This window comes from Tistlia consotensis USBA 355 (assembly GCF_900177295.1).
GTDB classification, from domain to species: domain Bacteria; phylum Pseudomonadota; class Alphaproteobacteria; order Kiloniellales; family DSM-21159; genus Tistlia; species Tistlia consotensis.
In genome coordinates this window covers 1-40,989 of the sequence record NZ_FWZX01000046.1, presented here as the reverse complement: position 1 = coordinate 40,989, position 40,989 = coordinate 1, and the positions used below count along the sequence as shown (strand labels likewise).

Below are 40,989 nucleotides of genomic sequence, written 5' to 3'. Positions count from 1 at the left end.
AGTGGAAGGCCTTGCGGGACGCCGCCAAGGCAGCCTGACGATGGCGGCACCCATCCTGGTGCTGACGATCGAGCGCGTGGCCGAACTCCTGGGCGAAGACCTCGACTGGCTGTGGGACGTGGCCGGCGAGATGGAGCCCGAGGACGGCTGCCTCTGGGTCCACGGCGCCGACGACCAGCAGACCATCGCGTTCACGCCGGACAGCCTGGATCGTCTCAAAGAGCTGGTCGAGCACTACAAGGCCACCCCGCACCAACTCCGCCGCTACGAAAGCCTCTGACCCGCGGTCCTCACCGGACGGGTACGGTAAAGCAACATCACCAGATCGATCATCGGGCCGAGTGGTTCGGCCTCGATCGCCTCAATGAGCGCGTCAAGTCGCCGGCCCTCGATCGCGGTCAGGATGCCTTCGGGGGTCGGTTTGCCCGGCAGGCCGAATCGCCGTGCACCCATGGCGATCTCGATATCCGCTGCGAAATCGTCATCGAGCGCGACAAAGTCATATTCGTCGTCCAGCCACAGATTGTACTTGAGATGGTACGAGAGCAGCGTAATCTCGTGTTGAATCGTCACCTTTGACCCGTAGAGCGACCGCAGCTCAAGATAGCTCAGGAAGCGTAAAGACCTCCGCAGCATCTCAGCCATCACATCGAGCGTGAACACGTCAATGACGAGCGGCGCCAGTACCGCCGGCGCCTCGCGCCGGGCCAGGAACTGCTCGGTCTGGAACGCCAGCGCGGGATAATGGTCGGCGACCAGACAGATCGGGAAGATCTGCGTCAACTCTCTTGGGACCTTCACGACCTGCCCCTCGGCGGTCGTAAAGCGCAGCGTCGGGTCGCGCAGCGCTTCCGCGCAATCCATGGCCTGGTCATAGGCGTCCTGCACCGCGGCCTTGAAGTCGCCCTTGAGCTGCAGGTCGTTCCCGCGCCGCGATTCCATCGTAAGCCGCTTCGACTTGGCCTGCAGCACGATCGCCCGATTGCCGAACGGCACCAGCACGTCGATCTCGCCGAGCCGATCGCCTTTGCCGCGGTCGATGTTCACGCCTTGATAGACATGTCCTGGGCCGAAGACCGCAGTCAACCGCTGTAGCGCGAATGCCTCGGTGTATTCGCCGCGATGTGTCAGCGCAGCCGTGACATAAGTCTTGTCCGCACCGAGCCAGTAAAAAGGGGATTCGTACAGCGCGTCGGCAAGAGCGTTGGAGTGGAAGAGCAGGAATCGCTCCTCGTCGACAGTGATGATTGGCGAGCCCGTCACCGCGTTGAAGTCGTGTAGCGCCTTGAAGCCGAGGTTCCGGTGGGCTTGCGGCAGGGCAAATGCCTGAACGCTCGCTAAGATCCGCTCCGGAGCGAACTCGAGTCGCGGCTCCAGCTCCGCAACGGTGAACATGAAGGCGGGCAGGAAGCGCGGTTCGCCGACGCCCTGCGGCTCCGCGTGAACGACGCCCGCCATCTTCTCAACCTGGAACTCGCCGATCGCCTTAGCGACGGCGATCATATCCATAATCGACGCCCCCTTCTTCGCGACCAGCCAAGCATCGTCGGCAGCATACTTCTCTGCGGCAAAGTCGCAGTTCTGGAATGAGAACGCAGCCTCGCCGCCATAGAAGATCGCCTCGCGCATCGCGTCGGCCGATTTCCAGGGATTGGGCGGGTCGCCGGCGATAGCCGCCTCTCGGAAGCCTTCGAACCACGGCCGGGTCATGCTGTGATGCAGTTCATCGAGCAGTGCCTCGGCGCGCGCGGCCAGTCTGGAAGCGTCCTCCGGTGGCGACGCGTCATAGTCGGGGTCGGCACGAACCATGAGACCGATCAACGTGAACATCTCGGTCCGGATCAGCCGTGAGCGCGAGTAGAGGTGCTGCATGTCCTCTGCGCGCATCTCATCGCGGTACCAGGTGAAATTGTCCCGTGCGCAGAAGTAGGCGATGACGTGGGCAAAACCTGTCGTCGCCGTTAGCTCAATTAACTCGTCGAAGATCTCCTGCTCGGGCCGTGGTGCTTCCATCGTCGATACTGGCTCTAACGCTTGCACTCACCGCGTCAGCATCGCGGCATCTCCCCGCAGGTGCGAATATGGCCGCAGCTACGCTTCCGACACGACCACCTTCACGCGACCTTCAGAATAAGGCTTTGCTGACGAACAGGCGAGTGTCGGCTTTCACGCATCTCTCTTCGCTGGCCGACAGGCAGCTATCGGCCAAAGCGCGACATTTGGAGCTTGGTTGGCGAGAGTCCCCTCCTGGCGCCTAGCGGCCGACCATGTCACCCAATGCAACACCCGTAACACCGCTCTTGCATCCCGCACCGTTTGTGTCATGCTGGCCGGCGTCGCCCCTCCCGCCCGCACGAGCCGCCGCATGTCGCGCTACTCCGCCCTCGCCCTGGTCAGGAACGCCTTCTCCGGGCACAAGGACTGGACGCCGGCCTGGCGCGATCCGGCGCCGAAGCAGCGCTACGACGTGGTCATCGTCGGCGGCGGCGGGCACGGCCTCGCGACCGCCTACTACCTCGCCAAGCTGCACGGCATCACCAATGTCGCGGTGCTGGAGAAGGGCTGGCTCGGCGGCGGCAACACCGGGCGCAACACGACGATCGTGCGCTCGAACTACCTGCTCGACGGCAACGCGCCCTTCTACGAGCACTCCCTGAAGCTCTGGGAGGGCCTGTCGGCCGACCTCAACTACAACGTCATGTTCTCCCAGCGCGGCGTGCTCAACCTCGCGCACTCGGACAGCCAGGTCGACGCCTACGCCCGGCGCGGCAACGCGATGCGGCTCAACGGCATCGATTCGGACCTGCTCGACCGCGAGGGCGTCCGCCGCTTCTGCCCGGAGCTGGCCTTCGACGACGCGCGCTTCCCGATCTACGGCGGCCTCTTGCAGCGGCGCGGCGGCACGGCGCGCCACGACGCCGTCGCCTGGGGCCTGGCGCGCGGCGCCGACTCCCTGGGCGTCGACCTGATCCAGAACTGCGAGGTCACCGGCATCCGGCGCGAGGGCGACAGGGTCGTCGGCGTCGAGACCAGCCGCGGCTTCATCGCCTGCGGCAAGCTGGGCCTGGCGGTCGCCGGCAACACCGGCCGGCTCGGCGCCATGGCGGGCCTGCGCCTGCCGATCGAGAGCCACGTGCTGCAGGCCTTCGTCTCCGAGGGCCTGAAGCCGCTGGTCGACCACGTGATCACCTTCGGCGCCGGCCACTTCTACATCAGCCAGTCGGACAAGGGCGGCCTGGTGTTCGGCGGCGACCTCGACGGCTACAACTCCTACGCCCAGCGCGGCAACCTGCCGGTCATCGAGGAGGTCGTCTCGATCGGCATCTCGATGATGCCCTGCATCTCGCGGACCCGCCTCCTGCGCCACTGGGGCGGCGTCATGGACATGACGATGGACGGCAGCCCGATCATCGGCAAGACGCCGCTGGCCAACCTCTACCTCAACGGCGGCTGGTGCTACGGCGGCTTCAAGGCGACGCCGGGCTCGGGCTGGGTCTTCGCCTGGACCATCGCCAACGACCGGCCGCACGAGCTGAACGCAAAGCTGGACCTGGACCGCTTCCGCGCCGGCCGGATGGTCGACGAGAGCGGCCACGGGCCGCAGCCGAACCTGCATTGAGGGGGTGGTCCGTGCCGCACCTCCGCTCCGCGATGAACCGCACCTCACCCTCCCACGGCCTGACGGCCGCGGGCCCCTCCCTCTCCCCTGAAGCGGAGAGGGGAAAAGGGGCGCCTCGTCTTTCCCTCTCCGCCCTGGGGAGAGGGAGGGGCCCACGCGCAGCGTGGGAGGGTGAGGTGCGGCACGGACGATGCCGTCCCGCCCCGACCTCGACGAGGGATCTCTGATGCTCCGCATCCCCTGCCCCTTCTGCGGGCCGCGCGACCACAGCGAGTTCAGCTACCTCGGCGACGCGACGGTGACGCGTCCCGAGGCCGAGGCGCCGCTGGACGAGTGGTTCGGCTACGTCTACCTGCGCGACAACCCGCGCGGCCGGCACCGGGAGCACTGGCACCACGCCCAGGGCTGCCGGCAGTGGCTGGTCGTCGAGCGCGACACCCTGACCCACGAGATCCTCGGCGCCCTGCCGGCCCGCGAGGGCTCCCCCGCCGCCGGGCCCGCCGCCGGAAAGGACGCCGCGGAATGAGCCAGCCCTTCCGCCTGCCGGCCGGCGGCGCGCTCGACCGCAGCCGCGAGCTCCGCTTCAGCTTCGACGGCAGGGACTACCGCGGCCATCCGGGCGACACCCTGGCCTCGGCGCTGCTGGCCAACGGGGTCAGGCTGCTCGGCCGCTCCTTCAAGTACCACCGGCCGCGCGGCCTGTTCTCGGCCGGGCCCGAGGAGCCGAACGCCCTGGTCGAGCTCCGGAGCGGCGCGCGGCGCGAGCCGAACACGCGGGCGACGGTCGCCGAGCTCTACGACGGCCTCGCGGCCGCCAGCCAGCACGCCTGGCCCTCGCTCAGGTGGGACGTGGGCGCGCTCAACGGCCTGGCCGCGCCCTTCATCCCGGCCGGCTTCTACTACAAGACCTTCATGGGCCCGACGCGGCGCGCCTGGATGGTCTACGAGCACTTCATCCGCAAGGCCGCCGGCCTGGGCCGCGCCGCCCGCGAGCCCGATCCCGACCGCTACGAGAAGCGCCACGGCTTCTGCGACCTGCTGGTCGTGGGATCCGGCCCGGCCGGCCTGGCGGCGGCGCTGGCGGCGGGCCGGGCGGGCGCCCGCGTGGTGCTGGCCGAGCAGGACTTCCGCCTGGGCGGCCAGCTGCTGTCCAACGGCGAGCGGGTCGGCGGCAAGTCCGGCCCCGACTGGGTCGCCGCCGTCGAGGCCGAGCTGGCCAGCCTGCCCAACGTCGAGATCCTGACCCGGACCAGCGCCTTCGGGCTCTACGACGGCAGGGTTGCCGGCCTGGTCGAGCGGGTCGCCGACCACAAGCCGGAGCCGGAGCACGGCGAGCCGCGCCAGCGCCTGCACCTGCTGCGCTGCGGCGAGATCGTGCTGGCCGCCGGCGCCATCGAGCGGCCGCTGGTCTTCGCCAACAACGACCTGCCCGGCGTCATGCTGGCCAGCGCCGCGCGGACCTATGCCCGGCGCTACGCCGCCAGGGCCGGCACCCGGGCCGTGCTGTTCGCCAGCCACGACGCCGCCTATGCCGAGCTGCCGGCGCTGCTGGAGGCCGACATCCAGGTCGCCGCGGTGATCGACCCGCGGCCGAACGGCTCGGCCAGCGTGCGCGAGCTGGCGCGCGACCTGGGCATCGAGGTGCGCAGCGGCCAGGCGGTCGCCCGCGCCCACGGCGGCCGCGCCCTGGTCGGCGTCGAGGCGGCCCCCTTCGAGGCCGGCACGGGCGCCGGCGGGCGCTGGACCGGCCCGGCCGACTTCATCTCCTGCGACCTGCTCTGCGTCGCCGGCGGCTGGACCCCGACCCTGCACCTGCACAGCCACAGCCAGGGCAAGACGGTCTGGGACCCGCGCCTGCTGACCTTCCGGCCGGGCGAGAACCCGCAGGGCCACCGCTCGGTCGGCGCCTGCAACGGCAGCTTCACGCTCTCGACCTGCCTGGCCGAGGGCTTCGCCGCCGGCGCCGCGGCGGCCGCGGCCTGCGGCTTCGAGGCGAGCGCCCCGGCGCTGCCGGCGACCGTGCCCGAGCCGGGCGCCGAGGCCGAGGCCGAGCCGCTGGCACTCTTCGCCTGCCCGAAGCCGGCGAGCCGCGGCGGCAAGGCCTTCGTCGACATCCAGGACGACGTCGCGGTCTCCGACATCGGTCTGGCCGAGCGCGAGGGCTACCGCTCGGTCGAGCACCTGAAGCGCTACACCACCCTCGGCATGGGCACCGACCAGGGCAAGACCGCCAACGTCAACGGCCTGGCCGTGATGGCCGAGCTGCGCGGCCTGACCGTGCCGGAGGTCGGCCACACCACCTTCCGCCCGCCCTACACGCCGGTCACGCTCGGCGCGCTGGGCGGCCGCGAGGTCGGCAGGGCCTTCCGGCCGGTGCGCCGCACGCCGCTGCACGACTGGCATCTCCGCAACGGCGCGGTGATGGTCGAGGCCGGGCTGTGGCTGCGCCCGCGCTACTACCCGAAGCCGGGCGAGGGGCTGTTCGAGGCGCAGAACCGCGAGGCGAAGCACGTGCGCCGCGCCGTCGGCCTGTCGGACGTCTCGACCCTCGGCAAGATCGACGTCCAGGGCCCCGACGCCGCCGCGTTCCTGGACCGGGTCTACTGCAACACCTTCTCCAGCCTGCCGGTCGGCAAGGCGCGCTACGGCCTGATGCTGCGCGAGGACGGCATCGTCCTCGACGACGGCACGACGACGCGGCTGTCGGAGACCCGCTTCTTCATGACCACGACGACGGCCGAGGCCGCCGCGGTCATGGCGCACCTGGAGTTCCTGCTGCAGGCGGTCTGGCCGGAGCTCAGGGTCAACGTCGCCTCCGTGACCGACCAGTGGGCCGGCATCGCGGTCGCCGGGCCGAGGAGCCGCAGGCTGCTGGAGAAGGCGGTCGAGGGCTGCCCGGTCGACGACGCCGCCCTGCCCTTCATGGGCGTCGCCGAGGGCCGGATCGCCGGCGTGCCGGTCAGGATCTTCCGCATCTCCTTCTCCGGCGAGCGGGCCTACGAGGTCAACGTCGCCGCCGACCACGGACCGCTGGTCTGGGAGGCGCTGATGGAGGCCGGCAAGGAGCTGGAGGTCATCCCCTACGGCCTGGAGGCCCTGGCGGTGCTGCGCATCGAGAAGGGCCACGTCGCCGGCCCGGAGATCGACGGCCGCACGACGCCGGAGGACCTGGGCCTGGGCCGCATGGTCTCGAAGAAGAAGGCCGACTTCGTCGGCCGGCGCCTGCTCGGCCGAGAGGGCTTCGACGACCCGGCGCGGCCGCGCCTGGTCGGCCTGGTGCCGACCGACGGCCGGACCAAGATCGCCGCCGGCTCGATCCTGGTCGGGCAGCGGGACCTGCACCCGCCGATCGAGAAGCTCGGCCACGTGACCTCGGTGACCTGGAGCGAGAACCTGGGCAAGCCGATCGCGCTCGCCTTCCTGTCGGGCGGGCGCGAGCGCCTGGGCCAGAAGCTCTACGCCGCCTATCCCCTGCGCAACCGCATCGTCGAGGTCGAGGTGACCCCGAGCTGCTTCATCGATCCCGAAGGAGAACGCCTGCGTGGTTGAGCGCGCTTCCGCCCTGGAGGGGCACGACAAGCCCGGCCGCTTCGGCGCCCCCGGCGGCGCCGGCGTCGTGCTGAGCGAGCGCCGCGGCCTGGCGCTGGCCCTGCTGAGCGGCTTCCCCGAGGACCGCGCGGCCGCCGAGGCCGCGGCCCAGGCGGCGCTCGGCCTCGCCCTGCCGGCCGCCGGCCGCTCGACCTGCAGCCAGGCGGCGGGCGGCGCGCGCGGCCAGATCCTCTGGCAGGGGCCGGAGCGCTGGCTGCTGATCGCGCCGGAAGGCTCGGGCCTGATCGCCGGGCTGGAGGCCGCGGTCGCCGGGCAGCCGGCCCTCGCGGTCACCGACCTCGGCCACGCCCGCACGGTGATCCGCCTCGAGGGCCCGGCGGCGCGCCGCCTGCTGATGAAGGAGTCGCCCGTCGACCTGTCGCCGGGCGCCTTCCCGGCCGGCTCGGTCGCCATGACCCGCTTCGGCCACCTGGCCGTGACCCTGCACGCCGTCGCCGAGGAGACGATCGAGGTCCTGGCCTTCCGCTCCTTCGGCCTGGCGCTCTTCGAGGAGCTCTGCGATCGCGCGACCGAGCTGGGCTACGAGGTTGCGGCGGGCTGAGAAACCTACCGCAGAACACCCAAAGGGCTTCATCCTGAGCCTGTCGAAGGGTGAAGCCCTTCCCCGCGGACGGAGCCCGTTTCGCTCCGCCCTTCGACAGGCTCAGGACGAAGCGAATGGGGGCAGGGAGCGAACCCCATGGACACGCTGATCCAGTCGATCGTCGAGCGGATGGAGGGCCTGACGCCGCAGCTCCGGCGCGCGGCGCGCTTCGTCGTCGACCACCCGGCCGAGGTCGCCATGGCCTCGATGCGCCAGGTCGCGGCCAAGGCCGAGGTCACGCCCAGCACCATGCTGCGGCTGGCCCAGGCGCTCGGCGAGCCGAGCTACGAGGCCTTCCGCGCCCAGTTCCAGCAGGCCGTGCGGGCCGGCGCCCGGGCCTATCCCGACCGCGCCCGCGGCCTGCAGCGGCTCGGCCACTCGGCGCGCGAGGCCGAGATCGCCGAGACCTTCCGGCGCGCGCTCGGCGAGAACCTGCGCCGCGCCTTCGACGACAACCCGCCGGAGGCCTTCGCCGCCGCCGCGGGCCTGCTCAGGAAGGCGCCGCGCAGCTTCTTCTTCGGCGTGCGCGGCTGCTACGGCATCGTGCACTACGCCTACCTGGTCGCGCGCATGGTGCTGCCCCAGGCCAGCCTGGTGACCGACACCGGCGGCGTCGCCGTCGACGACCTGGCCCTGGCCCGGCCCGGCGACTGCCTGCTGGTCGTGGGGCTCACGCCCTATGCCGAGGCGACCGTGCGCACCGCCGCCTTCGCGCGCGAGCAGGGCCTGTCGGTGATCGCGGTCACCGACAGCCGCGCCTCGCCGATCGCCCGCGGCGCCACGCAGCTGCTGCTCGCCGCGACCGAGAGCCCGCAGTTCTTCCCCTCGATGAGCGGCGCGCTGGCGACCCTCGAGGCCCTGCTCGGCTATCTGGTGGCCCAGGGCGGCCGCCCGCAGATCGCCCGGATCGAGGCGCACCAGCCCTTCCACAAGGCGCTCGGCACCTTCCACGAGGACGAGCGGGGCTGATGAGACAATTGTCGCACCTTTAGCGCCTCTGCTTCATTTGCGCTAAGCCGGCTTCGCTTTCCGTAAACCCTTTGCTAACCTCCCGGCTTCAGGCCGCGCTCCGCTACCCTGGACCCACCGGGAGCGTCGCGGCCAAGCGAACAGTGGAGGCAAGTGAATGAACAAGCTCATCCGCTCGGCGGTGCTCGGCACGACCGCCGCCCTGGCCCTGGCGCTGGTCGCGTCGGTCGCACCCGGGACGGCGACCGCGACGACGCTCAAGGAGGTCAAGGACAAGGGCACCCTGGTGGTCGGCGTCAAGGCCGACTACAAGCCCTACGGATTCCTCGATTCCGACGGCAAGATCGTCGGCATCGAGCCGACCCTCGCCGCCGACGTCGCCAAGAAGCTCGGCGTCAAGCTGGAGCTGGTGCCGGTCGTCTCCTCGAACCGCATGCAGTTCCTGGAGCAGGGCAAGATCGACCTGATGATCGCGACCATGACCGACACGCCCGAGCGCGAGAAGGTCGTCGAGATCGTCAAGCCGAACTACTACTCCTCGGGCACCAACGTCATGGCGCCCAAGAAGGCCAAGTTCAAAGAGTGGACCGACCTGAAGGGCGTGCCGGTCTGCGGCATCCAGGGCGCCTTCTACAACCGCAAGACCCAGGAGCAGTTCGGCGCCGACATCGTAGCCTTCAAGGGCACGGCCGAGGCGCTGACCGCCCTCAAGCAGGGCCGCTGCGTCGCCTTCGTCTACGACGACTCCTTCCTGATCTCGAAGCTCGGCGACCCCGAGTGGGCCGACTACGACATGCCGCTCAAGACGATCGACGACGCGCCCTGGGGCCTCGCCGTCGCCAAGGGCGCCGACAAGTTCGCCGCCTTCATGAGCGACATGATCAAGGACTGGCACAAGACCGGCCGGATCCTCGAGCTCGAGACGAAGTACGGCGTCAAGAACACCCCCTTCGCCCTGGAGATGCACGAGAAGTACAAGGGCAGCTGAGCTGACCTTCGAGGGCTGAGACGGCGCCGGCCGCGCCCCGGTCCCCAGGGATCGGGGCGCGGGTCGGCGCAGCCCTTTGCGGCGAGGCGATCGGGGAGGCCGTCGAGATGGACTGGAGCTGGGCTTTCGACTGGGCGCGCGGGCTCTATCACGCGACCGGCATCAACCTGACCTTCGTCTACGATTCCTTCGACCGCGACCGCCTGGCGCGCGGCTTCATGAACACCGTCTACCTGTCGCTGATCTGCCTCGCCCTGTCGATGGTCATCGGCGTGGTCGGCGCCTGGCTGCAGGGCTCGAAGCTGGTCTGGACCCGGCGCATCGTGCAGGGCTACATCCAGTTCTTCCGCAACACCCCGCCGCTGGTCCAGCTCTACTTCTTCTTCTTCGCGATCGGCAGCCTGATGCCGACCCACGAGAACCGCTTCGGCTTCCAGGAGCCGATGCTCGACAACTTCACCTGGGCGGTGATCTCCCTCTCCTTCTTCGCCGGCGCCTTCAACGTCGAGATCTTCCGCTCGGGCATCGAGGCGGTGCCGGCCTCGACGATCGAGGCCGCCGAGGCGCTCGGCTACAACCGCCTGCAGACCTACCGCTACGTCGTGCTGCCGCTGGCCTTCCGGGTCTGCCTGCCGGCGCTCAACAACAACCTGGTCAACCTGGTCAAGACGACGACCCTGGCCTACGCGATCGCGGTGCCGGAGATGCTCTACATGGCCAACCAGATCTGGTCGGACTCGGTCAACGTGCCCGAGACCATGACCTTCCTGCTGTTCGCCTACGTCTTCCTGGTCGGCCTCCTGGTCTGGGCGATGCATTCCTGGGAGCGGGCGCTGCGCATGCCGGGGTACGGGCGTTGAGCCGGCGGCCCCGGAACCGCCCGCCCGTCGACCTCGCCGGCACGACCGACCTGCCGGTGCTGCTTCCGGCCGCCGACAGCCTGGCGCGCCGGGCCGCGCGCGAGCGCGAGCTGGGCGCCGCGCTGCCGCGCCTCGACTGGCGCCACGGCCTGGTGCTGCTGGCCGTCCTGCTGGTCTCCGCCGGCGTCGCCCAGGCCCAGGCCGGCGCCGGCCGGGAGCCGGTCCTCGAGGTGCTGCTGCGGTGGATGCCGGTGCTGCTGCGCGGCTTCCTCTTCAACATCGTCATCTCGTTCCTGGCCATGGCGGTCGGCACGCTGATCGGCACCTGGCTCGGCCTGATGCAGATCTCGCTGCTGCCGCCGGTGCGCGTCGGCTCCTGGTTCGTCACGCAGTTCTTCCGCAACGCGCCCTGGCTGGTGCTGCTGTTCTACTGCATGTTCCTGCTGCCCTTCGAGTTCCGCATCGGCGGCCTCGTCATCCCCTTCCCGGACTGGATCAAGGCGACGATCGGCCTGTCGCTGCCGGTGCTGGCCAACGTCTCTGAGATCGTGCGCGGCGCCGTCAACTCGATCCCCTCGGGCCAGTGGGAGGCCTCCGAATCGCTCGCCTTCAACCGGCGCCAGATCCTCTGGATGATCATCCTGCCGCAGTGCGTGAAGCGCATGCTGCCGCCCTGGATGAACCTCTACGCGATCCTGACCATGGCGACGGTGCTGGCCTCGATCGTCGGCGTCTCGGAGATGATGACCCAGGCCGGCCGCGTGCTGGCCGCCGAGGACCGCCCGGACCTGCTGATCCCGATCTACAGCTTCGTGCTGCTCTGCTTCTTCGTCTACTGCTACCCGATCGCCCGCTGGACCGTCGCCCTGGAGCGGCGCTTCCAGGTGAAGCTGTAATGCCCGAAGGCGGGCCTCCGGCCCGCCCGGCCGCCCACGTCAGTATCCCGGAAGGGGGGGCCGGGTGGGGGAGCGGGCCGGAGCCGAGACATCAAGGAGAGACACCCATGGCCTGGACTCCCGACCAACCGCTGGTGTCCTGCAAGGACGTCCACAAGTCCTTCGGCGCGGTCGAGGTGCTGAAGGGCGTCTCGCTGGACGTCGCGCAGGGCGAGACGATCTGCATCATCGGCCCGTCCGGTTCCGGCAAGTCGACGCTGCTGCGCTGCATCAACGCCCTGGTGCCGATCGACCGCGGCTCGATCACCGTCGAGGGCCAGGAGGTGCACGACCCGAAGCTCGACAAGCTGGCGCTGCGCCGGAAGGTCGGCATGGTCTTCCAGCAGTACAATCTCTTCCCCCACAAGAGCGCCCTGCAGAACGTCATGATGGCGCCGGTGACGGTGCTGAAACAGGACCGGAAGGAGGTCGAGGAGCGCGCCTACCGCCTGCTCAAGAAGGTCCGCCTGTCGGGCAAGGAGCAGGCCTATCCGGGCGAGCTCAGCGGCGGCCAGCAGCAGCGCGTCGCGATCGCCCGCTCGCTGGCCATGAACCCGGACGTCATGCTGTTCGACGAGGTCACCGCCGCGCTCGACCCGGAGACGGTCAAGGAGGTGCTGGTGACGATCCGCGAGCTGGCCGAGGAGGGCATGACCTGCCTGCTGGTGACCCACGAGATGGGCTTCGCCCGCGAGGTCGCCGACCAGATCTACTTCACCGACCGCGGCGTCATCGTCGAGCAGGGCTCGCCGAAGGAGTTCTTCGCAAATGCGAAAGACCCGCGGACCCAGGAATTCCTCAGCCAGATCCTCTGAACGGCCTGCTGGCCGTCCGGCGACCGCAGCCGGAGCCTTCCTATAATATACTGATTATCTAAGATTATTTCTGACGAGCGGCAGATTCGACTCGCCGATTCGCGCTGCCACGGAACCGCAGCTGTGACGTTTCGTCACTAGTTCGGTCAGTAACACTGACCTATCTTTTTGTTGCGCCGCAGCATAGCGCGAGCGCCAAGAGTTTAGGGCGGAACACCCTCCACGCCATGAGAGCCACGGAGGTCCAGGCCATGACGAACGAGTTCAACGAGATCGACGAGCGCTTCCGCGCCCTGTCCTACGACGAACTGATGACCCTGGTAGAGCGCGGCCGCCGCATGCGGTCCCGTGCCATGCACGACTACATGGTCAGCCTCGGCGGCCTGCTGCGCCGCTCCCTCGAGCGCCGCGACCGTTCGGAAGACCGCCAGCCGCTGAAGGCCAAGCACGCCTGACGGCAGCCGCCCTCCGGGGCGGCATCGCGACCGGGCCCCGTCCGCGCGGCGGGGCGCCGGGCCCCTCGCGGCCCGGCCGCGGCGCCCCGGTGGGCCTGCCCCGACGAAGGGGATCCCCCCGCGATGATCTACACCCTCGTCCTGCTGGTCTGCGTCGCCGGCTCCTCGGCGCCCTGCCAGGTCCACGAAGAGCAGGCCAACGACCTGTCGGCCAGCCCCAGCACGGCCTTCGTCCAGGCCCAGACGCTGGTCGCGCAGTGGCTGGAGAGCCATCCCGGCTACGAGATCCAGGACTGGCGCCTCAAGCCCGGCAAGGGCGCCTGAGGCCAGGAGCGCCTGAGGCCTGGCCGCCTCAGGGCCAGCCGGCCGGCATCGGCCCGCCGGGCCGGCAGGCGAAGAGCGCCAGGATCTCGAAGCCGATCTGCGCCGCCGCCAGGGCGGTGATCTCGCCGCTGTCGTAGGCCGGCGCCACCTCGACGATGTCGGCGCCGGCCAGGTCGAGCCCGCGCAATCCCTTCAGGATCGCCAGCGCCTGGGCGGTCGCGAGGCCGCCGACGACCGGCGTGCCGGTGCCCGGCGCGAAGGCCGGATCCAGCCCGTCGATGTCGAAGGTCAGGTAGACCTTGCGGCCGGCCAGCAGCTCGCGCGCCCGCGCGACGACGGCGGCCGGCCCGTTGGCGTGCACCCAGGGCGCGTCGAGGATCGGGATGCCCAGGGTATCGGGATTGTGGGTGCGCAGGCCGACCTGCAGGGAATGCTCGACGTCGATCAGCCCCTCGCGCGCGGCGTGCCAGAACATCGTGCCGTGGTTGATGTCGCTGCCGTCCGGACTGCCAGCCCAGGTGTCGGAATGGGCGTCGAAGTGCAGCAGCGACAGCGGGCCATGGCGCCTGGCGTGGGCCTTGAGCAGCGGCCAGGTGACGAAGTGGTCGCCGCCCAGGGTCAGCAGCGTGCAGCCGGCCCCGATCAGGCGGTCGGCATGGGCCTCGATCTCGGCCGGCACCCCGGCCGGGTGGAAGGGGTCGAAGACGCAGTCGCCGAGGTCGGCGATGGCCAGCACCTCGCGCGGATCGAAGTCCCAGCCGTAGGGCCGCTCCCAGGCCATGATCGAGGAGGCGGCGCGGATGCCGCGCGGCCCGAAGCGGGTCCCCGGCCGGTTGGTCGTCGCCGTGTCGAGCGGCACGCCGGTGACCGCGACCTCGACCCCGGTCGGGTCGCTGCGGTAGCGGCAGCGCAGGAACGACAACGCCCCGGCGTAGGTCGCCTCCGGTTCCCAGCCCTTGAGCCCGCCGGGCTGCAGCGCGTGATCGCCCTTCGCCTCGCTCACGATCTCCCCTCCCCTTCGCCAGCCCGAGACGCCGCGATCATAGCCGCGCCCGAGCTCTCAGGAAAATTGGGGATGTTTACGATCCGTGCTCTGTTAGATTGGGCCTCTCGGTGCCAACGGGAAAGACGGCCTCCACGAAGGGGCCGCGCTCGGGAAGGGGAGTGAAGCCGGATGGAGCTGCGCGGCAAGCGCGTGCTCGTCTGCGACTGCGAGAAGACCATGCCTCTGGACGGCGACAAGCTGGCCAAGGCCTGTCGGGCAGCGGGCGCGGAGGGCAGCCTCGAGATCAGCAGCCAGCTGTGCCGGGCCCAGCTCGGCCGCTTCCAGCGGGCGGCGCGCGACGGGGCGCCGCTGCTGGTCGCCTGCACCCAGGAGGCGCCGCTGTTCGGCGAGCTGGCGGCCGAGCAGGCTGCCGAGGCGGAGGCTCCCGAGCCCGAGCTCGGCTTCTTCAACATCCGCGAGACCGCAGGCTGGTCCGAGGCCGCCAGGGCCGCGACGCCGAAGCTCGCCGCGCTGATCGCCGCCGCCACGGTCGAGCTGGATCCGGCGCCGACCGTGACCATGACCTCCGAGGGCACCTGCCTGGTCTACGGCCGGGACGAGCGCGCCCTGGAGGCGGCCGAGCGGCTCAAGGACCGCCTCGAGGTCACGGTGCTGCTCAGCGAGGCGGAGGACCTGGTGCCGCCGCGCCGCATGGAGGTGCCGGTCTTCAAGGGCCGCATCGTCTCGGCCCGGGGCCACCTCGGCGCCTTCGCCGTCACCGTCGACGGCTACGCCGCCGCCCAGCCCTCGGCGCGCGCCGCCTTCGCCTTCGAGGCGCCGCGCAACAACGCCTATTCCGAGTGCGATCTGATCCTCGACCTGACCGGCGGCACGCCGCTGTTCCCGGCCCACGAGCGGCGCGACGGCTACTTCAGGCCCGATCCGGACAGCCCGGCCGCCGTGCAGCAGGCGATCTTCGAGGCGGCCGACTACGTCGGCGAGTTCGAGAAGCCGCGCTACGTCCGCTACGACCCGACGATCTGCGCCCACTCGCGCAGCCGCAAGACCGGCTGCACCCGCTGCCTCGACCTCTGCCCGACCTCCGCCATCACCCCGGCCGGCGACACGGTCGAGTTCGATCCCTTCGTCTGCGCCGGCTGCGGCCAGTGCGCGGCCGCCTGCCCGACCGGCGCGGCCAGCTACGCCCTGCCGGGCCCGAACTCGCTGATCGAGAAGCTCAAGGCCCTGCTCGAGGGCTACCGCGCGGCCGGCGGCCGGAAGCCGGTCGTGCTGGTCCACGACGGCCGCCACGGCGAGGAGACGATCCACCTGATGGCGCGGCTCGGCCGCGGCCTGCCGGCCGAGGTGCTGCCGATCGCGGTCAACCAGACGACCCAGCTCGGCGTCGACTTCCTGGCCTCGGCCCTCGCCTATGGCGCGGCCCAGATCGTCGTGCTGATCGATCCCCGCAAGCGCGACGAGCTGGGCGGCATCGCCGGCCAGATCGGCCTGGTCGAGACGCTGCTCGACGGCCTCGGCTACGGCGGTGGGCGGGTGCTGCTGATCGACGACGCCGATCCCTCGGCGGTCGAGGACAAGCTGTGGCGCCTGCGCGAGCTCGAGGGCCTGCCGGCCGGCAGCTTCCTGCCGCTCGGCGGCAAGCGCACGCGCACCCTGCTGGCGCTGCGCCACCTGCACGACGAGGCGCCGGAGCCCCGGAAGATCCTGCCGCTCGCCAAGGGCGCGCCCTTCGGCGCGGTCGCGGTCGACACCGCCGGCTGCACGCTCTGCCTCGCCTGCGTCGGCGCCTGCCCGACCGGCGCCCTGATGGACGCCGAGGACCGGCCCTGGCTGGGCTTCACCGAGGAGGCCTGCGTGCAGTGCGGCCTGTGCCGCAACACCTGCCCCGAGCAGGTCATCACGCTGGAGCCGCGGCTCAACTTCGGCGACGAGGCGCGCGGCGCGGTCACCCTCAACCAGGCCGAGCCCTTCAACTGCGTGCGCTGCGGCAAGCCCTTCGGCGTCGAGCGCTCGATCGAGCGGGTCGCCGAGCAGCTCGCCGGCCGCCACTCCATGTTCCTCGAGAGCGGCCGGATCGAGCGCATCCTGATGTGCGAGGACTGCCGGGTCATCACCGAGATGGAGGACCAGGACAATCCGCTGCGCGGCGCCGAGCGGCCGCGCACCCGCACGACCGAGGACTATCTGCGCGAGCGCGAGCTGGCCGAGCGCGGCGGCAACCCGGAGGGCGGCGGCTCGGTCCACTGAGGGAGCTCTAACCGGGGAGCCTGCACCCTCACGTCCCTCGACAGGCTCGGGACGAAGCGGCCGTCTGATTCGGCCGCAAAGGCTGCTTCGTCCCGAGCCTGTCGAGGGACGTGGGAGCCCTGTCCCGTCGCTGCCTCACCCCGTCTCCCGCACCGCGGTGCGCCGTGCCGTCGCCTGCAGCGCCACGGCGACCAGGCCGAAGGCGACGCCCAGCACCGTCAGGGCGGTCCAGCCGCCGGTGCTCCAGGCCGCGGTCGCCGCGGCCGAGCCGGTCGCGCCGCCGAGGAACATCGTGCCCATGAAGATCGTGTTGATGCGCGAGCGCGCCGAGGGCCTGAGCGAATAGATCAGGTGCTGGTTCGAGACCACCGCGCTCTGCACCCCGAAGTCGAGCAGGATGACGCCGACGACCAGGCCGGGCAGCGCGGTCCAGAAGCCGAAGATCAGCCAGGCGGCCATGGTCAGGCCGGCCCCCAGGGCGACCACCAGGTGCGGGCCGCTGCGGTCGGCGAGGCGTCCCGAGATCGGCGCGGCCAGCACCCCGATCGCCGCGACCAGGCCGAACAGGCCGGCGATGTCGGCGCCCAGGCCGAAGTGCTTCTCCAGGCGCAGTGCCAGGATCGTCCAGAAGGCGATGAAGGCGCCGAACAGCAGGGCCTGGGTCAGGGCGGCGCGCCGGAGCTCCGCGAATTCGCGCCACAGCCCGGCCAGCGAGCGCATCAGGCCGCCGTAGGTCAGGCCCGACTCCGGATGGCTGCGCGGCAGGCTGGCGGCCATCAGCCCGCCGGCCGCCAGCGCCATCGGCACGGCCAGCCAGAACATCGCCCGCCAGCCGGCATGGGTCGCGACGAAGCCCGCGAGCAGCCGGCTCAGCAGGATGCCGCACAGGAGGCCGGCCATGACCGAGCCGATGGTGGCGCCGCGCCGCTCCGGCAGCGCCAGGTGGGCGGCGAAGGGGATGATCTGCTGGGCCACGGTGGAGCAGATGCCGACCAGCAGCGAGGCCAGCACGACGAGGCCCGCGGTCGGCGCGACCGCGGTGCCGACCAGGGCGGCGGCCAGCGCCAGGAACTGCAGGACGATGAGCCGCCGCCGCTCGACCAGGTCGCCGAGCGGCACCAGCAGGAACAGCCCGATCGCATAGCCGACCTGGGTCATGGTCGGCACCAGGCCGGCCGCGCCCGAGCCCGGGAAGTCGCGCTCGATCACCGCCAGCATCGGCTGGTTGTAGTAGATGTTGGCGACCGCGACGCCACAGGCCAGAGCCATGGCAAAGGTCAGCCAGCGGCTCAGGCCGGGCGCCGGCGAGGCCTCGGCCGAAGCGGGCCGTTCAGCGGTCATGGAATCTCCTTCGGCTGCGCTGTCGGATGCCGGCCGCTCCCGGCTCGCGGGACGAGGTGCCGGATCGGCGGGGAACGTTCGGGGGCGGGCCGGACGAGGGCCCGGGGCTTCCAGATAGCACGGCACTGCCGGATCGGAAGGAGGGGGCGGCCGTCAGGGCCGGCCCGACCGGCCGCAAGGACTTGTGACGGAGCGGCAACGAGCCCAGGCGGGCCGCGGCCTGCGACTTTCAGATGCCCGAGCCCTTCGCCGGGCGAATGGCAGCCATCCCGCCCGTCGGCGCCGCACCCGGCGCCGGGCCACCTTCGCGTCGGCGCTTGCCAAGGCCCCGGACAGGCGACATCGTCGCTGGCCATGTCCGAAGCGATCGACCCCCGCCTCAACGCCTTCCGCGAGGACCTCGCCGACGCCCGGCTGGAGGGCCGCGTCGAGGCGCGCCATTATTCCCAGGGGCGGCCCGCCCAGGTGGCGGCCGGCATCCTCGGCCTGCACCGGCGGCCGGACCCGGCGGCGCCGCTCGACTCCCAGCTGCTGTCCGGCGAGGCCGTCCGGGTCTTCGAGACGCGCGCCGGCTGGAGTTGGGTGCAGAACGAGACCGACGGCTACGTCGGCTACTGCCGCTCCTTCTGCCTGTCCTCCGAGGTGCACGCGGCGAGCCACCGGGTGATCGCCCTCTCGACGCCGGTCTTTCCCGAGCCGACGATCAAGGCACCGGTCGCCGAGCGCCTGTCGCTCTGGGGCAGCGTCAAGGCGGTCGGCGAGCGCGGCCGCTTCGTCGAGCGCGCCGAGGGCGGCTGGGTCTTCGCGAGCCACCTCGCCGGCCTGGACTGGCGCGAGCCGGACTGGGTCGCGACCGCCGCGCGCTTCCTCGGCCTGCCCTACATCTGGGGCGGCCGCTCCGGGCTCGGCGTCGACTGCTCGGGCCTGGTCCAGCTCTCGCTCGCCACCGCCGGCCGGGCGGTGCCGCGCGACACCTACCAGCAGGCCGTCTCCGACGCCCTGGGCCGGCGCCTGCCCGTCGATGCGACGCCCGAGCGCGGCGACGTCGTCTACTGGAAGGGCCACGTCGGCATCGCGCTGGGCGAGGGCGCGGTGCTCAACGCCACCGCCTTCCCGCTGATGACCGTGATCGAGCCGCTGGCGAACCTCCACGCCCGCGCCCGCCAGGACAGCCCCGAGGGCGTCGTCGCCCTGCGCCGGCCGGATTGAAGCCGGCTACCGCTCCGGTACCGTGAGCGCGACGCCGTAGGCGGCGTAGATGCGCTGCAGGGTGCCGTCGGCGATCAGGCGGTCGAGCGCGCGGTCGACGCTCTCGACCAGGGCCGCGTCCGCCTTGCGCAGGCCGGCCGCCACCGTCCAGTTCAGCTCCGGCACGCCGGCGAAGGCCGCGACGGCCGTCACCGGGGCCTCGGGATGGCCCAGGTTGTAGAAGCCGACGCTGGCCGGGGAGACGGCGGCGACGTCGAGCTCGCCGCGGCCGAGCGCCTCGATCAGCTCGTCCTCGAAGGTGTAGGGGATCGTGCCGATCCGGCGCTGGCCGAGCCGCAGCCGGACGTAGGAGCCGACCATGGCGCCGATGCGCAGCGCCGGCGTCAGCTCGGCCTCCCCGGCGAGCGGCGGCAGGCCCGGCCGGAAGGCCAGCACGACGCCGCCGCGCTGGTAGGGGCGCGACAGCTTCACGCGCCGCTCGCGCTGCACCTCGGGGTCGACGATCGAATCGAGCACCAGGTCGCAGTCGACCCGGGCGACATGATAGGACAGCACCACCCAGCCGACCTCCAGGCCGACGCCGAGCTGCCGGGCCAGCGCGTCGGCCAGCTCGACCTGGATGCCGTGGCGCTCGCCGTTGCGGGCCGACCAGGGCAGGGCATTGGGATTGGCGCAGAGCAGGAGGCGGCCGCGCTCGCGGATCTGGTCGAGCGGCCGCGCTGCCAGGTCCGTCGCGTAGAGGCAGAGGCCGAGCAGGGCCGCGAGCGCCGCGGCGGCGAGGCGCCAGATCATGGCTTGTCCTCCGGCTTGAGGGAGCGGATGAAGGCGATCAGGTCCTTGATCTGCTGCTCGCCGAAACTGCCGCCGAAGGCCGGCATGCGGCCCGGCTTGCCGTTGAGGATCCGGGTCGCGATGAAGGCGTCGCTGCGCTTCGTGTCCATCAGCTGCGGCGCGCGGCCGCGCCGGCGGCCGCTGCCCTCGTGGCACCAGCCGCAGCCGTTGCCGGCGAAGATCTTCTGGCCGCTCGCGGAATCGCCGCCCGACAGGCCCCAGTCGTCGGAGCCGGTCGAGCCGCTCGACTGGGCAAGGACGGCGGCGGGCGCGAGCAAGCCGGCGAGCAGCAGGCCGGCGGCGAAGCGTCTGACCGTCATGTCGGACCGGCGCTCCCGGAGCATCGGCAGGTCGCCGGGGCGGGACCGAGCGTCCCGCCCCGGCGCACGGCTCTCAGGGCAGGCTGTAGACGATGAGCGCGCCGGTATCGCGCTCCATCGTCTGGTAGGGCCCGCCGAACAGCGCGCCATAGCCTTCGCCGACCAGGCTCGGCCCGCCGGTGACCACGGCGACGTACTGCTTGCCGCCGGCCGCGTAGCTGATGATGCCGCCGTTGTGCTGGGCGCCGTCGTTGGCCTGCCAGAGCGCCTTGCCGGTCCTGGCGTCGAAGGCGTGCAGCCAGCCGCGGGTGTCCGGCACGAAGACCAGGCCGCCGGCGGTCGACAGCAGGCTGGCGAGCGGCGGCTCCGGGAACTCGACCGACCAGGCGGTCTCCCCGGTGATCGGATCGCGGGCGTCGAGGTGGCCGCGCGCCTTGCCGTCGGGCGGCGGCGTCACCTCGAACTCGGCGGCGATGTTGAGCTGCGCCTGCGGCTCGGTGACCGGCGTGGTCTTCTGGACCGTCAGGTCCATGCACCACTCGTTGCCGATCTTGTAGTACAGGCCGGTCCCCGGATCGTAGGTGCCGGAGTTCCAGCTGACGCCGCCGTTGATCGCCGGGCATAGCCCCTTCTGCGGGCCCGCGGAGAGGTCGCGCCGGCCGACCAGCTCGCCGTCCTTGGTGATGTCCTTGACGAAGTTGATGTTCTTCACCAGCCGGTAGACGTTCACGACCTTGGCGTCGGCCCGGTCGTAGACGAAGGCGAAGCCGCCCTTGTTGGGATGCACGAAGTACTTCCTGCCATCCCGGTCGATGGCGACGAACTCGCCGACCGCGCTGTCGAAGTCCCAGGCGTCGTGCGGCAGCTCCTGGTGATAGAACTTCAGCTTCCCGGTCGCCGGATCGAGCGCGATCACCGAGCTGGTGTAGAGGTTGTCGCCGGGCCGCGCGCCGCCGGTCTTCCAGTCGGCGCCGCCCCAGTCGTAGAGCGGCGCGGGATTGGCGGTGCCCCACCAGACGCTGTCGGTCTCGGGGTCGTAGGTGCCGGGCATCCAGCCGCCGCCGCCGCCGGTGCGCCAGCTCTCGTTGCCCCAGGTCTGCCTCGCCGCATCGGTGCCGGCGACGGTGAAGAACTCCCAGAGCTTCTGGCCGGTCTTGGCATCGACGCCGAAGATCGGCCCGCGGCCGGGCCATTCGCCGCCCTGGCTGCCGATGATCACCCGGCCGTTGACGAACAGCGGCGCGCCGGTGAAGCCGACCGTCAGCTTCTGCGAGTCGAGCAGCTTCGTGTCCCAGGCCGGCTTGCCGGTCTTCATGTCGAGCGCGATCAGGCGCCCGTCGACCGTGCCGACGTAGAGCCGGCCGTCGCCCATCGCCATGCCGCGGTTGTAGGGCGAGTGGGTCTGGCGCGAGACCAGCTCCTCGTCCAGCTCGGGGCTATAGCTCCACAGCACCTCGCCGCTGGCGCCGTCGAGCGCGAAGACCCGGCTGTAGGAGCCCGAGTAGTAGAGCACGCCGTCGGCGGCGAGCGGCATCGACTGGACGCCGCGCGTCGAGCGGCCCGGCTGGTGGATCCAGGCGACCCGCAGGTCCTTGACGTTGTCCGCCGTGATCTGGTCGAGCGCGCTGTAGTGCCAGCCCTTGTAGCTGCCGTGATAGGTCAGCCAGTCGCCGGGGCTCTTGTCGGCCTCGACGATCCGGGCCGAGTCGACCTCTCCGGCCCGCACGGGCGCCGGCCCCAGAGCCAGCAGAGCCACGACCGCGAGGCTCGCCGTGGCGGACAGACCTCTCCTGCTGATGGACATCGCTGATTCCTCCCGTTGATACCGACCTTCTTGGGCGCCGCATGGCGCCGGGTCGGGCAGCCCTTCCCCGCCGTCCGGCAGGGGTCGGTTTTCGCTTTTCGTAACGGAACCGCATCAACGCTGCGCAGGGTCCCGAGACCGCGGGACCTCAGGCCGTGGAGGCTATCACGAACGGGCGGACAGCACCATTGGTTGCATATTTTCAGGTATCGGAAGCACGCATGGCGCACTTCTCCGCGACGCGGGGGCCCGGTGCGGATCGGGTATCGATCGGGGGTCGATCGAACGCGGATCAGTTGCGGATCGAGCGCTCCGGCGGGAACCGCAGGGCGACGCGGGCCCCCTTGCCCGGGGCGCTGTCGATCACCAGGGTGCCGCCGTGAGCCTCCAGCAGGCCCTTCGTGATGGCGAGGCCGAGGCCGGTGCCGGACTGGTTCTGGTAGCGCCGCTCGCCGCTCAGGTTGAAGGGCTCGGTGACGGCCGCGAGCCGCTCCGGCGGAATGCCGATGCCGGTGTCGCGGACGCTCACCTCGATGCCGCCCCGCTCGCGCTCGCAGGCCGCCAGCACGATCAGGCCGCCGGCCGGCGTGAACTTCACGGCGTTCGACAGCAGGTTGAGCAGCATCTGCCGCACCATGCGCCGGTCGGCGCGCAGCAGGGGCGTCGCACCGGTCTCGACCGAGACGCGGATCCCGGCCTCGTCGGCCATCCGGTGCACCGTGCGATAGCACTGGCCGAGCAGCGCGCCGAGCTCGATCGGCTCCTCGTGGAGCTCGAGCTTGTCGAGCTCCAGCCGGGACAGGTCGAGGATGTCGTTGATGACCTCGAGCAGGTGATGGCCGCTGTCGCGGATGTCGGCACCGTACTCGGCGTACTTCGGATGCCCGACCGGGCCCTTCATCTGCTCGGCGATGACTTCCGACATGCCGATGATCGCGTTGAGCGGCGTGCGCAGCTCGTGGCTCATGTTGGCCAGGAACATGGTCTTGGCGCGGTTCGCCGCCTCCGCCGCACGGGTCGCCCGCTCGAGCTGGCGCTCGTGCTGCTTGCGATGGCTGATGTCGCGGAAGAAGCCGACCAGGATCGGACGCTCGCCGATCACGGTCGGCCGCGCCGCGATCTCGACCGGCAGCACCGTGCCGTCGTTGCGCAGGATCGTTGCGTCGGGGACCAGCAGTCGCCCCTGCTCCAGATGCTCGCGGAAGGTCCGGCGGAAGCGGTCGCGCTCGTCGAGCGGGTGCAGCTCGCTCTGGTGCAGCCCGATCAGGTCGCGCGTCGTGCAGCCGAACAGCTCGGCCGCCCGCTCGTTGACCTCGCAGATCCCCCCGCTCTCCGCATCGGCCAGCAGGATCGCGTCGGTGCAGGTGTCGAGGATGGCCCGGTGCTTCTGCTCGGAGGCGAGCAGCCGCGCCTCGGCCACCTTGCGCTCCGTGATGTCCCGCACGACCGCCATCATCAGCGGCCTGCCGTCCTGCTCGAACTTGGAGATCGAGGCCTCGGCGTCGAACTGCGAGCCGTCCCGCCGCCGCCCGGTGATCGCGCCGCGTTCGCGCATCCGGCGGCTGGCGACGCCGGAGCGTGCGAACTGCCGGATCCGCTCCGCATGCCGCACGCGTGCATCCTCGGGGATCAGCAGGTCGAGCGGCCGGCCGAGCAGCTCCGCGGTGCCGTAGCCGAACAGGCGCTCGGCAGCGGGATTGAGGTAGGCGATCACCGCATCGCGGTCGACGACGACGATGCCTTCGTCGAACGCATCCAGAAGCCCGAGGTCCAAGGCTGTCTCCCCCTACTGGCCTTGCCTGGCCGTCGCGCTCCCGGTTCCGGGCGTCGCCCGCGGCTTCGGCCCGGACAGGCGATCTCCGCCTGCGGCCCGCCGCCTCTATTTTATCCATGAATAATATATGGATAAATAAATCGTAAGCGGAGAAGTTCGTGAGCTAACTTTTTTTACGGAAGTTCGGGGCGACGGCTCAACGGCCGTCGTAGTCGCCGAGGTCGGCATCCTCGCTGCGGTCGAAGTCGACGTGGATGTGGTTGCCGTCGGGATCGAGGAAGTTGACCTGGCGCAGTTCGATGCCGGGTACGATGCGCACCCAGTAGGCCACCTTGCGGGCACGCAGGTGCGCCAGGAAGCCGCCCAGGTCCTCGGCGGCGAAGGCGAAGTGCTCCAGCTTCGGGTCGTGGCCGGCACGCGGCCGCGACTCGCCGACGAGATGCACGACCGGCTGCTCGCCGCAGTAGAGCCAGGCGCCGGGAAAGTCGAAGGGCGGCCGCCAGCCCGGCCTGAGGTCCAGGACCTCGCCGTAGAAGTCGACCAGGCGGTCGAGATCGGCGGTGCGCAGGTTGACGTGGTTGAGCTGCTTCAGGGCCATGACCGCAACTCTAGACCATTCCGGCTTTTCCCGGTATCGCTGGAGCGGTCACCGGCCCGCTGGCGGCCGCTCCGCTCCCAGGCACTCCGCAGTTCCCCGGGTGGTCGGATCGACGCTCAGCGGGCCGGTGACTTCTCGACGCGGCACCGCCGCAGCAGCTATTCCGCCGCCTGACGGCGCAGCGCGCCGGGGTCGTAGTCGATGTTGGGCGCCAGCCAGCGCTCGGCTTCGGCCAGCGACCAGCCCTTGCGCGCCGCGTAGTCCTCGACCTGGTCGCGGCCGATCCGGCCGACGCCGAAATAGCGCGCCTCCGGGTGCGCGAAGTACCAGCCGGAGACTGAGGAAGCCGGGGTCATCGCGAAGCTCTCGGTCAGCCGCACGCCGAGACGCTCCTCGCTGCCGAGCAGCTTGAACAGCGTCGCCTTCTCGCTGTGGTCGGGACAGGCCGGGTAGCCCGGCGCCGGGCGGATGCCGCGGTACGTCTCGGCGATCAGCTCGTCGTTCGTGAGCGCCTCGTCGGCCGCGTAGCCCCAGAAGCGCTTGCGCACCTGTTCGTGCAGCCACTCGGCGGCGGCCTCGGCGAGGCGGTCGGACAGCGCCTGCACCAGGATCGCCTCGTAGTCGTCGCCGGCCGCCTTGCGCTCGGCGGCATAGCGCTCGACCTCGCCGCCGGCGGTGACGCAGAAGCCGCCGATCCAGTCGGCCTTGCCGCTCCCGGCCGGCGCCACGAAGTCGGCGAGCGAGAGGTTCGCCCGGTCGTCGTCGCGCGCCATCTGCTGGCGCAGCATGTGCAGCTCGGCCAGGGTCTCCTTCCGGCCCTCGTCGGCGAAGACCCGGATGTCGTCGCCCTCGGCCGCGGCCGGCCAGAAGGCGCAGCGCGCCCGCGGCCGGACCAGCCCCTGCTGAACCAGGCGGTCGAGCATCGCCTGGGCATCGGCGAAGAGGCTGCGCGCCGTCGGGCCGACGGCCGGGTCGTCCAGGATCTTCGGGTAGCGGCCGTGCAGCTCCCAGGTCTGGAAGAAAGGCGTCCAGTCGATCCGTTCGATCAGCTGGGCGAGCGGCAGCTCGTCGAGCTGCACCGGGTCCAGCCCCTGGGCCGGCACCGGCGGCTCGTAGCCGGCCCAGTCGATCGCCAGGCCGTTCTCGCGGACCGCGTCGAAGGGCGCGCGCGCCCTGCCCTCGCCCTTGCGCGCGAAGCTCTCGCGCATCTTCTCGTAGTCGGCGGCGACCTCGGCGACGTAGTCCTCGCGCAGGCCCTTGCTGACCAGCCGGCCGGCGACGCCGACCGCGCGCGAGGCATCGGCGACGTGGACCGTCGGCCCTTCGTAGTTCGGCGCGACCTTGACCGCGGTGTGGATCTTGCTGGTCGTGGCGCCGCCGATCAGCAACGGCAGGGTGAAGCCCTCGCGCTGCAGCTCGGAGGCGACGTAGCGCATCTCGTCGAGGCTCGGCGTGATCAGGCCCGACAGGCCGATCATGTCGACGCCCTCGGCCCGGGCGGTCTCCAGGATCCTGGCGCAGGGCACCATGACGCCGAGGTCGATGACCTCGAAGTTGTTGCACTGCAGGACCACGCCGACGATGTTCTTGCCGATGTCGTGGACGTCGCCCTTGACCGTCGCCATCAGGATCTTGCCCTTGGCGCCGCCGGTGTCGCCGCTCTTTTCCTTCTCGGCCTCGATGTAGGGCAGCAGGTAGGCGACCGCCTTCTTCATGACGCGCGCGGACTTGACGACCTGCGGCAGGAACATCTTGCCGGCGCCGAACAGGTCGCCGACCACGTTCATGCCGGCCATCAGCGGGCCCTCGATGACCTCCAGCGGCTTGTCGGCGCGCTGCCGGGCCGCTTCCGTGTCTTCCTCGATCCAGTCGAGGATGCCGTGCACCAGGGCGTGCTCCAGGCGCTTCTCGACCTCGGCCTCGCGCCAGGACAGGTCGATCTCTCGCTTCGCCGTGCCACCCGACTTGTACTGCTCGGCGATCTCCAGCAGCCGGTCGGTGGCGTCGGCGCGGCGGTTCAGGATGACGTCCTCGACGCGCTCGCGCAGGTCCTCCGGGATGTCGTCGTAGACCGGCAGCTGGCCGGCGTTGACGATCGCCATGTCGAGGCCCGCGGGGATCGCGTGGTAGAGGAAGACCGAGTGCATCGCCTGGCGCACCGGCTCGTTGCCGCGGAACGAGAAGGAGACGTTCGACAGGCCGCCCGAGGTGCGCACGTGCGGCAGCTCGGCCTTGATCCGCCCGATCGCCTCGATGAAGCCGCGGGCATAGTCGTCGTGCTCGGCGATCCCGGTCGCGACGGCGAAGATGTTGGCGTCGAAGACGATGTCCTGGGGCGGGAAGCCGACCTGCTCGGTCAGCAGCCCATAGGCGCGCTTGCAGATCGCCAGCTTGCGCTCGGCGGTGTCGGCCTGGCCCTGCTCGTCGAAGGCCATGACCACGACGGCGGCGCCGTAGCGGCGGACCTTGCGCGCCTGCTCCAGGAAGGGCCCCTCGCCTTCCTTGAGCGAGATCGAGTTGACCAGCGGCTTGCCCTGGACGCACTGCAGGCCGGCCTCGATGACGCTCCACTTCGAGGAGTCGATGACGATCGGCACCCGCGCGATGTCGGGCTCCGAGGCGATCAGGTTCAGGAAGCGGCGCATCGCCGCCTCCGAGTCCAGCATCGCCTCGTCCATGTTGACGTCGATCATCTGCGCGCCGTTCTCGACCTGCTCGCGCGCGACGTCGAGGGCCTCGTCGTAGCGGTCCTCGAGGATCAGCTTCTTGAACTTCGCCGAGCCGGTGACGTTGGTCCGCTCGCCGATGTTGATGAAGGTGGCCTGGGATTTCACTTCCGACTGCTTCTGCATCGCCTCGCTCATGACGCCAGCCGGAAGGGCTCGAGGCCGGACAGGGTGAGTGCCGGCACCGGCTCCGGCAGGACGCGGGGCCGGACGCCCTCGACCGCGGCGGCGATCGCCGCGATGTGCTCGGGCGTCGTGCCGCAGCAGCCGCCGAGGATGTTGACCAGGCCGTCGCGCGCCCAGGCGCCGAGGTGCCTGGCCATCGAGTCGGGCGTCTCGTCGTAGCCGCCGAAGGCGTTCGGCAGGCCGGCGTTGGGATGGGCCGAGACGCGGGTCTCCGCGACCCGCGCCAGCTCGGCCACGTAGCTGCGCAGCTCCTTCGGCCCGAGCGCGCAGTTGAGGCCGATCGAGAAGGGCCGGACGTGGGCGACCGAGATCCAGAAGGCCTCGGCGGTCTGGCCCGAGAGGGTCCGGCCCGAGAGGTCGGTGATCGTGCCCGAGACCATGACCGGCCAGCGGCAGCCGAGCTCCTCGAAGACCTCCTGGATCGCGAAGAGCGCGGCCCGGGCGTTCAGCGTGTCGAACACCGTCTCGACCAGCAGGATGTCCGCGCCGCCCTCCAGCAGGGCGCGCGCCGCCTTGCCATAGTCGGCGCGCAGCGCCTCGAAGGAGGTGTTGCGGAAGCCCGGGTCGTTGACGTCGGGCGACAGCGACGCGGTGCGCGAGGTCGGGCCCAGCACGCCGGCGACGAAGCGCGGCCGCTCGGGCGTCGCCACCGCCTCGGCGGCCTCGCGGGCCAGGCGGGCGCCCTCGCGGTTGAGCTCGGCCGCGAGGCTGCCCAGGCCGTATTCCGCCTGGCTGACCTCGGTCGCATTGAAGGTGTTGGTCTCGACGATGTCGGCGCCGGCCTCCAGGTAGGCCCGGTGGATGCCGCGGATCGCGTCCGGCCGGGTCAGGGTCAGCAGGTCGTTGTCGCCCTTGAGGTCGCGCTCGTAGCCGGCGAAGCGCTCGCCGCGATAGTCGGCCTCCTGCAGCTCCAGGCGCTGGATCATCGTGCCCATCGCGCCGTCGAGCAGCAGGATGCGCTCCGCAGCGGCGGCCTCGAGCAGGGCCGTGCGCCCGGCCACCTCGTCTCTGTCGATCGTCATTCGGTTGCGCGCGCCGCTTGCGGCCGCTTGTCCCGACCTCGCCCGCGCGCCCTCTTGCTGTGGTTCAGGGCTTGTCCGTTGCCGTTTCAGGCCACGTCGGCCATCTCGGGATCGAGATGCAGGCTCGAGGAGGGCGGCGTGACCTGGTCGACCACCTCGGGCCGGCGCCAGCCGGTGAAGGGCCGCCAGCCGTCGTCGGAGATCGCGCGCAGCGCCCGGTCGAGCCGGACCGTGGCGTCCAGGCTGTCGCCGCCGCCGACCAGGTTGACCTCCTCGGCCAGGGCCGCGCGCAGCCAGTCGCGCTTGGCCGAGCCGCCGTGGCGGTAGCGGATCAGGCCGTCGGCCAGCTCCAGCGAGCGCTCCGAGAACTCGACGCCCTGGTGACCGCGCTGCAGGAAGACCGGCGCCAGCGCCCGCAGCTTCTCCTTGGCCCGGCGCGCGCCGCGCAGGAAGGCCGGTGAGCGGCCGGTGCCGGGCACCATGTCGATGGCGACGCCGTCGACGCCGCCGGCCAGCAGGCCCTCGACCTGCACCGCCACGGCGTCCTCGAGATCCTTGGGCGCGGCGTCCCAGCCCTGGTCGCGCACGACCCCGAGCACGAAGCGGCGGCGGCCGCGGCCGGGCACCGAATCGACCGCCTCGCAGGCCAGCTCGGCGGCGGCGTAGTTGATGTAGAAGGCCTGGTCGCCGAGGCCCCAGCGCGCCAGGGTCAGCGGCGAGGCCTGCAGGGAGTTGGTGCGGATCACGTCGGCGCCGGCCCGCAGGTAGGCGCGGTGCCCCTCGCGGACCAGCTGGGCCCGGGTCAGGTTGAGCAGCTCCAGGCAGTCCTCGACGCCGTTGAGGTCGCGCGCGACGTTGAGCTGCGCGCCGCGCAGCCGCCGCGACAGCGAGCCGTCGGTCAGCAGCACGCGCTGGTCGATCGCTTCGATGAGAGTACGCATCAGGCCGCCTCCTCGAGCGGGGGCCGGATGCCGAGCAGCCGGCACACGGCATAGGACAGGTTGGCACGGTTCAACGTGTAGAAGTGGAAGTCCTCGACGCCCTCGCGCATCAGCTTCTGGCAGAGATCGGCCGCGGTGTGCGCGGCGACCAGCGCCCGGGTCTCGGGGTCGTCGTCCAGGCCCGCGAAGCGCTCGTGCAGCCAGGCCGGCACGTTGGCGCCGCACTTCCGGCTGAACTCCAGCAGCTTGGCGAAGTTGGTGACCGGCAGCACGCCGGCGACGATCGGCTGGGTGATGCCGGCGGCCCGCGCCCGGTCGCGGAAGCGCAGGAAGACCTCGGCGTCGAAGAAGTACTGGGTGATCGCACGCTCGGCCCCGGCGTCGAGCTTGCGCTTCAGGTGCGCGAGGTCGGCCTCGGCCGAGGCGGCGTTCGGATGGGTCTCGGGATAGGCGCCGACCGAGATGTCGAAGCCGCCGATCCTCTTCAGCCGGGCGACCAGTTCCGCGGTGTCCCGGTAGCCTTCGGGGTGCGGCTCGAAGCCGCCGGCCATGTTCGGCATGTCGCCGCGCAGGGCGACGATGCGCCGGATGCCGGCCGCGGTCAGGCGCTCGGCGACGGCGTCGACCTCATGGCGCGGCGCGCCGACCAGGGTCAGGTGCGAGGCCGCCTCGATGCCGCGCGCCTTCAGGCCCTGGACGATGCCGAAGGTGCGGTCCCGGGTCGTGCCGCCGGCGCCGTAGGTGACGCTGCAGAACTGCGGAGCGAGGCCGTTGAGCCGCTCGGCGGTCTGCCAGAAGCGCTCCTCGGCCGCGCCCTCGGGCGGCGGGAAGAACTCGAAAGAGATCACGGGGCTCCGGGTCATGGGCTCAGACGACCTCCTTGCGCAGCCGGCCGTCCTGTCCGTCGGACGTCAGCGTGTCGTTGGCGGGACGCCGCGCCGTCCAGAGACAGACGGTCAGCGGCTTGCCGGGCAGCCGTTCCGGCGCCTCGGCGACCAGCCCGGCCTGCTCCAGCAGGCGCGCCATGCGCGCCTCGGAGAAGCCGAGCCAGCGGTGGGCATGGTTCTCGCGCAGCTCGCTGTGCTGGTGCTCGTCGAAGTCGACGACGACCAGCCGGCCGCCGGGCCGCAGCACCCGGGCGGCCTCGGCCAGCGCCGCGGCGGGATCCTCGACGTAGTGCAGCGCCATGTGCAGCACCGCGACGTCGAAGCGGCCGGCCTGGAACGGCAGGCGGTTCATGTCGGCGTGGCGCAGCTGGCAGTGGCGCAGGCCGGCGCGCATGACGTTGGCGCGCGCCACCTTCAGCATGTCGAGCGAGCGGTCGATGCCGATCGCGCCGACCACCTTGTCGCCGAGCAGCTCGAGCACCCGGCCGGTGCCGGTCGCAATGTCGAGCAGCTCGCCGACCGGCTCGCGGCCGATCAGGCGGCGCAGCGCGACGTCGACCTTGGCCTCGTCGACGTGCAGGGTGCGCACCCGGTCCCAGTCGGCGGCATTGTGCCGGAAGTAGGCCTCGGCCTTGACCGCCCAGCCGGCACGCACCTCTTCCAGGCGCTTCAGGTCGAGCGCGTGCTCGGCGTCGTCGTCGGGGATCAGGTCGACGATCTGGCGCGCCAGGGCGGCCACGGGCCCGCGCTCGGTCAGGCGGTAGAAGGCCCAGTTGCCCTCCTGCTGGCGCTCCAGCAGGCCGCCCTCGACCAGCAGCTTGAGGTGCCGCGAGACGCGCGGCTGGCTCTGCCCGAGGATCTCGACCAGGTCGCTGACCGTCAGCTCGCCGTGGGCGCAGAGCGCCAGGATGCGCAGCCGGGTGCCTTCGGCGACGGCGCGCAGGCCCTGCAGCAGGCGGTCGAGGGAGCTGTCGTTCGTCATAGCCACATAAAGATATCTTTATGCGGTGATGCGGGCAAGCGATATTTCCGCCGGGAGGCCGGGAACCGATCGCGCGGAAAAAGTCTCTTGAAAGGAGCCGCGCGATGGCCGCAAATCCGGCACATTCCGGCATAAGTGAGCGATGACCGCCCCAACGATCCCGGACAGTCGGAAAAGCATAGGCATGTCGATGACCCTCAGCCGCCGCGCCCTTCTCGCCGGCAGCGCCGCCGTTACCTTTGTTTCGACGCTGGCCGGACGGTCGCTGGCCCAGAGCGCGACGTCGGGCACGACCTCGGGCACGGTGCAGACCGCGGGGCCGCGCCTGGGCGATCCGGTGCCCTTCGACCGCTCGGCCCTGGTCGACCGGGCGCGCGCGCTGGCCGGCGAGGCCTACGAGGCGCCGGAGCCGCGCGCCGCCGAGGCCCTCGATAAGATCGACTACGACGCCTACAACGAGCTGAAGTACAAGGCGAGCCGGGCGCTCTGGCAGGGCGAGGTGCGCTATCCGGTGCAGTTCTTCCACCTCGGCCGCTACTTCAAGCTGCCGGTGACGGTCTACGAGGTCGAGGGCGCGGTCGCGCGCAAGGTGCTCTACGACCCCTCGCTGTTCGACTACGGCAACACCGGCCTCGCCGACAAGCTGCCCGACGACCTGGGCTTCGCCGGCTTCCGCTACATGAACCCCGGCGAGCCGCCGACCGACTGGCTGGTGTTCCTCGGCGCCGCCTACTTCCGCACCGCCGGCCCCTTCGGGCAGTACGGCCTGTCGGCGCGCGGCATCGCGATCAACACCGCGACCGACGCCCGCGAGGAGTTCCCGCGCTTCAGCGAGTTCTGGCTGGAGAAGCCAGCGGCGGACAGCCGCGAGGTCACCATCCACGCCCTGCTGGAGGGCCGCTCGGTCGTCGGCGTCTACAGCTTCAAGGCGCGCAACGAGAACGGCGTGGTCATGGACGTCGACTCGACGATCTTCCTGCGCCGCGAGGTCGAGCGCCTGGGCATCGCGCCGCTGACCTCGATGTTCTGGTTCTCCGAGACCAACCGCCAGGTCGCCACCGACTGGCGGCCGGAGATCCACGATTCCGACGGCCTGTCGCTCTGGACCGGCGCCGGCGAGCGGATCTGGCGGCCGCTCAACAACCCCAAGCGCCTGCAGGTCAACGCCTTCGTCGACCAGAACCCGCGCGGCTTCGGCCTGATGCAGCGCGACCGCGACTTCCGCGACTACGAGGACGACGGCGTGTTCTACGACCGCCGGCCGAGCCTCTGGGTCGAGCCGGTCGGCGAGTGGGGCGAGGGCGCGGTCGAGCTGATCGAGATCCCGACCGACGACGAGATCCACGACAACATCGTCGCCTTCTGGCGGCCCAAGGCGATGCCGAAGGTCGGCCAGCCGCTGAGCATGAGCTACAAGCTCTACTGGGTCGCCGACCAGCCCTTCCCGGCCAAGGACGTCGGCCGCGTGCTGGCGACCCGCATGGGCCGCGGCGGCGTGCCCGGCCAACCGCGCCCGAAGGACCTGCGCAAGTTCGTCATCGACTTCGCCGGCGGCCCGCTGCCGAATCTCGACAAGGGCACGCCGGTCGAGGCCGTGGTCGCCGCCTCGCGCGGCGAGATCGTCAACAAGTACTGCCTCAGGGTCGTCGGCACCGACCGCTGGCGCGCCGTCTTCGACCTCAAGGCCGACGGCAGCGACCCGGTCGACCTGCGGCTCTACCTGCGGCTCGGCGAGAAGACCCTGACCGAGACCTGGCTCTACCAGTACCTGCCCTTCACCTATCCGAGCGAGTGACCGGCCGCCCGGGGCGATCCCGGGCGGCCGCCGGCTCAGTAGGTCGCCTGCAGGCCGGAGACGCCGGTTCCGGCGGCGCGCACCGTCTCGACCGCCTCGGCGAGCTGGGCCAGGAACTCCTCGCGCACCGGCTCGTGCAGCATCGACATCATGGCGTGCAGGCCCTTGGGCTCGCGGGTCAGGCCGGCCAGCCAGCCGTTGGCGCCCATCGCCTCGGCGACCCGGAAGATGTCGAGCTCCCTCGAGCCGTAGTTGATGATCGTCAGGTCCGGCTCGGCCCAGAGCTCCAGGCCGGGGATCGCCCGGATGCCGGCGACGTAGCCGTCGACCATCGCCGCCAGCCGCTCGGCGGTCCGGCGGAAGCCGCTCTCGCCGAGGTGGTTGAGCACGGCCCAGGCGCCGGCCACCGCGCCGCCGGGACGGGTGCCGACCAGCGTCGCGGTCTCGAAGCGGCCGTTCGGCCAGGCGTCGGCGACGAAGCTCGCCCGCGCCAGGTCCTCGGCGTCGCGGTAGAAGACGGTCGAGGCCGGCTTCGGGCAGAAGCCGAACTTGTGCAGGTCGGCCGAGATCGAGCGCACGCCCGGGAAGCGGAAGTCGAAGGCCGGCGTCGACCGGCCGATCCGGGTGAAGAAGGGCGCCAGCCAGCCGCCGACGCAGGCGTCGACGTGCAGCCAGACCCCGGCCTCGAGGGCCAGCGCGCTCAGCTCCTCGATCGGGTCGATCACGCCGTGCGGGAAGCAGGGCGCCGAGCCGACGATCGCGATGGTGCGCTCGTCGATCAGCGGGCGCAGCGCCGCCGGATCGGCCCGCCGGTCGGCGCGCAGGCCGCCGCGGCGCAGCTCCAGGTCCATCGCCGCCGCCGCCTTGTCGAAGGCGGGATGGGCGGTGATCGGCATGACCACGTTCATCCGCCCCTCGCCCGGCGCGATGCCCTTCTCGGCCCGGCGCGCGTCGCGCGCCGCCTTGAGCGCCAGGAAGATGCTCTCGCTGCCGCCGCAGGAGAACACGCCCTCCGCGCCCTCGGGCGCCGAGAAGAGGTCGAGGCCGAAGTCCAGCACCTCGCGCTCCATCGAGCCGATGCCGAAGAAGGCCCGCTTGCGGCCCAGCGCGTTCTCGCTGAAGAACTCGAAATAGGCCTCGCGGCCGATCTCGTAGGTCTCCTCGTCGTTGAAGAAGACGAACAGCGGCGTCCGCCCCCGGCGCCAGTCGACGTCGCCGGCCGAACGGGCCCGCATCTCGGCCTGGAGGTCCGCCCAGTCCCGGCCGCCGCCTGGGAATCTCGCACGTGTCCCGGTCATCGTCACTCCGCTGACTTGTCTTCCGAAGGGGTTGCGCCGGCCTAGCCGGGCAGGATGTTGAGGATCATCGCCGCGCCCTCCTCCAGGTCCGCGGCGACCTCCGCCTCGGCGGCGGCAGCGTCGTGCACGCGCAGGGCCGCGATCAGCCGGCGATGGTGCTCGTAGCCGGCGAGCGACTTGCGGTAGGCATAGGACAGGCGCGTGCGGGTCGGGCCGGCGCGCAGCAGCAGCCCGTCGATGATCGAGAGCAGCAGCGGCTGGCCGGCCGCCTCGTAGATCGCGAGGTGCAGCTGGGAGTCGACCTCCAGCGCCTGGTGGAACTGGTCCTGTCGCAGATGCGCCGCGAGCCGCTCGTTGAGCGCCTCGATCGCCGCGACCTGGGACGGCTCGATGCGCGCCGCGGCGAGGCCGGCGGCCATCGGCTCCAGCGCCAGGCGGACGCGCACCAGCTCGCGGTAGGCGGCCCGGCCGAGCTCCGGCGCGCGGAAGGCGCGGGTCTCGGTCATCTCCAGCGCGCCCTCCGTGGCCAGGCGCATCATGGCCTCGCGCACCGGCGTCATGCTGACGTTCATCTCGCGGGCGATCTGGCGGGCCGAGAGCTTCTCGCCCGGCGCCCAGAAGCCGACCAGCAAGCCGCGCCGGAGGCGGGCGTAGACCCGGTCGGTCAGCGTCGCCCCGCGCGACAGCTCGTCCAGGATGGCCGCTCCGCCCGCGGAGGGATCCGGCTCGGCCAGCTTCGGTTCCTGCTCGCTCATCGACTCTGCGCGCTCCCCAGGTTTCTTTCGACGCGGCGCCCGTACCACGAGATGCTGCCGCACATGATCGCGTAGACGGCGGCGACGAAGACATAGTCCTCGACGTAGAAGCCGATCCAGTCGGGGTCGGCCAGGGCGGCCTGGGCGGCGCCCAGCAGGTCCAGCATCGCGACGATGACGACCAGCGAGGTGCCCTTCAGCGCCGCGATGATCAGGTTGATCAGCGCCGGCAGGATCGTCTGGAAGGCCTGCGGCAGCACCACCCTGGCCATCATCACCGGATAGGACAGCCCGAGCGAGCGCGAGGCCTCGTACTGGCCGCGCGGAATCGCCTGCAGGCCGCCGCGCAGCACCTCGGCCATGTAGGCGGTGAAGAACAGGACGATGCCGGCCAGCACCCGCCCCAGGCCGCTCGGCGTGAAGCCGTCGGGCAGGAAGATCGGCAGCAGCACCGAGGCCATGAACAGCACGCTGATCAGCGGCACGCCGCGCACCAGCTCGACGTAGAGCGTCGCCGCCGCCTTGAAGACCGGCAGGTCCGAGAAGCGCGCCAGGGCGACCGGCACGGCCAGGATCAGGCCGAAGAAGACGCCGAAGACGGTCAGCAGGACGGTCAGCGGCAGGCCGCCCCAGTAGGCCGACTCGACCGGCGCGAGGCCGAGCAGGCCGCCCCACATCAGCAGGCTGTAGACGGCCAGGCCGAGCCCCCAGGCCAGGGCCAGGCGCCGGCTCCAGCAGCGCGGGTTGAGCGAGACCACGACCAGCGCGACCAGCAGCGCCGTGGCCAGTGCCGCGCGCCACTGCTCGCCGTAGGGATAGAGCCCGAAGAAGATCAGCCGCGCCTTGTCGCCGATGAAGGCCCAGCAGGCGCCGCCGGCGGGCGGGCAGCCGCGCATGTCGTCGGCCCGCCAGACCGCCGAGAAGACCGCCCAGTCGAGCAGCGGCGGCAGCGCCGCGACGAGCAGCGCCAGGACGCCGAGGTTGACCAGCGCGACGGCCGGCGTCTCGACCAGCACGGCGAGCCGGGGCGGCAGGCGGTGGGCCAGGCGCGTGGTCATCGGGCGACCAGCCGCGCGCGGGCGTTCATCCAGTTGAGGAGCGCCGAGGTGATCAGGCTGAGGATCAGATAGACCAGCATGATGATCGAGATGCACTCGATCGCCTGGCCGGTCTGGGTCAGCGTGACGTTGGCGACGCGCACCAGCTCCGGGTAGCCGATCGCCACCGCGAGCGAGCTCTCCTTGGTCAGGTTCAGGCAGGAGTTGGTGATCGGCGGCAGGATGATGCGCAGCGCCTGCGGCAGCACGACCAGGCGCATCACCCGGGGGCGCGTCAGGCCGAGGGCGATCGCAGCCTCGGTCTGGCCGCGCGGCACCCCGAGGATGCCGGCCCGGATGATCTCGGCGTTGAAGGCGGCGGTGTAGATCGTCAGGCCGAGCAGCATGGCCAGCAGCTCGGGCGTCACGGTCAGGCCGCCGACGAAGTTGAAGCCCCTGAGCTGCGGCGCCTCGACGGCGAGCGGCGCGCCGGCCGCCAGGAAGGCCGCGAGCGGCGGCAGCAGCAGCGCCGCCAGGGTCCAGCGCAGCGGATGCGCGACCCGGCGGCCGAGCCGGGCGCGGCGACGGCACGCCAGCCACACGGCCGGCGCCAGCAGCGCGCCGGCCAGCGCCGCGGCGGCGACGGCGCCGTAGGCCGGGTCGTCGAGCGGCACCGGCAGGAAGACGCCGCGGTTGGTCAGGTAGACGCCCTCGACCGGCGACAGCGCGCGGCGGACCGGCGGCAGCGCCCGGGTCAGGACGGTGTGCCAGAAGATCAGCTGCAGCAGCAGCGGCACGTTGCGGGCGACCTCGACGTAGCTGCGGCAGACCCGCGCCAGCACGACGCTCGGCGAGAGCTGGCCGAGCGCGACCACCAGGCCGAGCAGCGTCGAGAGCAGGATGCCCAGGAAGGCGACCTTGAGCGTGTTCAGCACGCCGACCTCGAAGGCGCGCAGGTAGCTGTCGCCGGCCTTGTAGGGGATCAGGCTCTCGCCGAGCTCGAAGGGCGCCTTCTCCCACAGGAAGCCGTAGCCGGAATGCACCGACAGCCGGTCGAGGTTGCCCGCGGCGGTCTGCACGACCGCCCAGGCCAGCGCCGCAACGACCAGCAGGAAGAGAACCTGGGCGACGAGGCCCGGGCGCCGCCGACGGCGGCGCCCGGGAGGGCGCGCCGGCCGCGGTGCGTCCCCACGCGCACCGTGGCCCGCGCCGCCCTCGCCGCCGGCATCGATCACTGCCATCCGGGAGCGATCATCGCGCCGCCGTCGCGCCACAGGGCGTTCATGCCCCGCGGCACGCCGAGCTTGGAGTCCTTGCCGAGGTTGCGGTCGTACATCTCGCCGTAGTTGCCGACCGCCTCGACGACCTGGAGCATCCAGTCGTTCGGCACGCCCATGTCCTGGCCGATCGTGCCCTCGACGCCGAGGAAGCGCCGGACCACCGGGTCCTTCGACCCGGCCTTCATCTGCGCGGCGTTGGCCGAGGTGATGCCCAGCTCCTCGGCGGTCACCATGCCCCAGTGCATCCACTGCAGGACCTCGCGCAGCTTCGGGCTGCCCTCGAGGATCACCGGCGCCTCGAAGGACTTGGCGATCAGCGTCTTCAGGATGACGTGCGCCGCCGGATCGGCCGAGCGCGAGCGGCGGATCGCCAGGTAGGGCGGCTCCATGGTCACCGCGTCGCAGCGGTCGTCGAAGTACATCGAGAACATCTGGTCGCTGTTCTCGGCCGCCGCCGGCGTGAAGCTCATGCCGTGGGCGCGGAACCAGTCGGCGAGATAGCCCTCGGTCACCGTGCCGGCCAGCACGCAGATCGTGGCGCCGTCGAGGCCCTTGACGTCGGTCACGCCGGCCGACTTGTGGACCATGAAGCCCTGGCCGGTCAGGTGGTTCGGGCCGATGAAGTCGAGCCCGAGCTTGGTCTCGCGCGAGATCGTGTCGGTGACGCTGCGCGACAGGATGTCGATCTCGCCCGACTGCAGGGCCGGGAACATCTGTGCGCCGGTCAGCGCCGTGAACCTGACCTTGGAGGCGTCGCCCAGGATCGCCGCCGCCGCGGCCTTGCAGAAGTCGACGTCGAAGCCCGACCACTGCCCCTTGTCGTCCAGGAAGCCAACGCCCGGCAGGTAGTTCAGGGTGCCGCAGTGCAGCTCGCCGCGCGCCTTGATGGCGTCGAGCAGATCGCCCTTGCCGGTGCCCTCGGCCTGGGCCGAGCCGATGGTGCAAGCCAGAGCCGCAGCCGCAAAGCCGGCCGCTACCGCCTTTCTGATCATGTCAGAACCCCCTGTTCGTTGGTGCCTCGGGGCCGCTTGCCGGCGGCCCATCGTTATCTGTTATGTGCTATAACACATAACAGATAACGGCTCCAAGAGACTCTGCGCGGCGGGCTCAGGCCTCGGCGGCGACGTAGCCGGCGCAGACGATCATGTCGCCGACGGCCTTGGCGTAGGTGTGCTTGGTGCCGAGCTGGCCGCTGGTCGCGGAGCGCCAGAGGTAGCTGGTCCAGACGCCCCCGGGATGCGCGACGGAGGCAACGATGATGTCCCGGATGAAGGGCTTGCCGTCGGCGTCGCGGACGCCGGCGATGTTGCGGCCCTCCATGCGCCGGTCCGGATGCAGCAGCAGGGTGCCCAGGCGGTCGAGGACGAAGATGTAGAGGCCGGCGTCCGGGCGCGCCCAGGTGCCGTCCGCGCCGTGCTCCAGCGCCCGCGGGAAGCCGTAGGTCTCGAGCGCCCGCGCCGCCGCCTCGACCATCTCGACGACGGCCTGGCGATCGTCGGCGGCGCAGGCCAGCGGCAGCCGCGCCAGCAGCAGGCCCGCCAGGGCCAGCAGGGCCAGCAGGGCAGCCAGGGCGTCGCGGCGGCCGGCGCCGGTCGAGCTGCCGCCGGTTCGCGCCATGCCGCCGGCCCGCTCCGGCGCTAGTTGACCGGCCGCCCGCGCGGCAGGTAGCGGCCCTCGGCCATGCCGGCGAAGGCCTTGGGGATCTCGGGGTGGGAGACCGGCTTGCCGCTGTCGTCGGGCAGCAGGTTCTGCTCCGAGACGTAGGCGACGTAGGTCGTCTGCTCGTTCTCGGCGTAGAGGTGGTAGTAGGGCTGGTCCTTGGAGGGCCGCACCTCCTCGGGGATCGCCTGCCACCACTCCTCGGTGTTGGCGAACACCGGGTCGACGTCGAAGACGACACCGCGGAACGGGAAGAAGCGGTGCTTGACGATCTGGCCGATCTCGAACTTGGCGATGCGCACGGGCATGTCGGGCTGAGGCTTCCGGCTGGCTCGGAGGACAGCCCTAACATCGCCGCCGCCGCCGCGGAAATCAAATCCCGGATGGCCTTGTGGATTTGCGGCGCCGCCCCGCCCTACAGCTCCGCCGGCGGCGCGCGCCGCCGGGCGCGGCCGAGCAGGCCGAGCCGGGCCTCGCGGTGCGCGATGTAGAGGCCGCTGGCGATCAGCACGGCGGCGCCGGCCCAGAGCGTGTGCTTGGGCACCTCGCCCCAGATCAGCCAGCCCAGGGTCGAGCCCCAGAGGATCGAGGCGTAGTCGAAGGGCGCCAGCACCGCGGCGTCGGCGTAGCGGAAGGCGGCGGTGACGATCAGCTGGGCGACGCCGCCGAACAGCCCGAGGCCGATCAGCAGCAGCCAGCCCTGCAGGCTCGGCGTCACCCAGACGAAGGGCAGCGCCAGGGCGGTCGCGGCGACCGAGATCACCAGGTACCAGAAGACGATCGCGGTCGGCGTGTCGGTGCGGTTGAGCTTGCGCACCGAGATCAGCACCTGGGCGTAGAAGAAGGTCGCGACCAGGACCAGCAGCAGCTGGGGATCGAAGCCGGACTGGCCGGGGCGGACGATCAGCAGCGTGCCGAGGAAGCCGACGACGACCGCCGCCCAGCGCCGCGGCCCGACCGCCTCGCCGAGCAGCCAGGGCGACAGGGCCGTGACGAACAGCGGCGCCGAGAAGGAGACGGCGATGACGTCGGCCAGCGGCAGGCGGGCGTAGCACCAGAAGAAGGTGCCGAGCGAGACGAGGCCGGCGGCGGCGCGCCAGACGTGCTGCAGCGGCCGGTTCGGCTTCAGCACCGACAGGCTGCCGGCGCGCCAGACCATGGCCGCGACCGGCAGCAGGGCGAAGAGGTTGCGGAAGAACAGCACCTGCTCGGTCGGGATCGCCGGCCCCAGGCTCTTCACCGAGGCGTTCATGCCGGCGAAGAACAGGGTCGAGAGCAGCATCAGCGCGATGCCGCGCCCGGCCTGGCCCACGCCGTGTCCGGCGCCGTGCCCGAAGGCCGGCGCGCGGCCGCCGACGGGGCCACAGTCGGGGCCGCGGCCGGGGCCTGGGGCGCGGGTCTGGGCGCCCGCCGTCTCGGCGGCGCGGTCCGGGGAGGCGGAGGCGGCCATGCAGCCCCGAGCCTAGAGCCCCGGGGCGCCGAATCCAGCGCCGAAGCAGCAGCCCCCCTGCCCGCCTCCCGCATGGCCGGAGCGGCGGCGCCAAGCGGCTTGACAGCCCGCGACCCGCCGCCATATAGGGTCGGCCTCCTGGCGGCGGGGTAGCTCAGTTGGTTAGAGCAGCGGAATCATAATCCGCGTGTCGGGGGTTCGAATCCCTCCCCCGCTACCAAGGATTCTCCGGCAAAATCAGATCCTTCTCGGAACTCATCCGGGAATGGATTGGGTGCCGCGGTTCACTCGACGGCAAGTGTCGCGCGGCGCGAGATTTGAGACCGATCGGCGACCGCTTTGAGACCGGAAGGGGTTCCGGCCAAGGCCCTCGATGTTCAGGCCTGGTGGCCAGTTTGAACTTGGCTTGAACGCCCTCTTAAGGTCTCCTCCCGGCCTCGTTGCGCATCTTGTAGCGCGGCGCGAGATTTGGCACTAATCGGCAGCCGATTTGGCACCAGCGCCCTTGATCGTGACGGTTGAGTTGGCCTAGTTCGGCATGGCCATCACGAGCCCGGTGTCAATCGCCCAGTCGGAGCGGCGATCGTTCGGACGTGCCTCAGTGACGCGCGGGCGGCCGTCGCTGTCAATCCGGATGTTGAGCGTGCCGCCCGTATCGACCCGCTGAGGCCCGGCCAGCGGAAC

36 protein-coding genes and 1 tRNA gene are annotated in these 40,989 nt (G+C 71.2%); 16 read left to right on the top strand and 21 right to left on the bottom strand.

What is annotated here, in order from left to right:
• Positions 1 to 280, top strand: a 280-nt coding sequence (locus B9O00_RS30390; RefSeq protein WP_235017234.1) for a hypothetical protein, incomplete at its 5' end; no start/stop codon positions are given.
• Here the strand turns inward: B9O00_RS30390 and B9O00_RS30385 are convergent.
• A complete protein-coding gene (locus B9O00_RS30385) occupies positions 265 to 2,013 on the bottom strand; it encodes an NERD domain-containing protein (protein WP_085126918.1) in 1,749 nt (582 codons plus the stop codon). The two genes, B9O00_RS30390 and B9O00_RS30385, sit on opposite strands and share 16 nt — an antisense overlap.
• 352 nt (positions 2,014 to 2,365) lie before the next feature.
• On the opposite strand from B9O00_RS30385, the gene B9O00_RS30380 reads away from it, so the two are divergent.
• The 11 genes from B9O00_RS30380 (at position 2,366) to B9O00_RS30330 (ending at position 13,157) form a co-directional block, all read left to right on the top strand.
• Positions 2,366 to 3,619 carry a sarcosine oxidase subunit beta family protein gene (locus tag B9O00_RS30380; RefSeq protein ID WP_085126916.1) on the top strand — a complete coding sequence of 418 codons (1,254 nt, stop codon included), beginning with the start codon at positions 2,366 to 2,368 and terminating at the stop codon, positions 3,617 to 3,619.
• A gap of 226 nt (positions 3,620 to 3,845) precedes the next feature.
• The gene (locus B9O00_RS30375) at positions 3,846 to 4,145 is read left to right on the top strand and encodes a sarcosine oxidase subunit delta (protein ID WP_085126914.1); all 300 of its coding nucleotides are present in this window, start codon (positions 3,846 to 3,848) and stop codon (positions 4,143 to 4,145) included.
• On the top strand, positions 4,142 to 7,168 hold the full coding sequence (locus tag B9O00_RS30370; RefSeq protein ID WP_085126912.1) for a sarcosine oxidase subunit alpha family protein: 3,027 nt from the start codon (positions 4,142 to 4,144) through the stop codon (positions 7,166 to 7,168). Before B9O00_RS30375 ends, B9O00_RS30370 begins: the two co-directional genes overlap by 4 nt.
• Positions 7,161 to 7,769 (top strand): sarcosine oxidase subunit gamma, encoded by a 609-nt coding sequence (locus tag B9O00_RS30365; RefSeq protein WP_085126910.1) that lies wholly within the window; start codon positions 7,161 to 7,163, stop codon positions 7,767 to 7,769. Before B9O00_RS30370 ends, B9O00_RS30365 begins: the two co-directional genes overlap by 8 nt.
• A gap of 138 nt (positions 7,770 to 7,907) precedes the next feature.
• The gene (locus B9O00_RS30360; protein WP_085126908.1) at positions 7,908 to 8,780 is read left to right on the top strand and encodes a MurR/RpiR family transcriptional regulator; all 873 of its coding nucleotides are present in this window, start codon (positions 7,908 to 7,910) and stop codon (positions 8,778 to 8,780) included.
• A 157-nt stretch (positions 8,781 to 8,937) separates the two neighbouring features.
• Positions 8,938 to 9,768 (top strand): transporter substrate-binding domain-containing protein, encoded by an 831-nt coding sequence (locus B9O00_RS30355; protein WP_085126906.1) that lies wholly within the window; start codon positions 8,938 to 8,940, stop codon positions 9,766 to 9,768.
• Between the two features lie 107 nt (positions 9,769 to 9,875).
• Positions 9,876 to 10,628 (top strand): amino acid ABC transporter permease, encoded by a 753-nt coding sequence (locus B9O00_RS30350; protein WP_085126904.1) that lies wholly within the window; start codon positions 9,876 to 9,878, stop codon positions 10,626 to 10,628.
• Positions 10,625 to 11,524 (top strand): amino acid ABC transporter permease, encoded by a 900-nt coding sequence (locus tag B9O00_RS30345; RefSeq protein WP_235017233.1) that lies wholly within the window; start codon positions 10,625 to 10,627, stop codon positions 11,522 to 11,524. Before B9O00_RS30350 ends, B9O00_RS30345 begins: the two co-directional genes overlap by 4 nt.
• 107 nt (positions 11,525 to 11,631) lie before the next feature.
• On the top strand, positions 11,632 to 12,378 hold the full coding sequence (locus B9O00_RS30340; RefSeq protein ID WP_085126902.1) for an amino acid ABC transporter ATP-binding protein: 747 nt from the start codon (positions 11,632 to 11,634) through the stop codon (positions 12,376 to 12,378).
• 251 nt (positions 12,379 to 12,629) lie between these two features.
• Complete coding sequence (locus tag B9O00_RS30335; protein ID WP_085126900.1) at positions 12,630 to 12,833, top strand: hypothetical protein; 204 nt, start codon at positions 12,630 to 12,632, stop codon at positions 12,831 to 12,833.
• A 123-nt stretch (positions 12,834 to 12,956) separates the two neighbouring features.
• Positions 12,957 to 13,157 carry a hypothetical protein gene (locus B9O00_RS30330; RefSeq protein ID WP_085126898.1) on the top strand — a complete coding sequence of 67 codons (201 nt, stop codon included), beginning with the start codon at positions 12,957 to 12,959 and terminating at the stop codon, positions 13,155 to 13,157.
• Between the two features lie 28 nt (positions 13,158 to 13,185).
• On the opposite strand, the gene speB is transcribed toward B9O00_RS30330, so the two are convergent.
• Entirely contained in the window at positions 13,186 to 14,160 is a 975-nt protein-coding gene (speB, locus tag B9O00_RS30325) for an agmatinase (RefSeq protein WP_235017232.1), read from the bottom strand.
• Positions 14,161 to 14,331: 171 nt separating this feature from the next.
• Here speB and B9O00_RS30320 point away from each other — a divergent pair, with 171 nt between their 5' ends.
• The gene (locus tag B9O00_RS30320; RefSeq protein ID WP_085126893.1) at positions 14,332 to 16,410 is read left to right on the top strand and encodes a 4Fe-4S dicluster domain-containing protein; all 2,079 of its coding nucleotides are present in this window, start codon (positions 14,332 to 14,334) and stop codon (positions 16,408 to 16,410) included.
• A 135-nt stretch (positions 16,411 to 16,545) separates the two neighbouring features.
• Here B9O00_RS30320 and B9O00_RS30315 read toward each other — a convergent pair whose 3' ends face one another.
• Positions 16,546 to 17,751: an MFS transporter gene (locus tag B9O00_RS30315; RefSeq protein WP_085126891.1), complete on the bottom strand. Its 1,206-nt coding sequence runs from the start codon at positions 17,749 to 17,751 to the stop codon at positions 16,546 to 16,548.
• Positions 17,752 to 18,105: 354 nt separating this feature from the next.
• On the opposite strand from B9O00_RS30315, the gene B9O00_RS30310 reads away from it, so the two are divergent.
• Positions 18,106 to 18,960: a C40 family peptidase gene (locus tag B9O00_RS30310; RefSeq protein WP_085126889.1), complete on the top strand. Its 855-nt coding sequence runs from the start codon at positions 18,106 to 18,108 to the stop codon at positions 18,958 to 18,960.
• Positions 18,961 to 18,966: 6 nt separating this feature from the next.
• Here B9O00_RS30310 and B9O00_RS30305 read toward each other — a convergent pair whose 3' ends face one another.
• From B9O00_RS30305 to B9O00_RS30265, 10 genes are all read right to left on the bottom strand, one after another.
• A complete protein-coding gene (locus tag B9O00_RS30305; protein WP_085126887.1) occupies positions 18,967 to 19,752 on the bottom strand; it encodes a substrate-binding periplasmic protein in 786 nt (261 codons plus the stop codon).
• Positions 19,749 to 20,111 carry a c-type cytochrome gene (locus B9O00_RS30300; protein ID WP_085126885.1) on the bottom strand — a complete coding sequence of 121 codons (363 nt, stop codon included), beginning with the start codon at positions 20,109 to 20,111 and terminating at the stop codon, positions 19,749 to 19,751. The genes B9O00_RS30305 and B9O00_RS30300 overlap by 4 nt, the downstream gene beginning before the upstream one ends.
• Positions 20,112 to 20,184: 73 nt before the next feature.
• Positions 20,185 to 21,915, bottom strand: coding sequence for a pyrroloquinoline quinone-dependent dehydrogenase (locus B9O00_RS30295; RefSeq protein ID WP_085126883.1), 1,731 nt, complete (start codon positions 21,913 to 21,915; stop codon positions 20,185 to 20,187).
• Positions 21,916 to 22,207: 292 nt separating this feature from the next.
• Entirely contained in the window at positions 22,208 to 23,689 is a 1,482-nt protein-coding gene (locus tag B9O00_RS30290) for a PAS domain S-box protein (RefSeq protein ID WP_085126881.1), read from the bottom strand.
• A 196-nt stretch (positions 23,690 to 23,885) separates the two neighbouring features.
• Complete coding sequence (locus tag B9O00_RS30285; RefSeq protein WP_085126879.1) at positions 23,886 to 24,287, bottom strand: VOC family protein; 402 nt, start codon at positions 24,285 to 24,287, stop codon at positions 23,886 to 23,888.
• Positions 24,288 to 24,445: 158 nt separating this feature from the next.
• Positions 24,446 to 27,151: a methionine synthase gene (gene metH / locus B9O00_RS30280; RefSeq protein ID WP_322111232.1), complete on the bottom strand. Its 2,706-nt coding sequence runs from the start codon at positions 27,149 to 27,151 to the stop codon at positions 24,446 to 24,448.
• Entirely contained in the window at positions 27,148 to 28,221 is a 1,074-nt protein-coding gene (locus B9O00_RS34360; protein WP_179243997.1) for a homocysteine S-methyltransferase family protein, read from the bottom strand. Before B9O00_RS34360 ends, metH begins: the two co-directional genes overlap by 4 nt.
• 86 nt (positions 28,222 to 28,307) lie before the next feature.
• Positions 28,308 to 29,162, bottom strand: a complete 855-nt coding sequence (locus B9O00_RS30275; protein WP_085126877.1) for a homocysteine S-methyltransferase family protein — start codon at positions 29,160 to 29,162, stop codon at positions 28,308 to 28,310.
• On the bottom strand, positions 29,162 to 30,025 hold the full coding sequence (gene metF / locus B9O00_RS30270; RefSeq protein WP_085126875.1) for a methylenetetrahydrofolate reductase [NAD(P)H]: 864 nt from the start codon (positions 30,023 to 30,025) through the stop codon (positions 29,162 to 29,164). Before metF ends, B9O00_RS30275 begins: the two co-directional genes overlap by 1 nt.
• 4 nt (positions 30,026 to 30,029) lie before the next feature.
• Positions 30,030 to 31,031, bottom strand: a complete 1,002-nt coding sequence (locus B9O00_RS30265; RefSeq protein WP_085126873.1) for an ArsR/SmtB family transcription factor — start codon at positions 31,029 to 31,031, stop codon at positions 30,030 to 30,032.
• A gap of 184 nt (positions 31,032 to 31,215) precedes the next feature.
• Between B9O00_RS30265 and B9O00_RS30260 the strand changes: the two genes are divergently transcribed.
• Positions 31,216 to 32,826, top strand: coding sequence for an OpgD/OpgG family glucan biosynthesis protein (locus B9O00_RS30260; protein ID WP_085126871.1), 1,611 nt, complete (start codon positions 31,216 to 31,218; stop codon positions 32,824 to 32,826).
• 35 nt (positions 32,827 to 32,861) lie between these two features.
• Here the strand turns inward: B9O00_RS30260 and B9O00_RS30255 are convergent, their stop codons facing one another.
• The 8 genes from B9O00_RS30255 to B9O00_RS30220 form a co-directional block, all read right to left on the bottom strand.
• Entirely contained in the window at positions 32,862 to 34,061 is a 1,200-nt protein-coding gene (locus tag B9O00_RS30255) for a pyridoxal phosphate-dependent decarboxylase family protein (protein WP_143596413.1), read from the bottom strand.
• A 104-nt stretch (positions 34,062 to 34,165) separates the two neighbouring features.
• Positions 34,166 to 34,879 (bottom strand): GntR family transcriptional regulator, encoded by a 714-nt coding sequence (locus tag B9O00_RS30250; protein ID WP_085126867.1) that lies wholly within the window; start codon positions 34,877 to 34,879, stop codon positions 34,166 to 34,168.
• Positions 34,876 to 35,937: an amino acid ABC transporter permease gene (locus B9O00_RS30245; RefSeq protein ID WP_085126865.1), complete on the bottom strand. Its 1,062-nt coding sequence runs from the start codon at positions 35,935 to 35,937 to the stop codon at positions 34,876 to 34,878. Before B9O00_RS30245 ends, B9O00_RS30250 begins: the two co-directional genes overlap by 4 nt.
• Positions 35,934 to 37,157, bottom strand: a complete 1,224-nt coding sequence (locus B9O00_RS30240; protein ID WP_085126863.1) for an amino acid ABC transporter permease — start codon at positions 37,155 to 37,157, stop codon at positions 35,934 to 35,936. The genes B9O00_RS30245 and B9O00_RS30240 overlap by 4 nt, the downstream gene beginning before the upstream one ends.
• A complete protein-coding gene (locus B9O00_RS30235) occupies positions 37,148 to 38,188 on the bottom strand; it encodes a transporter substrate-binding domain-containing protein (RefSeq protein WP_159460378.1) in 1,041 nt (346 codons plus the stop codon). The genes B9O00_RS30240 and B9O00_RS30235 overlap by 10 nt, the downstream gene beginning before the upstream one ends.
• A 115-nt stretch (positions 38,189 to 38,303) precedes the next feature.
• The gene (locus B9O00_RS30230) at positions 38,304 to 38,813 is read right to left on the bottom strand and encodes a cache domain-containing protein (protein ID WP_085126859.1); all 510 of its coding nucleotides are present in this window, start codon (positions 38,811 to 38,813) and stop codon (positions 38,304 to 38,306) included.
• 20 nt (positions 38,814 to 38,833) lie between these two features.
• A complete protein-coding gene (gene hspQ / locus B9O00_RS30225; protein ID WP_085126857.1) occupies positions 38,834 to 39,163 on the bottom strand; it encodes a heat shock protein HspQ in 330 nt (109 codons plus the stop codon).
• 107 nt (positions 39,164 to 39,270) lie between these two features.
• Positions 39,271 to 40,305: a DMT family transporter gene (locus tag B9O00_RS30220; RefSeq protein ID WP_085126855.1), complete on the bottom strand. Its 1,035-nt coding sequence runs from the start codon at positions 40,303 to 40,305 to the stop codon at positions 39,271 to 39,273.
• Positions 40,306 to 40,448: 143 nt separating this feature from the next.
• Between B9O00_RS30220 and B9O00_RS30215 the strand changes: the two genes are divergently transcribed.
• A tRNA-Met gene (locus B9O00_RS30215) sits at positions 40,449 to 40,525 on the top strand.
• Positions 40,526 to 40,989 lie beyond the last annotated feature (464 nt).

Bases quoted from the DNA above. Each gene is read 5' to 3' on its own strand.
- B9O00_RS30375 (WP_085126914.1), top strand. From the start codon at position 3,846: ATGCTCCGCATCCCCTGCCCCTTCTGCGGGCCGCGCGACCACAGCGAG.
- B9O00_RS30230 (WP_085126859.1), bottom strand. From the start codon at position 38,813: ATGGCGCGAACCGGCGGCAGCTCGACCGGCGCCGGCCGCCGCGACGCC.
- B9O00_RS30295 (WP_085126883.1), bottom strand. From the start codon at position 21,915: ATGTCCATCAGCAGGAGAGGTCTGTCCGCCACGGCGAGCCTCGCGGTC.
- B9O00_RS30255 (WP_143596413.1), bottom strand. From the start codon at position 34,061: ATGCGGGCCCGTTCGGCCGGCGACGTCGACTGGCGCCGGGGGCGGACG.
- B9O00_RS30380 (WP_085126916.1), top strand. From the start codon at position 2,366: ATGTCGCGCTACTCCGCCCTCGCCCTGGTCAGGAACGCCTTCTCCGGG.
- B9O00_RS30355 (WP_085126906.1), top strand. From the start codon at position 8,938: ATGAACAAGCTCATCCGCTCGGCGGTGCTCGGCACGACCGCCGCCCTG.
- B9O00_RS30235 (WP_159460378.1), bottom strand. From the start codon at position 38,188: ATGATCAGAAAGGCGGTAGCGGCCGGCTTTGCGGCTGCGGCTCTGGCT.
- B9O00_RS30265 (WP_085126873.1), bottom strand. From the start codon at position 31,031: ATGACGAACGACAGCTCCCTCGACCGCCTGCTGCAGGGCCTGCGCGCC.
- metH (WP_322111232.1), bottom strand. From the start codon at position 27,151: ATGAGCGAGGCGATGCAGAAGCAGTCGGAAGTGAAATCCCAGGCCACC.
- B9O00_RS30285 (WP_085126879.1), bottom strand. From the start codon at position 24,287: ATGGCCCTGAAGCAGCTCAACCACGTCAACCTGCGCACCGCCGATCTC.
- B9O00_RS30320 (WP_085126893.1), top strand. From the start codon at position 14,332: ATGGAGCTGCGCGGCAAGCGCGTGCTCGTCTGCGACTGCGAGAAGACC.
- B9O00_RS30275 (WP_085126877.1), bottom strand. From the start codon at position 29,162: ATGCGTACTCTCATCGAAGCGATCGACCAGCGCGTGCTGCTGACCGAC.
- metF (WP_085126875.1), bottom strand. From the start codon at position 30,025: ATGACCCGGAGCCCCGTGATCTCTTTCGAGTTCTTCCCGCCGCCCGAG.
- hspQ (WP_085126857.1), bottom strand. From the start codon at position 39,163: ATGCCCGTGCGCATCGCCAAGTTCGAGATCGGCCAGATCGTCAAGCAC.
- B9O00_RS34360 (WP_179243997.1), bottom strand. From the start codon at position 28,221: ATGACGATCGACAGAGACGAGGTGGCCGGGCGCACGGCCCTGCTCGAG.
- B9O00_RS30370 (WP_085126912.1), top strand. From the start codon at position 4,142: ATGAGCCAGCCCTTCCGCCTGCCGGCCGGCGGCGCGCTCGACCGCAGC.
- B9O00_RS30385 (WP_085126918.1), bottom strand. From the start codon at position 2,013: ATGGAAGCACCACGGCCCGAGCAGGAGATCTTCGACGAGTTAATTGAG.
- B9O00_RS30300 (WP_085126885.1), bottom strand. From the start codon at position 20,111: ATGACGGTCAGACGCTTCGCCGCCGGCCTGCTGCTCGCCGGCTTGCTC.
- B9O00_RS30260 (WP_085126871.1), top strand. From the start codon at position 31,216: ATGTCGATGACCCTCAGCCGCCGCGCCCTTCTCGCCGGCAGCGCCGCC.
- B9O00_RS30245 (WP_085126865.1), bottom strand. From the start codon at position 35,937: ATGACCACGCGCCTGGCCCACCGCCTGCCGCCCCGGCTCGCCGTGCTG.
- B9O00_RS30220 (WP_085126855.1), bottom strand. From the start codon at position 40,305: ATGGCCGCCTCCGCCTCCCCGGACCGCGCCGCCGAGACGGCGGGCGCC.
- B9O00_RS30340 (WP_085126902.1), top strand. From the start codon at position 11,632: ATGGCCTGGACTCCCGACCAACCGCTGGTGTCCTGCAAGGACGTCCAC.
- B9O00_RS30350 (WP_085126904.1), top strand. From the start codon at position 9,876: ATGGACTGGAGCTGGGCTTTCGACTGGGCGCGCGGGCTCTATCACGCG.
- B9O00_RS30310 (WP_085126889.1), top strand. From the start codon at position 18,106: ATGTCCGAAGCGATCGACCCCCGCCTCAACGCCTTCCGCGAGGACCTC.
- B9O00_RS30330 (WP_085126898.1), top strand. From the start codon at position 12,957: ATGATCTACACCCTCGTCCTGCTGGTCTGCGTCGCCGGCTCCTCGGCG.
- B9O00_RS30305 (WP_085126887.1), bottom strand. From the start codon at position 19,752: ATGATCTGGCGCCTCGCCGCCGCGGCGCTCGCGGCCCTGCTCGGCCTC.
- B9O00_RS30240 (WP_085126863.1), bottom strand. From the start codon at position 37,157: ATGGCAGTGATCGATGCCGGCGGCGAGGGCGGCGCGGGCCACGGTGCG.
- B9O00_RS30335 (WP_085126900.1), top strand. From the start codon at position 12,630: ATGACGAACGAGTTCAACGAGATCGACGAGCGCTTCCGCGCCCTGTCC.
- B9O00_RS30315 (WP_085126891.1), bottom strand. From the start codon at position 17,751: ATGACCGCTGAACGGCCCGCTTCGGCCGAGGCCTCGCCGGCGCCCGGC.
- B9O00_RS30360 (WP_085126908.1), top strand. From the start codon at position 7,908: ATGGACACGCTGATCCAGTCGATCGTCGAGCGGATGGAGGGCCTGACG.
- B9O00_RS30250 (WP_085126867.1), bottom strand. From the start codon at position 34,879: ATGAGCGAGCAGGAACCGAAGCTGGCCGAGCCGGATCCCTCCGCGGGC.